The organism is Thalassotalea eurytherma (genome assembly GCF_030161415.1).
In the GTDB taxonomy this organism is placed as follows: Bacteria; Pseudomonadota; Gammaproteobacteria; order Enterobacterales; family Alteromonadaceae; genus Thalassotalea_G; species Thalassotalea_G eurytherma.
On sequence record NZ_BSSU01000005.1, the window covers coordinates 1 to 57,671 of the forward strand.

The window sequence follows — 57,671 nt, forward strand, 5'->3', positions numbered from 1 at the left end:
TATCGATGTTAAAAACGCTATGCAAGCAAGTGTACGCCAAGATATTTTAACGGCAATTAGTAATTTTCGTGTTCCATTAATAAATAACTCTGTTGATATGTTAGTTAATAATACACAAGAGGTAAGTGAAGTATCTGAGCAAGCTGAAATCGAATAGGTGCGCATATGATTAGTGTTATAAGTATATTTTTAATCACACTATTGCCTGCCGCCATGTTGATTATATTTTCTTTGGTCATTAGTTGGTTTGAGGATGATGAAGTACCTCTACCAATGCTGAACTAGAAGCCTGATTGATAAACTCATTCAGGCTTTTTTGTTTATAGTTCTTCTTAATACACATCTAAATTTTCCACCTTCATATCTTATTCTTTGATCTTTCTTATCAAGTTGGATACAACTTTTTGTCGATATCCCATGTTTTTCTTTTCGCTACTGCTGCTCCATCCTGCAGCTTAAGTGAGTCTATCCGCTTTTTCCGGTCGCGATTAACTATTTAATAAGCAATTATCGAACAACATCAAATGTCTCAATAGGGTAACCCTCAGCTCTTAATTGGTAGATATTTTTACTCAGGTAATTAATGCCGACTTTAAGTTGTTGAGCCTCTTCATGCGCTACCTTGCTCTTTATCAATACTGGCCAGTAGAAAGTGATGAATACGACAAAAAATTTAGCTATTAGTTAGTTTATTTTTAGTGTGGTCAATTTTACTAATTAATAGTTTTTTTAATTTAATTGTAGTGTGACATATTATGTCGTAAAGTTTGGTTTTTTAATGAGATCCCTTAAAAAGCTATAAAAAACATAGGGTTATATTTTTTATTTAAGTTGGCACAACGATTGAATTATCAATAGTAACAAACATGCTTAATCAGATGTTTGAACAATTAATTTAAAGCTAAAGAGGATAAGAACATGGGAATGTTTACACGATTTGCAGATATCATTAATGCCAATATCAACAGCATGCTAGATAAAGCTGAGAACCCTGAAAAGATGTTGAAGCTAATCATCCAAGAAATGGAAGAAACCTTAGTTGAAGTGCGTTCAAGTGCAGCAAAAAACATCGCTGAAAAGAAACAACTTGAAAGAGCGCTAGCGCATGCTAAACGTCAAGTTGAAAACTGGCAACAAAAGGCGCAACTAGCCGTTGAAAAATCTAGAGATGATTTAGCCAAGCAGGCATTAGTTGAAAAGCAAAAAGTCGCTCAACAACAAACTGAACTAGAAAATCAAATGCAAGTTGTAGATGAAATTTTAGTTGATATCCAAGCGGATGCTGGACGACTTCAAGAGAAGCTAAATGAAGCTAAACGCAAGCAAGAAACTTTTTTAATTCGTCAACAATCAGCTCAAGTTCGTTTAAAAGCGCGCGAAAAAGCAACGGTCCACAACATCGAAGATGCGTTACAAAAGTTTGAGCGTTACCAAGAAAAAATTGATGGCTTAGAAGCACAAGTAGAAGCCTATGATTTTACGCAATCAAATGATCTGGAAAGCCAGTTTAGAGATTTGGAAAATCAAGAAGTCATTGATAACGAGCTAGAAGCGTTAAAAGCAAAAGTTGCTAACGGTTAATAGGAGAGAACACTATGGTGCCAGAATACTTAACAACACTATTAATTGTTTGTGGCTCCCCGTTAGTAATGTTTTTATTTGTGGCAATGGCTATTCAGGGATACGAAAACCATTGCCGCAATATTTAAGGAGAAATGTATGGAATATCGCAACTCATATCGCGTAAAAAAAGTATTAACAAAAGATGTCGTTCATAAAAAATTGTCAGGTGTATGTGGTGGTATTGCTAAATACTACAATGTACCAAGGTTATTAGTTCGTGTAGCAGCAGTATGTGCATTTTTCATGCTCCCTGTTGTCACCGGTGTAGCATACATAGTTGCTGCCGTATTAATTCCAAATCGCTAAACTATTAAGGAGTCAAAAATGTCTTTTTTCAAATCATTGTTATTAGCAATTTTCGCGACGATATTTTTGACCTATGCGCTTGGAATGGGGTTTCTTGAGTTCTTTGATCTGAATGTCATGATTGACGACCATCATTTAGCACCACTTCAAGCAATTAGTGTCTCAGCTATTGTCGTAGTGCTTCTAATGTTAGTAGCGTTGGCTATTGTATTAAGTGTATTTGGTGGTGCAATTTTTATTGCCACTATTGTAATAGGTAGTATCGCAATGGCATTTATTGGCGTGTTTTGGCCAGTACTTTTGATGGCACTAGTTATTTACTTAGTTACTCGAGATAAAAAATCTCAAACTAAACAGTTTCAACATTGATAAAAGCACCGAGCAGTTTTCTGTTCGGTGCTTTTGTTTGGGTTATTTAGCAAGGTGTTTCAATATTGCTTTGCTTTGAGGAGTGTTAAGTAGGGCTTCAAATTCAAGGATCTCTTTGTGCATGATTTCAGCGGTAATTTGTTTACAGCCGTCTGCAATTAACTCACGAGATTTTTGTAATGCTTGCGGCGGTATTTTAATTAATCGGTTAGCAATGTTTTGAGCTGTTTCTAATAACGCTTCTGGTGCTACAACTTGATTAATTAAATTTAATTCCAGCGCAGTGTGAGCATCAAAGTTGTCACCCAAAACAAGTAACTCAAACGCTTTTACTCGGCCAACTAATTTAGGTAGCAAATAGCTCGACGCTGCTTCAGGACACAAACCAAGCTGGGCAAACGGTAACATGAATTTAGCATTATCTGCAGCAATAGCCATATCGCAATGTAATAGCAATGTAGTGCCAATGCCTACTGCATTACCCGCAACAGCGGCAATAAGTGGCTTATTAAATTTACCTAGTTTTTGAATAAACTGGTACCCGCCGCCTTCAGTAATTGAATTTGTAGAGTTAAGAAAATCATTGAGATCGTTACCTGCGCTAAAGCAATTATCGTTCCCTTGGATAACGACACAGCGAATATTGTCATCCTGCTCTGCTTGTTCAAAGAGAGCTGACAAAGACAAATACATACCGTTTAGCAACGCATTTTGTTTGTCAAAACGGTTAATAGTGATAGTTAATATATGGTTTTTGATGTCACTGAGAATTAAATCATTCATTTTATTAAAAGCTTAGATACAATAGATAAAAGTAACTTAGTGGTTTTGAAAAGGGATGTATAGGATAAAAATGAACAAATTAATGACTTTTTTAAGCTGTTTGGTGATTACCAGTTCAATATTTACAGCTCAACCAGTCGTGGCTGGTGAAGTTGAAGTTAGTCACCAATATATGCGGGAACTCATCCCAGGTACAACGGTGACATCAAGTTATATGGAAATTACAAACCACCATAATGTTGAGATTATTCTTATTGGTGCTAAAGGTTTGTTTAGTGAAAAAATCGAACTTCATGAACACACTATGGTAAATGGCATGATGCGAATGGGGCAGGTCGACAATATCATTATTCCAGCCAATAGCAGCGTCACGTTAGAACCTGCAGGCTTACATATCATGGCCTTTGATATTAAGTCACCACTTAAACACGGGCAAAGTGTTGAACTCACGCTATTATTTGAAGAGCATCCGCCAATTACAATTGATTTGCCTGTAAAAAGTATTAAACAAGTTAATTCTCATCAACACCATTAAGGGTATGTTATGACAGATAAAATTTCTCCTAAAATGATTGGCTACTCACTAGCTGCAATCTTTTTTATTAACTATTTCATTGGTGTTTATTGGAGTTTTGAGCCCGCTGCGATTGATATTCAGCAAGAAGTTATTGCGGATGCTAAAACAGAGCAAGTAAAGCCGGTTGTCGGTTATACAACCACTACCGCATTAATTCGTGTAGCTGAAACGTTGTTGAAAAAGCCTGGCGGGTATTTATCAAATGACGCTATGCCACCTTCGGTCTTTTTGGATAATATTCCTGCATGGGAATTTGGCGCGCTAGAAATGGTGCGCGATATGTCATTAGTAATGAGACAAGAATTTAGTCGCTCTCAGTCACAGTCAACGGAAAATCCATACCTACAAAAAGCACAGCCTAGATTTAATATAGATCATAGAAGCTGGGCAATTCCTAGCGCAGAGGGTGAATATAGTAAAGCGATAGAAGAGCTTTACTTGTATCGTACAGCGTTAACTCAATCACAATCGCAAGCACAGTTTTATGCTAGAGCTGATAATTTGCGAGACTGGTTGAAAGAAGTAGAAAAAAGATTAGGGAGTTATTCTCAACGATTAAGTGCAAGTGTTGGCAGAGATCAATTGAATGTTGATTTAGCAGGTGATAGTGTTGCTCAGCAATCTACGTACAGCGCGCCATCAATGCAAGTGAAAACAAGTTGGTGGAAAATAGACGACGTTTTCTATGAAGCTCGTGGCGCAAGTTGGGCGTTATTGCACTTTTTAAAAGCTATCGAAGTAGACTTTAACGACGTGTTAGAGAAAAAGAATGCAAAAGTGAGCGTGCAGCAAATTATTCGTGAACTTGAAGCTAGCCAGCAGTCAGTCTTCAGTCCAATGATTTTAAACGGTGATGGTTTTGGCATGTTAGCCAATCATTCACTGGTGATGGCAAATTATATTTCACGCGCCAACGCAGCGCTGATTGATCTTAATACTTTACTTAGTCAAGGGTAATAACAATGAAAAAAGCACTCATTGCAGCAAGTTGTGCAGCATTGCTGTCGGCTAATGCTCACGCAGATTTTTTAGGCATCTATATTGGTGGTTCTTACTGGGACCAAGAAGCAACAGGTGTGTTTGGTGAACAAAATAACTTAGTCGATTTCAATTTAGAAGACGATAAGAAAACCAGCTTTTATGTTGCATTTGAACATCCTGTTCCACTTGTTCCAAATATTAAGTTAGCGATGTCAGACCTTGATACGCAAGGTCAAACGGTACTTGATGAAGACTTTAGTTTTCAAGGTGAAACATTCCCTGCTGGCTCAAGTGTTGATGCAACGTTTGATCTTAGCTATATCGACTATACGCTTTATTATGAAATTTTAGACAATGGCTTAGTAAGCTTAGATTTAGGTTTAACAGGTCGTGATGTTGATGGTTTTGCAGGTGTTGAAGGAACAGTAGAAAGCGTAACATTGAGCGCTGATGACGACTTCTCTGGCATTGTACCTATGCTATATGGTGCTGCACAAATCGGTTTACCATTTACTGGTTTAAGTGTTTATGGCGAAGCGAATTTCTTGGCTTTTGATGATCATACCTTCTATGACGCACAAGCGGGTATCGCTTATGAACTGATTGATAACATTGCAATTGATGTCAATATTTTTGTAGGTTACCGTCAAGTTGTTTTAGATATCGAAGATGTTGATGATTTATATGCAGACGTGGATTTCAAAGGTGCCTATGCAGGTGCAGAAATACACTTTTAATTGATAGGTTATTTATCAATGTAAAACGGCGCTTTTTAGCGCCGTTTTTAGTTGTCGTTACTCCGTCATTTGCTCAAGCTCTTTCCCTTTGGTTTCTCTCACAAAGTAGTAGACAAAGAAGATAGAAATAAAAGCAAAGGCAGTGTAAACGCTGTAAGCGAAAGCTAGACCTAAACCAGCAAGCATAATAGGGAATGTCATGGTGATCATGAAATTCGTCAGCCATTGCGCTAACCCGCTAACTGCTAATGCTGAACCCCTCATTTGATTCGGGAACATTTCGCCTAACAATACCCACATCACAGGGCCCCAGGATAAATTAAAGAAAAATACATAAGCATTTGCGCTTACTAATGCCAACGTACCAAAGTCGCCAATATCTAAATGTCCTTGAGGATCGACCGTCGAGTTTGCAAATACATACACCAGAATTGCCAGTGTTATCGTCATACCGATTGAGCCAATTAATAAAAACGGTTTTCGTCCCCATTTATCAATAAAGTAAATGGTAATTAAGCAGGCTAAAATACTGACACCACCACTAATAATATTGATAAGTAAAGCATCTGATTCAGAAAAGCCAACCGCTTGCCAAAGCACAGCGCCATAATAAAAAACAACGTTAATCCCTACTAGCTGTTGAAAGGCGGCTAAACCAATACCAATCCAAACGATAGGCTTAAGTCGTTTTTGATTCGAAAGTAGATCCGTTAACTTAGGTTGATGACGATCGGGTGTTAATGACTGAGAGATATCGTTAAGTTTATGCTCAACGTTTGCGTCGCTATACAATTGAGCAAGTACTAACTTAGCTTCTTGTTCTCGTTTATTAATCACAAGAAAACGAGGGCTTTCAGGGATAAAAAAGAGCAGTATGAAAAATAACGCTGCTGGTATTAACTCCATCCAAAACATCCATCGCCACGCTTCACTACTTAACCACATAACCTCCGTTGAACCACCGGCAAAATCTGCAAGTAAATAATTGGAAATAAAGGCAGTAAAAAGGCCCGAAATAATCGCTACCTGCTGGATAGTCGTTAATGCGCCACGGTATTTTGCTGGCGCTATTTCACTGATATAAGCTGGGGAGATAACTGATGCGCCGCCAACAGCCAATCCGCCTATAACGCGAAAGAGTATAAATTGCGCTGAACTGTCAGCAATACCAGAGCCAAAGGCACTGATGATGAAAAGTATCGCCGTGATCATTAGTATTGTTTTTCGACCAAATCTGTCAGCAAGTTGCCCTGCAAAAAAAGCACCTATTGCACAACCTAACAACATGCTGGCAACATTAAAGCCCGTACCAATATCGCTGGCGTTAAATGCTTTAACCAAGCCATCAACGGTGCCATTTATCACACCTGAATCAAAGCCAAATAAGAAGCCGCCGATTGTGGCGACCATGCTAACAAGGATGATAAATCCGATATTATCTTTTTCACCGTCTGTCGATGTAAGTGTTTGTGTAACCAAAGCAAACCTCTATTTATTATTGTTTTAATTTAACTTAGCTTAACGTTTGGCGACTATTTAGCCTAGCAATTACATACGTTTGCAATATTCATCGTTACCTATGCCTTTTCACCACGTCAGTAAACGGCTTTAACGTAGGGGTTAACTTGTCATAGGCGAAAACAACTTGGCGAATATAGTTAAACTCATCGATCGCTTTAAAGACAATATCTGACTTAGACAACACTTCAGGGTAGGCTGGAACTAAGGCGGCGCCTAAGCCTGCGCTCACTAAGCCAAGTGCATAATCAATGGTTCTTATTTTTGCCCTGACGTCTAACGTGATATGTTGCTCTGCGCAAAGTTGGGCAAGTGTATCTCCTGCGGAGCATGGTGATCGCGATATAAAGGTTAGCTGGTCTAAATCACTTAATTGTAAACTCGGTTTTAGTGCTAAAACATGGTTGTAGGGAAGTGCTATCAGGTAGTGTTCATGCCAAAGTTTAACGTGTTGCTCTTGCGGGCTAACTTCATCTAACGTCACTATTCGAGCATTACAAGGCTGATCTTGTGCAACTAAACTTAACGCAATATCGTCAGAAATTGCTGTGAAGTCTTTTAGCAGGGCACTCATTCGTTGAACACCCAATCCTCTTGTAACACCAAGTTTAAATTCAATATGCTGTTTTGTTTGACTAAATAAATTTTTGACAGCATCTGCTTGGCCTAAAAGTTGTTTAGCCAGCGGATAAAGTTGGTTGGCACTCATCAAGGGTATAACCCCACGAGGGTGACGACTAAAAAGCGTGGTATTTAAGCTTTGCTCTAGTTGCAGTATCGCTGTAGAGATAGAAGGTTGGGCCACAAAACACACCTTTGCCGCTTTAGTTAGACTTTTATTTTCATATACCGCTATAAAGTACTGTAGTGCTTTTAAATCCATATCATCCTCATTATTAATTGAGCTTTTACTCAATTAAACCAGTGTGTTAGATAAATTTATTGATATAGGTAAAACCTATAATAAATAAAGAAAATATATATTACTACTTGAGGTAATAATTCTTTATTATCAAACAAGACGAGATTAACTAGGTGAATATTTTTATGTCGGCAAGCAATCACAAGCCATCCTTTAATTGGCAAGATCCACTCCTATTAGATCAGGTACTTTCAGAAGAAGAGCGAATTATTCGAGATAGCGCTCGAGACTATTGCCAAGAAAAGCTAATGACTCGTGTCTTAAATGCCAATCGAAATGAGCACTTTGATGTCGAAATCATGCAAGAAATGGGCGCCATGGGGTTGTTAGGTGCAACACTGCCTGAAAAGTATGGCTGTGCAAACGTTAATCATGTTGCTTATGGGCTTATTGCAAGAGAGGTCGAGCGTGTTGATAGTGGTTACCGCAGTGCGATGAGTGTGCAATCATCGTTGGTCATGCACCCTATTTATGCTTATGGTAGCGAAGAGCAAAGAGCAAAATATTTACCAAAACTAGCAACAGGTGAGTGGGTAGGTTGTTTTGGTTTAACTGAGCCTAATTCGGGCTCAGATCCGGCTAGCATGAGCACTAGGGCTACTCCTGTTGATGGTGGGTATTCACTTACCGGTAACAAAATGTGGATCACAAACTCGCCAATTGCTGATGTGTTTGTGGTTTGGGCAAAATTAGATGGTGTTATCCGGGGTTTTATTTTAGACAAAGGCATGGCCGGTTTATCTGCACCAAAAATCGAAGGTAAATTTTCACTTCGTGCTTCTATCACAGGCGAAATCGTCATGGATAATGTCTTCGTTCCTGCCGAAAATATGCTACCAAATGCTACAGGTTTATCAGGGCCATTTGGCTGTTTAAATAAAGCACGTTACGGCATTGCTTGGGGCGCACTAGGTGCTGCTGAATTTTGCTGGCATGCAGCTCGCCAATATAGTTTAGATAGAGAACAATTTGGTCGCCCTTTAGCGGCAACTCAACTAATGCAAAAGAAACTCGCTGATATGCAAACAGACATTACGACAGGGATGATGGCTTGTTTGCAGGCAGGCAGAATGCTTGATCAAGGTTTATTGGCGCCTGAAGCGATTTCACTAATTAAGCGTAACTCATGTGGTAAGGCACTTGATATCGCTAGACAAGCACGTGATATGCATGGCGGAAATGGTATCAGTGACGAATTTCATGTCATTCGCCATGTGATGAATCTTGAAGCCGTTAATACCTATGAAGGTACTCATGATGTACATGCGCTAATACTTGGTCGCGCCCAAACAGGGTTACAAGCTTTCTTTTAATGTGAACAAATGCCTATAACAAAATAATAAAAGGGTAGTTATGTCAGATAGAAATCAGTTGGTAAAAGATAATTTCATTCGTTTTGTGAAAACGGGCAAGTTTCCAGAGCCCTTGAGTTTAACGAGTGTGACAACATCAGGGCTTAACGAAAGCCAAATACTCGATTTGTTCGAAAGCCAACTGATTAGCAGACACCTTGATTTATATTCGAGGGTGATGCAAAAAAATAAGCAAAGCTTTTACACCATTGGTAGTGCCGGTCATGAAGCTAACGCTGCTTATGGTTTAGCATTCAAGCCCGATGATATCGCATTCCTGCATTACCGAAGTGGTGCTTTTATGGTACAACGCGCCAAGAATGCAAAGGTCGATATTATTAAGGACATGCTACTTTCGTTTGCCGCTTCAAGCGAAGATCCTATCTCGGGTGGCAGACATAAAGTACTAGGTAGTAAGCCGTTATTTATTCCACCGCAAACAAGCACCATCGCTTCTCATTTGCCCAAAGCGGTAGGTACGGCATTTAGTATTCCCTTAGCACAACGCATTGAGCAAAAAGGGAAATTAGCGAACGATAGTGTGGTGCTATGTAACTTTGGCGACGCCTCTGCAAACCACTCAACGGCGCAAGGGGCGTTAAATTCAGCTGCGTGGATATCTTTTCAATCTGTACCTTTACCCATAGTGTTTATTTGTGAAGATAACGGTATTGGTATTTCAACAGCAACGCCAACCGGTTGGATTGAAGCTAATTATCAACATCGATGTGGGCTTAAATACTTTAGTTGTGACGGGTTAAGCGTATTAGACACTTATAAAATGACAAAAGAAGCCGTTGATTATGCAAGAGAGCATCAAAAACCGGTGTTTTTGCACGTTAAATTGATAAGACTTTTAGGCCATGCAGGCTCCGATTCTGAGTTTGTTTATCGCCATTTAGAAGATATTGAGGCAACAGAATTTCAGGATCCCTTGCTACATAGTGCTCGAATGCTGTTAGCTTCAGGGCTAATGACCAAAGAAGCGCTCGTTGATAAATATCATGAAATAGAGCAGCTAGTGATTACTAAAGCGCAACAGGTAATAACTCAACCGAAATTGGCGACCGCTAAAGAGGTTATGGCGAGCATCATTCCGCCAAAAAGTGAGCTGCAGCAGCCCAATATCATTGACGAAACACAACGTGAAAAGTTATTTGTTCATGAACGACATAACTTAGAGAAAAAACAACACTTGGCCAAATTGTTGAATTGGGCTTTGATCGACTTAATGGGTCAATATCCTGCCATCGTGATGTGTGGTGAAGATATCGGTAAAAAGGGTGGTGTTTATAATGTAACCCACAAGCTTTATGACTTATATGGTTCAAACCGCGTCGTAAATACGCCACTTGATGAACAAACCATTTTAGGCGGGGCAATAGGTCTAGCCCACAATGGCTTATTACCGATGCCAGAAATTCAATTTCTCGCCTATGTGCACAACGCAGAAGATCAAATCCGAGGTGAGGCGGCAACATTATCTTTCTTCTCGAATGGCCAGTTCACGAACCCTATGGTTATTCGTGTCGCGGGTTTGGCTTATCAAAAAGGCTTTGGCGGACATTTTCATAACGACAATTCATTCGCGGTATTTAGGGATATTCCTGGTGTGATTATCGCTTGCCCTTCAAATGGCGAAGACGGTGTTGAAATGCTACGCAACTGTGTTCGACTTGCCCACGAAGAGCAGCGTATTGTTGTGTTCCTAGAGCCCATTGCCTTGTACATGACAAAAGATTTACATCAAGAAAATGATGGGCTTTGGACATTTAACTATCCAAAACAAACTTCTTTAAGCGCACTTGAAGCGTCTCAACAGCTTACGGTTAAAGCAAGTGGTCAAGGTAGGAGCTTATGTATCTTGAGTTATGGCAATGGGTACTATTTAGCCCGCCAAGCACAGCAGATATTAGAACAAGAAGGAATAGATCTTCGTGTTGTTGATTTACGCTATTTGGCGCCACTTGATGAGAAAGGTATCTTAGCGCATGTTAACGAATGTCAGCATACGCTAATTGTTGATGAATGCAGGCAAACAGGTTCAATTTCTGAAGCCTTAATGACGCTTATTGCTGAATCAGGTTATGACATGAATCACGTTGCAAGATTGTGTGCACAAGATAGTTTCATACCGCTCGGCAGTGCGGCCTATCATGTATTACCATCAACACAATTGATTGTTGAACGAGCAAAGCAACTCGTTCAACAATAATGTCACAAGTCAGTGCTTATCCTGGTCTGCCGTCAGGGCGATACTGAAAGAGCACTGAGGCAAAGTGGTAAATAAAATGAGAAAACGAGACTGACCATAATAGCCCTGACAATATGTGCCACTCGGCTGTCGCTTCAGGCATAACTACAGGCAGTACGCCTCTAATAAATGCCGCTAAAATAATAAAAGTAAACGGGCCCACCATATTCGGGCCTTGATAAATGTTGCGTCCCGTATGACCCAAAGACACGCGAGTGATCATCGAAAGGCAAACACCGGCAATCGTACCTATTGCGAAGAAGTGCATGATGTTCTTAACGACAAATGGTGTTGGTTCCCAAAGCGCTAAAATGAATAAACTGACGGGCAAACATAAATAACTCAAATGAAGCGACCATAACATAGGCTCATTTAACGATGCCTTTACTTGCCATCGTAGCAAGCGAGCAAAAGAGCTTATCGCAGCAATAAGTAAGAAAATACGCCCAACTTCTGAGTGAAGCTCTCCTGTCATCACTAGAATAACTAGCAATCCTAAACTAGAAAATGCGACTGCATCTAACCAAACAATAGGCTCTTTACGCTCAATATTGAGTTTTGCCGACGTGAAGAAAGGGATAACGCGTCCACCGATAAAACTAATCAATAAGGCGATCATAAATTGCATAGCCAGCCATGTGTTACTTGCTAACGTATAGTCTTGTGTGGCTAACGCATAGTAACTAACAAAGTTTAGCAGTAGAGCAACAATCAACCCGATTGGAATTGCGATATTTCGCCATTGTTTGACACTGTATATACAATGCCAACACTTGGCGATAAGCGCGCCCATAAATAGGCAATCTAAAAAAGCAGGTACTTCAATTGGCACAGGAAATGGCATTAACATAGACAAACGCGCAGCTAACCAACAACCAAAAACAAGCGCCAATTGCGTGCCCGTAAAAGTAGCTTTACCCGTCCAGTTTTTTACTGCCGTGAGCAGAAAGCCTGCAACAATAGCCAAAGCAAAGCCAAATAATAGCTCATGGGGATGCCACCAAAGTGCGGGAAATTGTATCCAAGCATATTCCGGTAAATATAAAGTGATTAACCAAATTGGAATAGCGATGACCGCAAACAACGCGCCAAAAAAGAAAAAAGGACGAAAACCAAGTTGCCAAATGGCAGCTGAAGTTGGCTTTTCATTAGGATCATCAATATTAAGCATGCTTTTTATGTTATATCGGTAAGTAAAAGTCATTGTCGTTGTTTTGTTTGTTAATTACTAATTATAAAAAGATTAAATTTGTTAACGGCTAGTTCGTTTTGCTATTTAACGTTTAGTGGCTTAGCAAAAAGTCGATTAGTTGTTTTCAATTGATAAGATTGAGGTACACTAGCAAACATTCAAATTACAAGTTATTAATACACGTGCCATTTCATCATCAATTTATTCTTGATCGCCAATATTATACGGAAGTTTACGAGCAAACAGCCCAAAAGCCACAAGGTTGGCCTGCGTATCGCAAAGCCATCATACTCTTGATTTTAGGCTTGGTAGCGTCTTCATTTGCCACCACGGCAAAGTTTATCCATTTAAGTTATTTTGTTATCGGTTTAGCCGTTGTTGAAGCACTTGCGGTTCGGTTTGCTAAGACATGGTGGTTGTGGCGCCAGTTAATTTCTAAAGCTGCGAATAACCCTGTTGATCTGACGTTAGATGAACAGGGCATTAACATTACGTCAGCCTATTTGAATCAGCAACTTAATTGGCAAAACATCACTAATGTTGTGGAAAACGAGTACGGTTTTATATTAGAACAGACAGGAAATCGTCATTACCTTTCTAAAAAGGGGCTGGCACAAGAGGCGATTGCTTATGTAGCTGAAAAATGTCACGCCATTTCAAACAATAATTAAATGTAGTTCTTAATGAGTCGTTCAAGTACCGTTTTCCCTAAAACAAATATTACAAATCAAAACCCAATGCGGATTTCTAATCCGAAGTTTTTGGCATTTTTATTGGTTTTCTGGGCCGGGTTAATTGCTTTAGCACCAGACTCGCTCGTTAATTTAGTTAACTATGTTGTTTTTAGTTTACTGGGCGTACTTGGTGCTATTTTCGCTAATTCAACAGGTGCAGGTGGCGGTGTTGTCTTTATTCCGATGTTTAATCAATTGGCGTTTACCGAGCAACAAGCCATTGCGACAAGTTTTGCAATTCAATGCTTTGGTATGACGGCAGGGGCGTTGACTTGGTTTTATCATTATAAACTTGAACGTGCTCCTTTTGGTCAGTGGCCAAGCTTTATACAAGTCATTAAAGTCAGTGCGCTAGCATCCATTGTTGGTTTGTGGTCTGTTTATGGGGCGTCAATATCACCGCCCTCTAGTTTGCATTATAGTTTTAGTTGGTTTTCTTTATTACTCGGCATATGCATAGTTTTTATTGCGCTTGTCATTAAACCACAACCCATTCATCAAAGGTTATTAGCAATCGACTGGCTGATGATCGTTGCTATTTCCTTATTTGGTGGCGCTATTACTGCTTGGCTAAGTGTTGGTATTGGTGAATTGATTGCTATTTATCTGATAATACGTCGGTTTGATGTCAATATGGCTGTTGCCGTTGCTGTTATTGTCTCTGCCTTCACCGTATGGGCAGCTATTGGGCAACATACTCTGGTTAATTTTAATGTTTATTGGCAAGTCGTTTTATTTGCTGGGCCAGGTGCTATTTTTGGTGGCGTACTTGCTAAAGCTCTCGTTGCAAAATTATCGACGAAAAGGCTTAAAGTGTTTTTTGCGTTTTGGCTATTGGTCATTGGTGGTGTTGGCGTAGTTACTAGCTAAATGAGAATTATTCTCAAAAAGCTTGACAGGTTTCGGTAGCTAATTTACTCTTGCGCCATAATATCGTGAATTAAAAGCATTAATTTACACTTAAATCTATTACACGTATCAATTGTGGAACTATCATGTTGAAAAAGTTAATTGTTGCCGCAGCGATGTTGCTTACTAGCGTTAGTACTTTGGTAAGCGCTGCAGACGAAGTAAATGTTTATTCTTACCGTCAGCCATTTTTAGTTGAGCCTATGTTCAATAAGTTCACTGAACAAACGGGTATTAAAGTTAACGTAGTGTTTGCCAAAAAAGGAATGGCAGAAAGATTAGCAAGAGAAGGTCAATACAGCCCCGCTGATATATTGTTAACGACCGATATTTCTCGCTTGATTGAGCTACAAGATAAGAAACTTTTACAAGCGGTTAATTCTCAAGTTATCGACGGCGCAATTCCTGCTCATTTGCGTGATGACAACAACCAATGGTTTTCATTAACAACTCGCGTTAGAAATATCTATTCTGCTAAGCGAATGGGTGATGTAGCGTTAAATTATGAAGATTTAGCTTTACCAAAATATAAAGGGAGAATTTGTACTCGCTCTGGTAAACATCCATATAATGTTGCATTAGTTGCTTCAATGGTTGCTCATCATGGTGAAGCCAAGACACAAGAATGGCTTGAAGGCGTTAAAGAAAATTTAGCGCGTAAGCCTCAAGGTAACGACCGTGGTCAAGTACAAGCCATTCATCAAAACCTTTGTGATCTAGCAATCGGTAATAGTTACTACTTCGGTAAAATGATTAACGACGAGAAGCAAAAGGTATGGGCGGATGCAGTAAACATCAACTTCCCTAACCAAGCTAATCGTGGTGCACACATCAATGTATCAGGTATGGCTATGGCGAAATATGCACCTAACCAAACAGCGGCATTAGCGTTAATGGAATTTTTAGTATCTGAACAAGCACAGCAAATGTACGCTGAAGTGAATATGGAATACCCTGTTAGAGCAGGTGTTAAGCGCTCAGCATTAGTTGATTCATGGGGTGAATTTACAGCAGACGATTTATCGCTAGCAACGATCGCCAAGCATAGAAAAACGGCATTAATGCTACTAGATAAAGTTCAATTTGATCTGTGATTGAAAAATTAGTTGGCGCACGATTTAGCGTCAATACACTGCTGACATTTCTCTTAATTAGCTTACTAACACTGGCGCTATTAATGCCGGTGCTAGTCATGTTTTATCAAGGCGCTTTTGCGCCTTTTTCACTTTTCAGCCATCTTTGGCAAACCGTGCTCCCTCAATACCTTAGCAATACTGTATGGTTGGGCTTCAATGTTGTCATGTTATCGTTACTCTTTGGCGGGTTGAGCGCGCTGTTTTTGCATTTCTTGCCGATAGCTGGAGCAAATTATTTACGTTGGTTACTTTTATTACCGCTTGCTATGCCTGCGTATCTCATTGCTTATTTGTACACCGATCTTTTTGACTACGCAGGGCTTATTCAGCGCTTTTTACGGGCAACCTTTGATTGGCAATCACCAAATGATTATTGGTTTTTTGATTTGCGTACATTAGGCGGCGCATCGGTAATCATAGCGTTGGTTCTGTTTCCCTATGTATATATGATTACGCGTACCGCACTTGAAAACCTTGATCCAAAATTACTACAAGCAAGTCAAAGTTTAGGTGTTAGTCCATGGCGAGGCATTAAACGTGTCATATTACCTTTAGTTCGGCCTGCATTGGCGGTGTCAGCTTCGTTAGTGTTAATGGAAACGTTAGCTGATTTTGCAACGGTTCAATATTTTGCGGTTAATACATTAACGACGGCAATTTACGATACTTGGTTAGGGTATAGTGATTTAGCTACGGCAAATGCATTGGCAAGCATCTTATTATTACTTGTGTTCTTTGTTGTTGTACTCGAGCAGAAAAGTCGTTCGAAACTCAACGCACAAAGCCAAAATATAGCGTTGGCACAAACACTATTTAAACCACATAAACTTATGTTGTGGTTTGCCACAGCTTTTTGTTGGCTATTAGTCATAGCTGGATTTTTGTTGCCTCTTGCTTTATTACTTGTGATGGCATGGCAATATAGCGATAGCCAACAGCTGTCCTTATTGATGACTATTGGTGGTAACTCCATTTATGTAGCAGGGATAGCCGCGACAGTAGCCTTACTATTAGCCATTGTATTTACCTTTTATCGAAAGTTTTCGCTCACTACATTCCGTCAATTTCCACTTGGGCTTTCAAGCTTAGGTTATGCAATTCCTGGTACTGTATTGGCGATGGCACTACTGTCTACATTTGGCCCGATTGACTTTTGGATAAATGATATCGCAGCAGCGTTTGACTTGGAAAGACCAGGTTTAGTGTTGTCTGGTACCATCTTTGCCGTTGTGTTTGCCTTTGTCGTCCGTTTCATGGCGATTGCAAACGGCACAATCAATACCGGCATCGATCAAATTCCTGATAACTTAATTAAAGCGGCTAAAAGTCTTGGTTCAGGGCATTTTTCAATATTAAGGCGTGTTTATCTACCCCTTTTAAAACCGTCTTTATTAGTTGCGTGGTTATTAGTCTTTGTTGAAGCGATGAAAGAGCTTCCTGCTGTGTTATTATTGCGACCGTTTAATTTTGAAACGTTAAGTACCTATATCTATCAACTGATCTCTGATGAACAATTAGAGCAGGGCGCATTAGGTGCAATTCTTATTGTAATTTTTGGTTTAATACCAATTATTTGGCTCAACCGTAAACAAGAGGTATAACGGTGGCGACGTCTCCCATTATTGATATAAACACGCTAGATGTTGTAATCGATGAAAAAGCGATTTTAAATCAAGTCAGCTTCTCATTATCAGCAGGTGAGATCCTTGGCCTTGTTGGACCAAGTGGTTGCGGTAAAACAACGTTATTAAACGCAATAGCGGGTTTTTTAGCGCCTGTTACCGGTGAAATTACGATAGATGGTAAGCCATGTTTTTCGACTAACACAACGGTTGCGCCTGAGCATCGCCACATTGGGGTTATCTTTCAAGATTATGCGTTGTTCCCGCATATGAGTGTTGCTGAAAATATTGCTTACGGTATTAGCCAATATGATAAGCACAGCCAGCAAGAAAAAGTGAAAAAGCTTATCGCTATGCTTAAACTTGAGGGCTTTGAATCTCGTTACCCTCATCAGTTATCCGGCGGCCAGCAACAGCGTGTGGCTATTGCACGAGCGTTAGCGCCAGAGCCTAAACTCTTATTACTTGATGAGCCTTTTTCAAATATTGATGCACGTTTGCGCAACGAGCTGATGATTGAGCTACGCCAATTATTGAAATCTTTATCGATGACGGCGGTTTTTGTTACTCACAATAAAGATGAGGTGTTTACCTTTGCTGATAAAATTGCTGTCATGCATCAAGGTCATATACTGCAGTTTGGTCATCCGGTAGAGGTTTGCAAGCAACCTTGCTCATGGCAAGTGGCAGATTTTCTACAATTAGGTTCATGGCTCAATGCGACTTTATATCATGATAAACTTGATACCCCTTTAGGTTTGTTATCGATAAACAACGAGTTTGACAGGCAAGACAATCAAATTGCTTTGTTAATCAAGCCTCAGCACCTCAAGGTTATGGTGGATCAACATGGTGAATCTGTTATTCAGCATATCAATATAACAGAGCAAGGCTATCACTATATTGTTGCACCTGTTAGCAGTAAACATGACTATCAATTGAGTGTTTATAGTGAACAAGTCATTCAAATCGGCCAACAAGTGCAGTTATCCATCATTGAACATGATTACATCCTCTTTCGGCGCGATAATGGTATGAGTTGAGAATAGTAAATTGTCAGTACCCATCGTCACTGCATCTACCTGATGCTTACTTTTTTCGAATTGATGAATAAATTTTGCTAAAAATTTGGGTCTCAGATCCACAAAACCCCACAAATTCATCAACTTCCTCGAATGCCTTAATTTTGCTGATGATCATTAACAATTTTTTCCCCAATCTTTGCTTGACATAAGTTTACAAATCTCACTAAACTGTACAAATGTGGGAAAAAGTGGGGAAATGTGGATCATAAAAGATCGTACAAAAAAACATCATTATGTTTAGAGGCACTAGCGCAATAACGCTTGATAGTAAAAGTAGAATCACGATACCAACCAAGTATCGCGATGAGCTTGTGTCTGATTGCCAAGGGAAAATGGTATGTACGGTTGATATTCAGCATCCATGTTTATTGCTTTACCCTTTGCCCGAATGGGAAGAAATAGAATTAAAACTGTGCAACTTGTCGAGCATGAATCCGCAAGAGCGACTATTACAACAAGTATTGTTAGGTAATGCGTCGGATTGTGAGATGGACAAAAGCGGACGTTTGTTAATTAATGGTCCGCTTCGTAATCATGCGAGCTTAGAAAAAAGTGTCATGCTTGTTGGTCAGTTAAAGAAATTTGAAATTTGGAGTGAGTCTGCTTGGCAAGCGCAAATGCAACAAGGCATTAGCAAAATCCAATCAGGTGAAATTGAACTCACTGAACGCTTACTCGATTTATCACTGTAGATAGGCTTATGTCGACAGAATTTAAACACATATCGGTTCTTTTAGATGAAGCGGTAGATGCGCTAGCGATCGACCCTGATGGTTGCTATATCGACTGTACATTTGGTCGAGGTGGTCATTCAGGTCTTATTCTGTCTAGATTAGCTGAAAATGGTCAGCTGATTGCAATTGACCGTGACCCAACGGCAATCGAAGCGGCGAAAAAGTTTGCTGACGATAGTCGATTCACTATCGAGCATGAAGGTTTTTCCGCGTTGGAAGCCATTGCAGAAAAACATAATCTCACCAAAAAGGTTGATGGTGTTTTACTTGACCTTGGCGTTTCGTCACCACAGCTAGATGATCCTGAGCGCGGCTTTAGTTTTATGAAAGACGGTCCACTTGATATGCGCATGGACACAACGCGTGGTCAAACGGCACAGGAATGGATTGCAAAAGCGGATGTTGAAGACATTAGCTGGGTATTAAAAACCTTTGGTGAAGAAAAGCTAGGTTGGCGAATTGCCAATGCAATTGTTGATGCTCGAGAAGAAGCACCGATTACGCGAACAGGCCAACTGGCAAAAATTATCGCGACCGCTGCTCCACAAAAAGAAATTAAAAAACATCCAGCTACCCGAAGCTTTCAAGCCATTCGCATCTATATCAACTCTGAATTAGAGCAAATAGAAAATGTGTTAAATTCATCGCTTGCTGTGTTGGCAGAAGGCGGTCGTTTAGTTGTTATTAGCTTCCATTCGTTGGAAGACCGCATGGTTAAGCAATTTATGAAAAAGCATTCACAAGGTAAACAAGCACCGCGTGGCATGCCTATTTTGGAAGCTGAATTACAAAAAGGGAAAAAACTTGAGTTGGTTGGTCGAAAAGCTAAGCCAAGTAAAGCAGAAGTAGAAGAAAATGTTAGATCACGTAGCTCGGTATTGCGAGTTGCTAAGAGGTTAGCCGATTAGTTATGGCGGGTAAAAAGGTGGTGCTTGTCAAAGATATTTGGCAAGACGTTCAGCACCATGTTTTTACATACGGGTTGTTATTATTTGTTGTGGTATCTGCATTCTCAGTTATTTACACAACACATTTAAATCGTTTAACAACCAGTGAGCTTGAAATTCTACTAACCGAACGAGACGAATTAGATATTGAGTGGCGTAACTTGCTGTTAGAGCAAAACTCTCTTGCAGAACACAGTGCAATAGAAAGCAAAGCGTCAAAATTATTAAAAATGAAAAGGCCAAGTGCCGCATCGGAAGTCATTATAAGATTACCATGAACAAGGTAGCAGCAAAGAAAAATAAGCAGTTAAAACCAAATACGGCACCATGGCGTTTTTACGTTGTGGCGGCTGTCATTGTGCTTGTTTATGGTGTGATTGCTGCTCGTAGTGCGTATATTCAGGTCATTGAACCTGACATGCTAAAGAAACAAGGTGATCGTCGCTCAAAGCGTATTGCATCACTAAACGTTCAACGTGGCTCAATTGTAGATCGCAATGGTGACGAGTTAGCTGTTAGCGTACCTGTTGAAACGGTTTGGGCAGACCCTAAAATCGTCATGGAGAACAATGGCCTTGCGATGGAAAAGCATTGGCAAGCATTGGCTGATGTTTTAGGAAAAGATGTTAACGAAGTAACAGCGCGAATTGTTAAGAATCCTAATAAACGTTTTCTATATGTCGAAAGACAAGTTTCCCCTGCCATGGCTGAGTATATTAAACAGCTTAAAATTCCAGGCATTCATTTAAGAAAAGAATCAAAACGTTTTTACCCTGCTGGTGAAATAAGTGCTCATGTTGTTGGTTTTACTAATGTTGATGACAAAGGTATTGAAGGCATTGAACGAGTTTATGACGACAAGTTAACAGGTACCTCTGGTTCTAAACGATTTAGAAAAGATGCTAAAGGTAGAAAAATTGAAATCCTGTCGGTTGAAGAGGCCACTCCTCCGCAAGATGTCGCACTGAGTATTGATCAACGTATTCAAGCGTTAGCTTATAAAGAGTTAAAAGGTGCGGTAAGAGCATTTAAAGCGACATCTGGATCTGTGGTGGTTGTCAATGTCCATACTGGCGACATTCTAGCCTTGGCAAATAGTCCATCTTTTAATCCAAATAACCGAAAAAACACCGCTATTCACCGATTTAGAAATCGCGCGATTACCGATGTCTATGAACCCGGCTCGACAATGAAACCATTGTCCATGTTAACGGCGCTCGAGTTTGGTAGTGCAGAGCAATCTACCGTGATAGACACCGGCCCCGGCTGGATGAGATTAGGAGGTAGACGGGTAAGCGACCCCATTAATAGAGGGAAACTCTCGCTCCAAGACATCTTAGTAACATCATCAAACATGGGTACCACAAAGTTAGCTTTGTCGGTACCCAAAGAGTTTTTATTAGACCGCTTTTTTGATGCTGGTTTTGGTGAAGATACCGGCACTGGTTTAATTGGTGAAACCATGGGGATGATGTCTTCTCGTTCACGTTGGTCTCAGTATGAATTAGCTACGTTATCGTGGGGGTATGGTCTCGCAATTAGTCCATTGCAGCTTGCTCGTTTTTACGCAACATTAGCCAACGGTGGCGTAAAAATTCCATTGCGTATCATGAAAAGTGATGCATTGCCCCAAGGCGAAAGAGTTTTTGGTGAAGAGCAAGCTAAGTACATCGTGTCATTGCTAGAAGGTGTTGTGACCGAAGGTGGAGCAAGCCGAGCAGCTGTTGACGGTTATCGTGTTGGTGGAAAAACAGGTACAGCTATAAAGGCAGTACCTGGCGGTTATGGTAACGATTACGTTGGTTTGTTTGCTGGCGTTGCACCAATTTCAAACCCTGAATTAGCTGTTGTTGTTGTGATAAATGAACCTGGTGGCGATTTATATCATGGTGGTGAAATTGCCGCGCCAGTATTCTCACGCGTGATGCAAGGCGCGCTGCAAGTGTTAAACGTTGAACCCGATGCTCATACGCGCATTGTTGAAGCGAACAAAGGTGAAGGAGATAACAATGCTTAATCGCGATTATCATATCACCTCAACGCTGACAAAATTTGGCATTAATCACCCAAGCTTAGAGGCGTTATCACCAACTAAAAATTTAGTAAATGATACAAGAACCTTAGTTGAAAACGACATCTTTTGTGCAGTTATTGGCACAACACAAGATGGCCGTGAGTTTATTGAAAGTGCTATTGAAAAAGGCGCTTTACTGATTATTTCTGAATGCCAGCATGAGCAATTGCATGGACAAGTATTAGAAAAAACTGTTGCCGATAGAACGGCAATTGTCGTTCAGTTTTATCAACTGAATGAGAAGTTAATTGAATTTAGTGCTCATTACTACCAGTCGCCTCAGTTAACCATGGACGTTATCGGTGTCACCGGTACTAATGGCAAAACAAGTACGACACAACTGATCGGGCAATTAATCGATGCTGTATCGTCTAAAACACCAGCATGTGGCATTATCGGCACTAATGGCGCAGGCAGTTTAGATGCTTTAGCGCCAATTATGAACACAACACCAGGTGCGACTGAGCTCATGGGCTTATTTGCTCAATTCAGAAAGCAACAACTAACCCATGTTGCAATGGAAGTATCATCACATGCTTTAGAGCAAAAGCGGGTGAGCGCCGATTTATTTGATGTTGGTGTCTTTACAAACTTATCAAGAGACCATCTTGACTACCATCAAACGATGGAGGCTTACGGCGAGGCTAAACTTTCGATTTTTAAAGAATTCTCAAGCCAAGTTGCTGTTGTAAATGGCGATGAAAAAGTTATTCAAGATTGGTTAGCTAAATCACCAGACCAAGACATCATCGTATTTGGTCAAGCAGAGAGTGTGAAGTCTTTTCCCCTTTATTTGTATGCAAAAGACATCGTTTGTCATGATTCAGGCACGTCTTTTATCCTTGACGCATCAGGGCACGAGTTCCATATAAACTCTCCGTTAATAGGCACGTTTAACGTTGACAACTTACTTGCGGCAATAGGCAGTGTGCTTGCCCTTGGTGTTGAACTAGAACAGGTCATTCAAGCTATTTCTTCAACCAAAGCGATTGATGGGCGTATGGAGCTTTTTGCTCATTCAAGTATGCCTTCCGTTGTTGTTGACTATGCCCATACGCCTGATGCCCTTGAAAAAGCTTTAATTGCTTGTCGCGCGCATTGCGAAGGAAAACTATTCGTTGTTTTTGGTTGTGGTGGCGATAGAGATAAAGGTAAACGCAGTGAAATGGGGCGTATTGCTGAACAAGGTGCCGATAGCGTGTTGATTACCAATGACAACCCAAGAACTGAATCGCCAGAAATGATTGTAGCAGATATTTTAAAAGGTCTAGATAAACCAGAAAAGGCCATGATAGTGCTAGATAGAAAGCAAGCCGTTAGTGCGGTATTAAAGAACGCACAACCAGGCGATATGGTGTTGTTAGCCGGCAAGGGCCACGAAGATTACATCATTATTGGTGAAGATAAAGTTGATTATAACGAGCGCAAGTTAGTTAGTACCTACTATGAAGGTGAAGCGCCACTAGGAGATAGGGTATGATCCCATTATCACTAGCAATGCTTGCCGAAATTACGCAAGGTAAAATTGTTTCTGCTGCTGATGAGCAAACAAAAAACATAGAATCAATTGTTACTGACTCTCGACAATTAAGTGATGGTGATGTCTTTTTAGCGTTAAAAGGCATCAACTTTGATGGTCATAAATTTTGTCAACAGGCCTTAGAAAAAGGCTGTAGAGCTGTCATCGTGAGTGAACAGCAAACCATAAGCATAGCGCAAGTTGTCGTTGAAGATACTCGTATAGCACTGGGCCAAATCGGCGCATTTATCAAGGCACAAGTTGCACCTAAAACGGTTGCCATTACAGGTAGTAGTGGTAAAACTACGGTAAAAGAAATGGTCTATGCCATTTTATCTCGACTAGGTAATGTCCTAGCGACTAATGGCAATTTTAACAATGATCTGGGTGTGCCACAGACATTAATGAGGCTTGAGCCGAGTCATGATTTTGCTGTGATTGAGCTAGGCGCCAACCACCTCGGTGAAATTGCCTACACCACTAATTTAACGAAACCAGATATCGCGGTAATTAATAATATTGCGGCAGCGCATCTGGAAGGTTTTGGCGACCTTTGTGGTGTTGCACGTGCAAAAGGTGAAATTTTTGAAGGGTTATCTGAAGGTGGTGTAGCAATCTACAACCAAGATACACCTTATGCAGGCAAGTGGCAGTGGCGACTAACGGATAAAATCGTCAAAAAGATCTCATGTCATGAATCAACAGATTACTACCCAACCGACGTTGTACTAGATGACAACGGTTGTGCAAGCTTCAAACTGCATAGTCCTCATGGCTCAAGCTACATCGAATTACCTATTCCAGGTAAACATAATGTATGTAATGCAGTAATGGCAGCAGCGATAGCAATGCAATTCGATGCAACTGTTGATGATATTCGCTTAGGTCTTATTGATATGGTGCCTGCAAAAGGTCGACTCAATGTGCATCAGCCAAGCGAGAGCTTCAAATTAATTGATGATAGCTACAATGCTAATGTTGAGTCTGTAAAAGCAGCCAGTGAATTAGTAGCCAACCTACCTGGTAAACGCATCTTAATTTTGGGTGACATGGGGGAGCTTGGACAAGAGGCTCGTCAATATCACCATGAAGTAGGCGCTTATGCAAAATCGCTGTCAATTGACGCATTGCTGACGTTAGGCGTTTTAAGTCAATCAGCAAGCCAAGCTTTTGGCGACAACGGATATCACTTTAATGACAAAGCGTCATTAGTAGCCTTTTTAAAATCATTACTTTCTAACGAGGAGCGAAGTATTTCAGTGTTAGTTAAAGGATCACGCAGTGCGCGAATGGAGTTAGTTGTACAGGACGTACTTGAGTGGCAGTCATCAATAGCTAATGAGGAGCAAGCATAATGTTACTTTGGCTAGGTGAATACTTAACACAATACTTTTCAGGCTTTAATGTATTTTCATACTTAACCTTTAGAGCGATTATTTCTACGCTAACAGCGTTAACGTTATCATTGTATTGTGGACCTAAGTTAATCCGTGCGTTACAGCGTATGCAAATAGGCCAAACCGTTCGTGATGATGGCCCTGAAAGCCATTTGTCGAAATCAGGTACGCCGACTATGGGTGGCTTACTGATTCTTGGGGCTATCGTCTTTAGTGTCTTGTTGTGGGGAGACCTCAGCAATTACTACGTGCTAACCGTACTTTTTGTTGTTGTTAGCTTTGGCGCTATTGGTTTTGTTGATGATTACCGTAAGGTGATTCGTAAAGATTCAAAAGGATTAATTGCCCGCTGGAAATATTTTTGGCAAACGGTGATTGGTTTAGGTACTGCTATTTTTCTTTATTCAATGGCACAAGATCCTGCTGAAACTGCATTGTTATTACCATTCATTAAAGACGTGATGCCTCAACTAGGGCTGCTTTATATCTTATTAACCTATTTCGTTATTGTCGGCACAAGTAATGCTGTTAACTTAACTGATGGTCTTGATGGTTTGGCTATTGTACCGGTTGTGCTAGTCGCAGGTGCATTTGCAGTGTTTGCCTATGTAACCGGCAACATTAATTTTTCTGCTTACTTAAATATTCCTTATATTCCAATGACCTCAGAACTTGTGGTTGTTTGTACCGCTATTGTTGGTGCTGGGCTTGGTTTCCTTTGGTTCAATACCTATCCGGCACAAGTGTTTATGGGAGATGTAGGCTCACTTGCATTAGGCGCTACCTTAGGTGTGATTGCTGTCTTGGTTCGCCAAGAGTTGGTGTTATTTATCATGGGTGGTGTGTTTGTCATTGAAACCTTGTCGGTTATTTTGCAAGTAGGCTCATATAAGCTGCGTGGCCAACGCATTTTTAGAATGGCGCCTATTCACCATCATTATGAATTAAAAGGTTGGCCAGAGCCTCGTGTAATAGTCAGGTTTTGGATTGTATCGCTAATGCTTGTATTGATTGGCTTAGCTACGTTGAAATTACGTTAAAAAAGAAGTCGAATGTTAGATATTACGTTTTTACAAAACAAGAACATTTTAATACTGGGAGCAGGTCTTTCAGGGATGTCTTGTGCGCGTTTTCTAGCATCGCATAATATCCATTTTGCATTAAATGATTCTCGCGAGAGTGCTGTTAACGAAGATGAATTTGCTAAAGATTTTCCTCTATCTACTTTAACTACAGGTTCGTGGGATCAAACACTTATTTCCTCAGCCCAAATTATTTTAGTGTCTCCTGGTATTGATACGTCGATTGATGAGATTAGTCAGTATCTATCGCCAAATGTTGAAATGTATGGCGACATTGAGCTGTACTATCGACTAACACAGACGCCAACGATTGCGGTAACTGGTTCAAATGGTAAATCTACTGTTGTTAGCTTAGTGGCTCATATTGGTAAGTCACTAGGCTTAAATGTTGAACTAGCAGGTAACATTGGTGTACCGCCATTAGATATTATTGAACAAGATTTAGATATGTTGGTGCTTGAACTTTCAAGCTTTCAATTAGAAACCTTGTCTAGTATGAACGCTGTCTCTGCGTCTCTATTGAATTTATGTGATGATCATTTAGATCGCCACAAAACGCTTGAGAACTACCAAGCAATTAAGCAGCGTATTTATCAACAAACACAATGTGCTGTTATAAACCGCGATGATAGTGCAAGCCATTATTCTGGCCAAACTAAACAGTTAGGCTTCACGGCTAATAAGCCTAAAGCCAATGAGTTTGGTATTTGCGACCATCAAAACACACCATATTTGATGCATGGTGACACGCCGTTAATTGCTATCGATGACCTGCCTTTATCGGGTAATCACAACGCTATTAATTGCCTGGCAGCTTTAGCGCTAGGTTATGCTGCGAATTGGCCACTAGAAAAAATGGTTACCGCCTTAACAAGTTTTGAAGGTTTACCACATCGTTGCCAGCGTGTGCCTTCAAATGATGGCAAGACATGGATAAACGACTCTAAAGCGACGAATGTTGGTGCAACATTAGCCGCGATAACTGGTTTAGCTAGCCCAAATCGACGCTTGATTTTAATTGCTGGCGGGCAGGGTAAAGGTGCTGATTTTTCACCTTTAACTAAGCAGCTAGAAGAAAATGTTGATAGTGCGATTTTATTTGGCGAAGACCAAACATTAATAAAAGCAGTTTGTCCTAAAACATTAGATGTTCATCTAGTTAATGATTTAGGTGCTGCAACGACATTAGCTAATGAGCTAACTACCGACAATGATATCGTGCTGTTCTCACCTGCATGTGCGAGTTTCGATCAATTTAAAAGCTATATTGCGCGCGGTAACGCATTTATCAAACATGTTGAGGAGGTAAGCCAGTGCAAAGCTTAGTTCCTTCAATTAATATGCCCGCATTACCCAAATGGTTGGGCGAAAGTGCAAATACGGTGACGTTCGACCGTCAATATCTTTTGCTTGCGGTTGCTATGTATACCATTGGTTTGATTATGGTGGCGAGTTCATCAATGCCAGTGGCAGAAAGGTTATTCGACAATCCTTTTCACTTTGTGGTTAGGCATGGTGTTTATATTTGCTTAAGTATTTTTATTGGCGCATTAGCACTAATGGTCCCAATGTCAGAATGGCAAAAATACAGTGGCTATATGTTACTCGCTGCAATTGTATTATTGGTTGTCGTTTTGGTCGCAGGGCGCACTGTTAACGGTTCTCAACGCTGGATTGTTTTAGGGCCAATAACTATTCAAGCCGCGGAGCCGGCTAAACTCTTTTTCTTCGCTTATTTAGCCGCCTATTTAGTGCGTCGCCGTGAAGAAGTGATGGAAAATATAAAGGGCTTTGCAAAGCCATTAATTGTATTCGGTCTACTTGCGTTTTTACTCCTGATGCAACCTGATTTAGGTACCGTCATTGTAATGTTTGTCACGACGTTTGGCTTATTGTTTTTGGCAGGCGCTAAGCTTTGGCAGTTTATTGCTATAGCGGCTGTTGGTGTAATGGCGATTACAGCACTCGCCGTTTTTGAAGAATATCGCTGGCGTCGTATCACAAGTTTTCTAGACCCATGGGCAGATCCCTTTGGCAGTGGTTATCAGCTTACTCAGTCGTTAATGGCTTATGGGCGCGGTGAATTAACCGGTCAAGGCTTAGGTAATAGTATTCAAAAACTTGAATACTTGCCGGAAGCTCATACTGACTTTGTCATGGCGGTGTTAGCTGAAGAATTTGGTTTTATTGGTGTAGCAATCGTCTTGTTTTTAAGTTTGTGGCTGGTATTTAAAGCGCTATACCTTGGGCGTAAAGCGATTAGCAAAGAAAAATATTTTGAAGGTTTTTTTGCCTTCTCTATCGGTATTTGGATGAGTTTCCAAACAGCCGTTAATATTGGTGCGAGCGCTGGCATCGTGCCAACGAAAGGGTTAACAATGCCGCTTATTAGTTATGGCGGTAGTTCGATGATCATTATGACATTAGCCTTTGTTGTGCTGATACGCATTGATCATGAAATTAGGTTGCAGAGCATTCAAGCAACAAGTAAAGGAGGGCGTAAGTAGTGGCAAAACGTCCTACGATTTTAATCATGGCAGGTGGTACCGGTGGTCATATTTTCCCTGGTATTGCTGTCGCACAGTTATTGGAAGCAAAAGGCTGGCATGTTCACTGGTTAGGAACATCTGATCGCATGGAGGCGCAAATTGTGCCTCAACATGGCTATGATATTTCATTTATTAATATTGCAGGAATTCGTAATAAACGATTCATTGAATTACTAAAAGCGCCATTCAAAATAATGCAGTCGGTTATTCAATCATGCAAAGTGATCTCAAGCGTAAAACCAGATGTGGTTTTGGGCATGGGGGGCTACGCGAGTGCACCAGGTGGTGTTGCTGCGTGGCTAATGAGTAAGCCATTGGTATTGCATGAGCAAAACGCGGTTGCCGGTATGACGAATCGCTATTTGGCAAAAATTGCATCAAAGGTGTTAGCGGCTTTTCCTGGTGCATTTGCTCACAGTAAAAAAGCAATGATTGTTGGGAATCCGCTAAGAAAAGACATCGTTGACTTGGTGCCAAGTATTCCAGAGCAGGCAAGCGAAACTAAAAAGGTGTTAGTTGTTGGTGGCAGTTTAGGTGCAAAAATTCTCAATGACACTGTGCCACAGTCGCTTACTCAGATAAAAGTGCAAAATATCAAAGTATGGCATCAAAGTGGTAAAGGACATTTGTCATCGGTGCAAACCGCCTATGCCAATAGTGGTTTAGATCAAGACAACATTAAAGTGACTGAGTTTATTGATGATATGGCAGCGGCATACCAGTGGGCTGATGTTGTTATATGCCGTGCAGGCGCACTTACGGTGTCAGAGCTTGCAATGGCAGCAACACCAGCGATTTTCGTGCCTTTACCGCATGCGGTCGATGATCATCAAACAAAAAATGCGATGTACTTAGTTGATCGCGGGGCAGCAAAATTGTTGCCACAAAAAGACTTAACAAGTACGCAGTTAGCGCAAATGTTAAATAGTTTATTTATCTCCGACAAAGTCGTTGAAAGCATGTCGAAAGCGGCGCATGATGCCGCCCATGCAGATGCGACAATTCGTGTTGCTGATATTTGCGCAGGATTTTATAAAGAATGAGTACACAAATGAATAAAAACGCACCAATTAAAGTACCTGAAATGCGTCGAGTAAAGCGCATTCACTTTGTTGGTATTGGTGGTGCTGGTATGGGCGGTATTGCTGAAGTTTTACTAAATGAAGGCTACCAAATATCGGGCTCTGATATTGCTCGCAATGCGGTAGTTGAACGTCTAACAAAACTTGGTGCTCATATCGATATTGGCCACCATGAAAGTAATGTCGATCTGGCAAGTGTTGTTGTGGTTTCAACGGCAATTGATACAACCAACCCTGAAATTATTGCCGCGCAAGAAAAGCGCATTCCGATAGTTCGTCGTGCTGAAATGTTAGCGGAATTAATGCGATTTCGTCATGGGGTAGCTATCGCAGGTACCCATGGTAAAACAACCACGACAAGTTTAACGGCAAGCATTTTTGCTCAGGCCAAGTTAGATCCTACGTTCGTTATTGGTGGCTTATTAAATAGTGCGGGTACCAATGCACGTTTAGGTACGAGCAGGTACTTAATTGCTGAAGCTGATGAGAGCGATGCGTCGTTTTTACATCTTCAGCCTATGGTTGCAGTCGTCACTAATATTGATGAAGACCATATGGAAACCTATCAAGGTGATTTTGAGAAGCTAAAAGACACCTATATCGAGTTTTTACATAACTTGCCGTTTTATGGTTTGGCGGTTGTTTGTATTGATAACCCAGTCGTGCGTGAATTGTTGCCACGTATTAGTCGTCAGGTCATTACTTATGGCTTTAGTGAAGATGCTGATGTACAGGCGTTTAACTACCAGCAATCAGCAGATGTCAGCACATTTGAAGTTGCACGTATTGGCAAACCAAACTTAACAGTGTCACTAAATTTGCCAGGCAAACACAACGTGGCGAATGCACTAGCGAGTATTGCTGTCGCAACCGATGAAGGTGTTGACGACGAGTCAATCGTTTCAGCACTGTCGAAATTTGAAGGTATTGGTCGACGATTCGAGCATCTTGCTCAGTTAAAAACAAACGTGGGTGAGATCACACTAATTGACGACTATGGCCACCACCCTAAAGAAGTGGAAGCGACAATAGATGCAATGCGCAAAGGTTGGCCAGAAAAACGTTTAACCATGATTTTCCAACCACATAGATATTCTCGTACTCGAGATCTGTATGAAGAGTTTGTCGAAGTACTGTCAAAAGTCGATGGATTATTATTGCTCGATGTTTATAGCGCGGGAGAAACAACAATCGCTGGCGCAGATAGTAAGTCTTTGGCGCGCAGTATTCGTCAACGTGGTCAAGTAGAGCCTATCTACGTCTCAGATATTAATGACCTTGCTGAGCTGCTTGATAATCAGCTAACAGCGGACGATATGGTTATAACGCAGGGCGCTGGCAATATCGGTGTGGTAGCACGTAATTTAATTAAAGATGAGCGTTTTAACCTTAAGGAGCAGCATGACTAATTTATTAGCGCAAAAGCTAGCTGTTCTTTATGGCGGTAATTCGGCTGAGCGTGATGTCTCTTTAGCATCAGGTAAAGCGGTAGCAGCAGGATTAGAAAAAGCAGGTTTTACTGACGTAGTACTTATTGATACCAAAGACTTCGATTTACATAAGCTTGTTGAAATGAATGTCACTCGCGTGTTTATCGCGTTACATGGCCGAGGTGGTGAAGATGGTAGCTTACAAGGAGCTCTTGAGTTCTTAGGTGTACCATACACAGGTTCAGGTGTACTGGGCTCTGCCTTAGCGATGGATAAAATTAAAACGAAGCAAATTTTGCAAGCGGTTAACTTACCAACCGCGCCGTTTGCCATCGTTAATAAAGCCGAGTTTAGCGAAGAAAATGCCCCGGCTATTCTTGATGAGCTTGGTGGCAAAGCAATGGTAAAACCAGCATGTGAAGGTTCAAGTATCGGTATGTCTATCGCACATACTAGCGACGCACTCAATCATGCATTAACCAATGCCTTTGACTTTGATGATGATGTATTGGTTGAGGCGTGGATAGACGGCTTAGAATACACCGTTGCTATCTTAGGTGATGACGCATTGCCTGCGATTCATATGCAAACACCAAACGAATTTTACGATTATCAGGCGAAATACCAATCAACAGCAACGCAATATCATTGTCCTGCAGGACTCACAGATGAAGATGAACAGGATTTGCGAAACCTAGCGGTTAAAGCGTTTAAAGCGGTTGGCACGAAAGGTTGGGGCCGCGTAGATTTCATGCGCGACAACCAAGACCAATGGCAAATATTAGAAATTAATACGGTACCAGGAATGACAGAAACTTCATTGGTACCTAAGGCGGCTAAAGTACAAGGTTTAGATTTTAGTCAGTTAGTTAAACGTATAGTTGAGTTGAGCGTGTAAGTGGCATCAACAGCTAATGAATCGCAACAAACCGTACACTGGTCGTTTTGGCTAGGACTCGGTTTTTTCATTGCTGTCATTATTGGTTTAGTGAGTTTTAGTACTTACTTTTTCAATGAAATGTCTAAAGATGAAAAAGTGCCAGTAACAAGCATTACGGTCAAAGGTGAGATGCCATACACCCGTAATGCAGATATAGAACAGGCACTCGATACGATAAATTTAAGTAACTTTATTCAACTTGATGTTAATGAAGTTCAAACGCTGATAGCGAAGTTACCCTGGGTATATTCAGTGTCAGTGCGAAAGCAATGGCCAAATGCGTTAAACATCTATGTGGTTGATCAAACGCCAGTCGCGTTATGGAACGCAGACTTTTTAATCAACCAGTATGGTCAAGCCTTTCAAGCGGATAGCGATAGGCTAAATCATAAGCTACCTGCGTTTTTTGGTCCAGAAGGTAGTGAGCATACAGCATTAGCTAACTATAGAAATTTTAATAAGTTACTGGCATTTAGTGACTTAGCGATTGATGAATTAGTGCTAACAGAGCGCTTTTCATGGCAGTTGACGTTAAATGATGGCATTAGCTTGAATTTAGGGCGTGAAAATAGAATTGAACGAATTCAGCGTTTTGTTGATGTTTATCCTCAAATTATTGAGCAAAAACAAGAAAATCAACAAGTCGATTATGTAGATTTAAGGTATGACACAGGACTAGCTGTCGGCTACAAAACTGTGCTTGATAAAAATAAACAAAGAGCTTAACAAATGGCAAAAGTAACAGAAAGAAATTTGGTTGTAGGTCTAGATATAGGCACCTCAAAAATTTCTGTCGCGGTAGGTGAAATTACTCCAGACAACAAGCTAAGCATTGTTGGTGTTGGTAACCAGCCGTCACGTGGTATGGATAAGGGTGGTGTTAACGACTTAAATCTCGTTATTCAGTCAATTAAGCGCGCGATTAATGAGGCAGAGCTAATGGCAGATTGCCGAATTAGTTCTGTTTATCTAGGAATTTCTGGTAAACACATTAGTTGTCAAAACGAAAACGGCATGGTGCCTATTAATGACAAAGAAGTCATACAGGAAGACGTTGACAACGTGATTCATACTGCTCGTTCAGTGCCAATTTCAGCTGAACGACGTTTGTTACATGTGTTACCGCAAGAATACACAATAGATTGCCAAGATGGGATAAAAAGCCCAATTGGTATGTCTGGTGTTCGAATGGAAGCAAAGGTTCATATTATTACCTGTGCGAATGATATGGCAAAAAATTTAGTTAAGTGTGTTGAGCGTTGTGAGTTAAACGTTGACCAGTTAATTTTCTCGGCGTTAGCGTCAAGCTACGCCGTCGTCACGGATGATGAAAAAGAGTTAGGTATCTGCGTTGTTGATATTGGTGCAGGTACTATGGATATTTCTGTATTTACCGGTGGAGCTTTGCGTCACACCGCGGTAATTCCTGTTGCTGGAAACCAAGTGACTAGCGACATTGCAAAAATATTTAGAACACCGTTAAGTCATGCTGAAGATATTAAAGTGCAGTACGCCTGTGCGTTAAGAAACTTGGTCTCTATGGAAGAGAATATTGAAGTGCCGAGTGTAGGTGGTAGACCTGCACGATCTATGTCACGTCATACACTCGCTGAAGTTGTAGAGCCTCGTTATCAAGAGCTATTTGAGCTTATTCACGAAGAGTTACGTGAAGCAGGTCTTGAAGAGCAAATTGCAGCAGGTTTTGTATTAACGGGTGGCGCAGCAAAAATGCAAGGCGTTATTGAGTTTGCAGAAGAAATTTTCCAAATGCCTGTTCGTTTAGCTCAACCGTATGAAGTGGTTGGTTTAAAAGAATATGTTAACGATCCAACATACTCAACGGTTGTTGGTTTATTGCATTACGGCGTATTAGCTGCAGAGCAGGAAAATAAAGAAGACAAGCGTTCTGACGGGGTGACAGGGTTGTGGTCACGCCTGACCGCCTGGTTTAAAGGCGAATTTTAAAAGCACTGATACCAAGTGAAACAATGATTTGCTCTCTCAGCGAGAATTAAAAGGATTAGAAACAAGGCGCTGAATGAAAAGAATGGTTATCCCATTGTTGAGTTCAGCAACGCAGCATATAAGCCTTTTAAACTCGCCCCTCGGGAGCTTGTCAGAGGCAAGATAACTACGGCAGGTTTACTCAATGTAGGATAACTATATTGTCACAAATCTTTCTTGTTCTCTCACCTCTGACATAGCTCTGAGATGACTTAAGCATTATTTCAATTGGTATACGGCGCATAAAAATAATTTTGATTTTGGTAGAAACGTTGTAAAAAACGGAGAGAGTAAAATATGTTTGAATTAATGGAAGAACATAACGAAGAAGCAGTCATAAAAGTCATCGGTGTTGGTGGAGGCGGCGGTAACGCTGTTGAACACATGGTAAGCCAAACCATCGAAGGCGTAGAATTTATTACTGCAAATACAGATTCACAGGCGCTGAGAAATTCTTCGGCTAATGTGACTTTACAAATGGGTAGCGATGTAACTAAAGGTTTAGGTGCTGGTGCTAACCCTGAAATTGGTCGTCGTGCTGCAGAAGAAGACCGTGAAACGATTAAGCAAACGCTTGAAGGTGCCGATATGATCTTTATCGCTGCTGGTATGGGCGGTGGTACAGGTACTGGTGCAGCGCCTGTTGTCGCTGAAGTAGCAAAAGAAATGGGAATTTTAACAGTGGCTGTTGTCACTAAACCATTCCCATTTGAAGGCAAAAAGCGTATGAATTACGCTGACCAAGGTATTGAGTTTTTAGCTAAAAATGTTGATTCATTGATCACTATCCCGAATGAAAAACTATTAAAGGTTTTAGGGCCAGGAACTTCATTGCTTGATGCGTTTAAAGCGGCAAATAATGTTTTATTAGGTGCTGTACAAGGTATTGCTGAGCTAATTACTCGCCCAGGATTGATCAATGTTGACTTTGCTGACGTAAGAACAGTTATGTCAGAAATGGGCACTGCAATGATGGGCTCTGGTATTGCTTCAGGTGAAGACCGTGCAGAAGAAGCAGCTGAAGCGGCGATTTCTAGTCCGTTACTTGAAGATGTCGACTTAGCTGGCGCACGTGGTATCTTAGTAAATATTACTGCCGGTATGGATATCTCAATTGATGAGTTTGAAACCGTTGGTAATGCAGTTAAAGCATTTGCTTCTGAAAATGCAACCGTAGTTGTTGGTGCTGTAATTGACCCAGAAATGAGTGAAGAACTTCGTGTAACAGTTGTTGCAACAGGTATTGGCGCTGAGCGCAAGCCAGATATTACGTTAGTTAATCCGGCACCGGCAGTAGAGCAAGCAGCTGTGGGTAGTGACTTTGTGCCAAACGCACAACCTGAACCTGCATCTGCTCCAGTAACAATGGCAGACCAAAACGCACAAGCACAACCGCAAAAAGTAGCGTCAGCAGACTTGGATAACTATTTAGATATCCCTGCATTTTTGCGTAAGCAAGCAGACTAAAGGTCTAAAAATCGGTGATCTTTTGATCTTACTGGTTGGATCTGTTATATTGTGCGCCCGCTGAATTTTGGCGGGAATGTTGCTTTGCAATTTTGTAAAGTTAACTTGAAAGCAAAAAGGTAACACATGACTAAACAACGTACTTTAAAAGATAGCGTTTCAGCAATCGGCGTAGGGTTACATAAAGGCGAGAAGGTGCAGATCACTCTCCGTCCAGCTCCTGCAAATACAGGTATTGTATTCCGCCGTGTTGATCTTGATCCTGTTGTTGATATTAAAGCCACCCCAGAAGCTGTGGGTGAGACGACGTTGTGTACCTGTTTAGTTAATGAAGAAGGTGTTCAGATTTCTACCGTTGAACATTTGCTTGCCGCTGTTTCAGCTATGGGTCTAGACAACTTAGTTGTTGATGTAGATTCACCTGAAATCCCAATTATGGATGGCAGCTCGTTACCTTTTGTATACTTGATTCAATCAGTAGGTATTGAAACGTTAAATGCGCCGAAGCGCTATTTGAAAATCACAAAGCCAATTCGTGTTGAAGAAGGCGATAAATGGGCTGAGTTAACACCTTATGAAGGTTTTAAAGTTAATTTTGCCATTGATTTCGACCATCCGGTGATTTCAAATACCTGTCAGACGATGACGATGGATTTATCGAGCTGTTCATTCGTGAAAGAGATTTCTCGTGCGAGAACGTTTGGCTTTATGAAAGATATTGAGTTTTTACGCTCTCACAATTTAGCATTGGGTGGTAGTTTAGAAAATGCGATTGTGCTTGACGAATACCGAATGCTCAACCCTGATGAACTGCGTTACGACGACGAGTTTGTAAAGCATAAGATACTTGATGCTATTGGTGATTTGTACATGGGTGGCGTAAGTATTTTAGGCCAGCTAAATGCGTTTAAATCAGGCCATGCGTTAAACAATATTTTATTGCGTGAAGTTTTTAAACAAACGGACGCGTGGGAATGGGTGACATATGAAGAAGATGCACCATCTCCGATAGCATACCAAGAAATAAATCCTTCTGTTATTTAACAAGGATGTATGAAAAAAACCGCTGAAAGGCGGTTTTTTAGTTTCTGAAGCTTAAGGTTTAATTACAATCTTTATTGGCGTGACTCGCCAATCGTTCTAACTTTTGCTTTAACCCGTCAGGTGCATGTTTAGCGACTTCGATGAGCTCAGAGGCTGATTTTGATGACATTTGTTTTTGAGGTTTAGGGTTTTTGGGTTTTTTAATCTCAGTTTTATTTAAAAAAGGCATGACGCTAATGTCTACCTTGTTAACATAACCCTTGGTTTGTTGGCTAAAAGCTTGAGCAAGTTGGTATCGTTCAAATTGAAATCGTTGTGACCAAACTGAAGATTTAACTTCTATCACAATGGTATCGTCTTTGATATTGCCAAGGTGCCAAGCATCGTCAGGTATATCCGGACAAATCTCTTTAACAATGTCAGTTAAACTGGCTAAAGAGTTGGTTTTTGAAGCAATTTGTGCCAAAGTGCCCTTTGAAGCATCAAATAGTGATGATAGATCTGTAGGTTGCTTTGTTTTTCGGTACATTGCAAAAGAAGTAAGAAAGTTATTTTATGAGTTTAACACTACTATATCGCGGAAAAAATGTAAGATTTAATCTTAGGTTAAATAAGTTACATTGGCTATCAGCACTTGCCGCTTTTGCTATTGTCTCTGGCGCTGTATTGCATCTTGTCATTACCTCTAATGATGAGCCAGTTCAACCTGCCTATCACCAAGCGGGCCTTGCGCTAGAGCAAAATGAACCTGTCAAACCGGAAGATCAAGCGCAAATAACCGCTTTAACAATGAAGCTTGCTGAGCTGCAAAGCCAAGTCCTTCGTCTTAATGCTCTTGGTGAACGTTTAGCTGACGAAGCCGATATTCCGGAAAACGAATTTAATTTCCAACAAGCGCCGCCAAGTGGTGGCCCTATGCTATCAACACCTGCATCGGGTAAATCGCTCGTTCAGTTGTTATCAGAGTTAACTGAATTACAAACTGAACTTGATCATGAAGAAAAACAACTTAAAATGCTTGAATCTTTAACATTGGGTCACCATATAACTACTACGAGTTATTTATCTGGTCGTCCAATTAAAAAAGGATGGCTTTCTTCGTACTACGGTACACGCAAAGATCCCTTTACTGGTATGCCTGCGCACCACAAAGGTATTGATTTTGCGGGTAAAGAAGGCGCTCCTGTTATTGCTACGGCATCGGGTGTTGTAAGTTGGTCAGGTGAGCGCTATGGCTATGGTAATTTAATTGAAATTAACCATGGTAATGGGCTTAAAACACGTTACGGACACAATAAAACACTATTGGTTGATGTCGGTTACGTTGTTGGGAAAGGCGAAATTATCGCAAAAATGGGTAGTACAGGGCGTTCGACAGGCCCACATGTACATTATGAGATCTTGCGTAATAATAAGCAGATTAACCCAATAAAGTACGTATATCGCAAAGCAAAATAGCGATTACATAAACAAGATTATGTGATCGGTTTTTACCGATCATTTTTATTTTATAATGCAAATTGTAGAGATTCCTCTTCATAACATGGTTTAACAAGATGTTTTTAAAGTTAGCAACAAAAATTTTTGGTAGTCGTAATGACCGACTTATCAAACGTATGCGTAAAGATGTAAAAAGAATAAATGCGCTAGAGCCTGAGATGGAAGCACTCAGTGATGAGGAATTAAAAGCAAAAACAGCTGAATTTCAAGAACGCATTAAAAATGGTGAAAGCCTAGATGCTCTCTTAGCTGAAGCTTTCGCTGTTGTTCGTGAAGCGAGTAAGCGTGTATTTGGTATGCGCCACTTTGACGTACAAATGATTGGCGGCATGGTGTTAAACCAAGGCAAAATTGCTGAGATGCGTACCGGTGAAGGTAAAACGCTAACGGCAACCTTACCAGCTTATTTAAACGCGTTATCTGGCAAAGGTGTTCACATTGTTACAGTGAACGACTACCTTGCTAAACGTGATGCTGATTGGTCTCGTCCATTATTTGAATTTTTAGGTTTAACTGTTGGTTGCAATATTCCTGGCATGATGGGGCAAGAGAAACAAGATGCCTATCAGTCAGATGTTACTTATGGTACCAATAATGAGTTTGGCTTTGATTATTTAAGAGATAACATGGCGTTCTCACCAAGTGAACGTGTTCAGCGCCCATTAAACTTTGCAATTGTCGATGAGGTTGACTCAATCTTAATTGACGAGGCGCGTACGCCACTAATTATTTCAGGCGCTGCTGAAGATAGTTCAGAGCTATATCGTAAAGTCGATACCATTGTTCCTGAGCTCGAGCAGCAGGAAGAAGAAGATAAAGAAGGTGAAGAATCAACAGGTGACTACACCATTGATGAAAAAGCAAAACAAGTTTACTTAACAGAACGTGGTCAAGTTCGTGTTGAGGAAATGATGCAGAAAATTGGTTTGATTGAAGAAGGTGGCTCATTATATGCCGCTGCTAACATTTCAATTCTTCACCATGTAATGGCTGCATTACGTGCCCATAACCTGTTCCAAAAAGATGTTGATTACATTGTTAAAGATAATGAAATTGTTATCGTTGATGAACATACTGGCCGTACGATGGAAGGTCGTCGTTGGTCAGAAGGTTTGCACCAAGCGGTAGAAGCTAAAGAAGGTGTAAATATTCAGAATGAAAACCAAACATTAGCATCTATTACTTTCCAAAATTTCTTCCGTATTTATGAAAAACTTTCGGGTATGACAGGTACGGCTGATACCGAAGCATTCGAGTTTAGCCATATCTATGGTTTAGAAACCGTTATTATCCCTACCAATAAACCAATGGTTCGTGATGATCGCGCTGATTTAATTTACTTAACACAAGAAGAGAAATTTGAAGCAATCTTAGAAGACATCAAAGATTGTGTTGAACGTGGTCAGCCTGTACTCGTCGGTACAATCAGTATCGAAACGTCTGAATTCTTAGCGAGTTTCTTAAAGAAATCTAAAATTAAGCACAAAGTACTTAATGCTAAATTCCACCAACAAGAAGCCGAAATTGTAGCTGATGCAGGTAAAGTGGGTGCTGTTACAATTGCAACTAACATGGCGGGTCGTGGTACCGATATCGTATTAGGTGGTAACTTAGATGCGATGATTGCCAAGCTCAATAACCCAACTGAAGAGCAAATCGAAGTAGTTAAGGTTAAATGGCAAGAAGAGCATGACAAAGTGCTTGAGTTAGGTGGCCTACATATTATCGCGACTGAGCGTCATGAGTCTCGTCGTATTGATAACCAATTACGTGGTCGTTCTGGCCGACAAGGTGATGCAGGTTCAACGCGTTTCTATCTTTCTATGGAAGATGGCTTGATGCGAATTTTCGCTTCTGAGCGTATTGCAAATATGATGCGAAAGCTTGGTATGGAGCATGGTGAAGCGATTGAACATCCTTGGGTAACGCGTAGTATTGAAAACGCTCAACGTAAAGTTGAAGGTCGTAACTTTGATATTCGTAAGCAATTACTTGAATTTGATGATGTTTCTAATGATCAACGTAAGGTTATTTACGAACAACGTAATGGCTTAATGGATGAAGAATCAATTGCAGGTGTTATTGAGTCTATTCGCCATGACGTATTAGACGGTATTATTAGCCAACATATACCACCACAATCTTTAGAAGAAATGTGGGACGTACCTGGCTTGGAAGAGCGATTAAAAGGTGAGTTAACATTAGACTTTCCAATCGCACAGTGGTTAGAAGAAGACAAGAAGCTTCATGAAGAAACATTACGTGAAAAAATTATCGAACTAGCAGATGCACAATACGCAGAAAAAGAGTCTGCGGTAGGTGAAAATGTATTACGTCAGTTCGAGAAAGCCGTGATGTTACAAAGCTTAGATTCTCACTGGAAAGAGCATTTGGCTGCGATGGACCACTTACGTCAAGGTATTGGTTTACGTGGTTACGCACAGAAAAACCCTAAGCAAGAATATAAACGTGAATCATTTGAGCTTTTCTCTGAGATGTTAGAGAACTTAAAATATGACGTTGTCGGTATTTTATCTAAAGTACAAATTCGTGCTGAATCTGATGTTGAAGCTGTTGAAGAGCAACATCGTAAAGCAGAAGAAGCACCGAAAGAGTATAATCACCAAGAAGCTGAGCAGCCGACGGTGCAAAAACGTGAACCGCGTGTTGGTCGAAATGATCCTTGTCCATGTGGCTCAGGTAAAAAATATAAACAATGTCACGGTAAATTAAGTTAATTTAGCTACACGTGAAAAATAAAATGCCAGTCGATGACTGGCATTTTGCTATATAAGGAAAGTTAATGTCGTTAGTTCATGTAGCCGTAGGTGTGATTAAAAGTGGTGACGCTTACTATCTCACTAGAAGGCTTGAAAGCGCCCATCAAGGTGGTAAATGGGAATTTCCAGGTGGTAAGGTGGAATCAAACGAAAGTGTCTATGAAGCTCTGCACAGAGAACTTCAAGAGGAAATTGCAATTGATGTACTGACATGCACACCACTGATCGTGATTGAACATGATTACGGTGATAAAAAGGTTAAGTTAGAGGTCTTTGTTGTTGATAACTTTAACGACGAACCGCAGGCACAAGAAGGCCAAGAAGAAGGTTGGTTCAGTTATCAGGAAATGTTGTCTCTTGACTTTCCTAAGGCAAACGTAGAAATACTGCAAGCGTTAGCCAACTATCACAATTAAGTAGGTGCGATCAGCGTAACGGATTACCCTGATCACAAATCAGGTTATTCTGGCTCAACAAAGAATTTATTGTGCTGTAAAAACTCGCCTTCTAGTTCGTCTAACATTTCTTCACTCATGATCACTTCAGGCGTAATAGGTTGTGATATTTTTTTGCTTTCATCAGCCCATTCACCTAAATCTATTAATTGACAGCGTTTTGAGCAGAAAGGTCTAAATTCACTTTCAGGCTGCCAAGTAACTTTTTTTGTACAGGTTGGACAATCAACGGTTAATGTCATTACATGCTCCTTTAAATTATGAGCGCATTATAACTGAGGAATTACTGAAGGTTAAAGCAGACTTTCTAGCATTTTGCCAAATAGAACTTTGTCGCTAGATTAGAGTAGCGCCGACCACTTTGTTCACAGGGCAGCATAAATCGAATTGAATATCTAAAACGGTTACCACTTACGGTGGGGTAATACTGAGCATTTTCATCCACTTGAATACGGAGCAGTAGTAATCCTTCTCCGCTATCTTGATAAAAGCCACTTTCAGTTTCAATACACTCAAAATGACTACGCTGACGAATAAAGACTAAAATAAGTGCCACTGCATCTTTCAATTGCTCAAGTGTAACAAGCCATGCATTGATTTGCTCTTCAGAAGTTTTTTGCGGTTGATGCAGAAAAAATTGTAGCTGGGGCAAATCGAAACTTGCACTACCACCTTGAATGGCAAAACGTTGTCTAACACCCGATAGTAATTTATCGTCTTTAAGCTTAGACCAAGGAGTATTTGCGCTTCTTAATCTATTAACAAGTGAGACAGTTCGCCTAAGATTCTCTTCTAATGCAGACGTATCAACATCCGGGCGTTGAGACCAAATCACAAGGTTTTGCTCGAGTTTTTCTAAATCTTTGATCAGGTCGCCACGAATATCATTGCGATCTAAACTATCTAAAATAGCGAATAGGGCGGTAAAAAGTACGGAATAACCTTGTTGAATATCGAGTTGTTGAGCACATGTCACCTGGCCAAAGAGGTGCTCTAGCTTTAAGTAGCTTCTAATCCGTTCGTTTAACGGGTGCTCATATAAAATTCGTGACATAACAAGGTGTTAATTAAATGACTAAAGTTATCTTAACCATTAACTTATAAAATCGCTAATTTTTATTTTAACTTAAGTAGAAAGAAGAACAATGCTAGAGGACGATAGATTTGTTAGCAGGTATTAACCTACCTGCTGTTTTTTATTTGAGCTAGTTTAATAAACTCAATGTGTAATGTGTCAACTTGCTGTTCAACCTCGGCTAAACTAGCATCTTGATTATCAATAATAAAATTGGCTTTTTCTAATCTCGTTTTACGATCAACTTGGCTGGCAATGATGCTTTTTATGATCTCTTCATTAGAACCATCTCGCATTTTTGTGCGGGCTATTTGTGTTTCTTGCTTAACATCAATCACTAGCACGGTATCAACAAACTGTGTTAAATCATTTTCAATTAATAGTGGTGCAACAAGAATACAGTACTCACTTTTGGCACTGCTAAGTTGATTTAACATCGACTCTCTAATAGCTGGGTGAAGTAAATTATTCAGCCACTGCTTAGCATTGGCATCTGAAAACACTTTTTCCCGTAACATTGAGCGATTTAGCGTGCCGTCTGTATTGAGGTATTGATTGCCGAAATGTTGAGCAATAGCCTTCAGCGAGACAGTACCAGGAAAGACGACTTCTCGGGCAACATCATCAGCATCAATGACGTCGATGCCTTTCTCAATGAAGCGGTTTGCAATAGTCGTTTTACCACTACCAATACCACCTGTAAGGCCTACAATATACTGATGTTCTAGCATAGCAACTACCCCTAAACTAGGTTAGATAAGTACCATTGCCAGATATCATTACCCCATAATAAGGTAATCCATCCAGCAACCGCTAAATAAGGACCAAATGGGATGGGCTGTTCACGCTGGTGCTTTTTAAATACGATCAAGCTAATACCTACAATCGCCGCTACACAAGAGGCCATTAGAATAAATAAAGGGAGAAGTTGCCAGCCAAACCAAGCACCAAACATGGCGACGAGTTTGAAATCGCCGAATCCCATACCTTCTTTACCTGTTAGCGCTTTGAATAGCCAAAAAATACTATATAAACTCATATAGCCGGCAACGGTACCGATCACAGCATCACTAAGCGGCACAAACGCACCGTCTATGTTAATCAGTAAGCCTAACCAAAGCATTGGAAAAATCAGCTGATCAGGCAATAACATATGATCTAAATCGATAAGCGTTAATGAAATTAATGACCAGGTCAGAATGATTACCCAAAGCGCAGTCATAGACGCACCGTAATGGTGGGCAACAACGAGGCTTAACAGTGCCGTGATAAATTCTACAATGGGATAGCGAGCTGATATAGGCGCTTTACAGGCGCTGCATTTACCTTTTAACAGAAGCCAACTAATCACTGGAATATTTTCGTAAAATTTAATTTTGTGTTGGCAGTGTGGGCAGCTTGATGCTGGTTTAGACAGTGTTAAAGCCGGAAATTCTTTTTCTGGAATATCTTTAACTTCTTCGGCTAAGAACTCTCTGCAATCTTGGTACCACTCTTTTTGTAGCATCTTAGGTAAGCGGTAAACGACAACATTCAAAAAGCTACCAACCATCAACGATAATATGAAAACACAGGTGTAAAAGTAGGTAGGTGACTGTTCAAATAAGGTAAAAATTTCTGAAAACATTATTAATACTCGTCATTTAATCAGAATGAATAAAGGAGCTAAAGCTCTGAAGCTAGCTCCTGCTATGAAAATATAACGGGATCGTTATACAACTTGGCCGATTTGGAATATTGGTAGATACATCGCAATAATTAAACCACCGATAACCACCCCTAGAACCGCCATAATCATCGGCTCTAAAAGCGCGGTTAGGTTATCTACTGCGTTATCAACTTCTTGCTCATAGACCGATGCGACTTTAGCTAACATGTCATCAACCGCACCAGATTCCTCACCAATCGCCACCATTTGAATAACCATATCGGGGAAAATACTGCTATTTCTCATCGCTAAGTTCATTTGCATACCCGATGAAACCTCAGAGCGGATATCTAAAATGGCGTCGCGAAAAACAGCGTTACCTGATGCGCCAGCGGCAGATTCGAGTGCATCAATCAGTGGCACGCCTGCAGCAAAGGTAGTTGCCAGCGTGCGCGCATATCGAGCAATAGCAGCTTTATGCAAAATGTCGCCAACAACCGGCACTTTCAATATGCTTTTATCAACTCTATCGCGAAGTTTTTGGCTTTTTTGATGGGCATTTTTAAATGCCCAACTAAAGGCAAACAAGCCTGCCAATACCAGATACCAAGTCGACTGCAAAACCTCTGATATCTTAATCACAAGTAATGTAAAGGCGGGTAATTCTGCGCCAAAACTGTCAAAAATTTCTTTAAAGGTAGGTACAACAAAAATCAGTAGAATCGAGGTAACGATAATCGCAATGACAATAACGGCAATGGGATAGGTTAACGCTTTTTTAATTTTAGCTTTTAACGCTTCGGCTTTTTCTTTATAGGTAGCGATTCGTTCGAAGATGGTCTCTAAGGCACCTGACTGTTCACCTGATTGCACCAAGTCACAATACAGGTCATCAAAGTATTTTGGGTGTTCACGTAAACATTCTGAAAGCGGAATACCAGATTGTAATTTATTACCAATGTCACCTAGCAGCTTTTGCATTTTGCCATTGCTGTGACCTTTACCAATCATTTCGATGGTTTGTACTAAAGGCACACCAGCGCCTAACATGGTGGCTATTTGTCGAGTGACAGCGGTTAAATCTGCTGAAGTAAGGTTCTTATCCCCACCAAAAAGTGGCTTAGCTTTTTTCTTAATACGACCCGGCGTAACACCTTGCTTTCTGAGTTGTGCTTTGAGCTCCATAATATTAACGGCTGAGAGCTCACCGCTTATCTTTTTACCTTTGCGGTTAACACCTTGCCACTGAAATACATCGAGTGCTTTGGTTTTGGCGTCTTTTGTTTTAGTTGCTGCCATAAAATTACCTAGTCAAATGCTGCTTCAAAAGGTTGATCAGTTTATTAACCACTGGTGACACGGTTGACTTCTTCTAAACTTGTCACACCGTGTAATGCTTTAATTAAGCCTGATTGTCTAAGGTTATTAAAGCCTTCTTTTTGACATTGCTCTGCAATATCTAGAGAGTTACCGCCTTCCATGATAATGGAAGATAATGTTTCGCCTATTTTAATCACTTCATAAATACCGACTCGCCCTTTGTAACCACCTGTACATTGGTCACAACCAACTGCTTTAAAGAGTTTTACATTGGGTAATTGCTCGTAGGTAAAACCTTGATTAAGTAATTCATCTTCAGGAATATCTTCAGGCTCTTTACACGCCATACATAAGCGACGTGCTAGTCGTTGAGCGATAATAATACTTACAGAACTTGCCACGTTATATGACGGTACACCCATATTCAATAATCGCGTTAATGTTTCTGCAGCGGAATTGGTATGCAATGTAGATAATACTAAGTGACCTGTTTGCGCAGCTTTAATTGCGATTTCAGCGGTTTCTAAATCACGAATCTCACCAACCATCACAATATCAGGATCTTGTCGTAAGAATGAACGCAAGGCACTTGGGAATGTTAAACCTGCGCGAGTATTGATTTGTACTTGGTTGATGCCTTCTAAGTTGATTTCAACTGGATCTTCTGCGGTAGAGATATTTCGTTGCTCAGTATTGAGGATATTTAAACCGGTATAAAGAGACACGGTTTTACCTGAACCTGTAGGCCCGGTAACAAGGATCATTCCTTGTGGTTGCGCGAGAGCTTCCATGTAAATATTCTTTTGCTCAGGCTCGTAACCTAACATATCGATGCCAAGCATAGCGCTAGAGCTATCGAGAATACGCATTACGATTTTTTCACCCCACATCGTGGGTAAGGTACTGACACGAAAATCTATTGATTTCTTCTTTGACAGGGCGAGTTTTATTCGACCATCTTGTGGTACGCGACGTTCTGCAATATCTAATTTAGACATTACTTTTAGGCGCGCCGCCATTCTTGAAGAGAGTGTTACTGGCGGTCTAGCGATTTCAGTTAAAATACCATCGATACGAAAACGAATGCGGTAAGATTTTTCATAAGGTTCAAAATGTAAATCTGAAGCACCTTTTCTTATCGCATCAAGCAATATTTTATTTATGTAGACAACGATTGGTGCATCGTCTTTGCCTTCTTCACCGCCATCGTCGTCTTGACGTTCTTCTTCAACATCAATACCTGCTAACTCTTCAGTATCCATATCTGAGATATCGAGGGCGTCGGTATCTTCCTCTAGGATTTTTTCAATGGCGGTATTAAGTCGGTTTTCATCGGCTAAAATTAACTCTGTTGAATAGCCGGTATTAAATTGAATTTCTTCTAGTGCATCGAGGTTTGTCGGATCTGACATTGCAACATAAAGTACCTTTCCGCGTAAGTAGATAGGTAAAGCATTGTGTTTTCTGATCAGTTTTTCGTTGCGAATACCTTCAGGAATAAGGCTAGTATCAAAGGCATCTAAATCTATATAAGGGTAGCCAAAACTTTGGGAAAAAATGCTCGCCACTTTACCTGCATTAAGGTGTTTATCCTCAACGAGGTAACGAACAAATGGTTTTTGCTGATTGATGAAACCCGAGCTAATATCGTCAAGCTGCTCATCAGAGACGAGCTGATGCTTAGCGAGCGCCGACAATAAACTAGATTGTTGATGAAGTCCTTTCATTTTTAGTTATTGATCTTAGAAAGATTTAATTTTAATTGTGACATAAAAATGTCAATTAAACGATATCTAGAAACAAAAAAAGCAGCCGAAGCTGCTTTTTTTAAGGAAGTATGATTAACACTCAACCCAATCAGTACATACGTTTGTACCAGCAGTTGAAGCATATGTCCATTGTACTTGGCCGCCAACGATTGCAGGAGTTAATGTACCTGTTTCAACAGTGGTGTCGCCATCAACGTCACCGAAGTTAACAGTGATAACACCAGCAGCAATAGCTGTAACTGCACCAGCAACAGCAGGAATACCTTCTGCACCAGCGGCACAAGGAGCTAAAGCGCCACCATTTGTTTGAATACATACAGCAACAGCTGTTTTGTAAGGGGACGCTTCAGACATTGTAGACTGTGCATCTGCACTACGCGTGTATTGTGTATATTGTGGAATAGCTACAGCCGCTAAAATACCGATAATTGCAACAACAATCATCAATTCAATAAGTGTAAAACCTTTATTATTTTTCGCTTTCATTAAGTTTTTCATAATAGTACTTCCATTATTTATTACGGGGGCTTTGGCTATAGTGATACAAATTTTTTTAAATGTAAAATATTGTTACCTATTTTTTTACATTTTTTTGCAACTTGCTGAGTAAATCGACTCAAATAGCTTCTATATGGCCTAATTTGCTCTATCGCTATATTGTTTCGTTTGAATATTGAGCGTTTTAGCGCGGTTAGCTAAACCTCATCGATAAATCGATAGCGGTTACATGCTTAGTTAATGCGCCAACAGAAACAAAATCTACGCCGGCTTGGGTATACGTTTTTAATTTCTCTAATGTCATGTTACCGGATACTTCTAATTGGGCTTTGCCACGCGTTAAGGAAACGGCTTCTTCAATCATTGACGGCGTAAAATTATCCAACATGATAATATCAGCCCCCGCATTAAGCGCTTGGCTTAGTTCATCGAGAGACTCAACTTCAACTTCAACTTTCTTGGCTGGGTGATTATTTTTAGCCGTTGCCACTGCATTATCAATGCCACCACATGCTGCTATGTGGTTTTCTTTAATTAGGAATGCATCAAATAGGCCGATACGATGATTAACACCACCGCCACATTTTACGGCATACTTTTGGGCACTGCGCAGCCCCGGTAAGGTTTTTCTTGTATCGAGCAATTTTGTATTGCTACCTGATAGTTGTTCAACATACTCGCTTACGAGTGTTGCTGTGCCTGATAATGTTTGTAAAAAGTTTAATGCGGTACGTTCACCGGTAAGAATTAATCTAGCATTGCCCGTTAATTCAAATAGGGTTGTGTTAGCTTTTACTGCTTCACCATCATTTACATACCAAGTGATTTCAGTTGTCGTGCCAATAGATTTATCAAGTTGTTTGAAAACTTCATTTACCCAATCAACGCCGCAGATGATGCAATCTTCACGGGTGATGACTTTTGCGTTGGTTTGGCTGTCCTGAGGAATTAAGCAAGCTGTTATGTCGGCATTAGCATCAACGCTGCCACCTAAATCTTCTTTTAATGCCCATGTAACTGTTGATGAAATGTCTTGTTGTAACGCTGCAGTTTGCATCTATCGTTGCTCTCGTATGATTAATTGGTCGCCAATCTGGCTAAATTCAACTTGTCTAAGTGCACTCATACCCAACAATATTTCGTCTGACTTCATTGCTGGGTTTATGTTCGCTGCGACATTATATAGTGTTATCTCACCAATTCGAAGTGTTGATAAAACTGTTCTGTAAACTTTCACGGTACCGTTAGCTGTGTTTACAAGGTAACTCCCTTTTGTTTGTAAATTGAGGTTATCAGCTACTTGAGCCGGTATTGAAACGGATGTTGCACCGGTATCAAGCAAAAATGTCACGCTTTGTTGATTGATTTCACCATTAAGCACGTAATGGCCCATACGGTTTTGCTGAAGTTTGACTGAAACTTTGCCGTTTGAGGATGTATCACTTGCGACAGATTGGTTAGGGTTGTATTGATAATCTAACAATTCGTCAAAGACAAATGCCACCAGGCATAAGCCGATTATCCACGTGATCCAAGTGAATGTGCGTCCAATTTTGTTTGTACTGTCTTGTTGAGTCATAATACGAGCTTTAATGAACCTAGGTAGTTACTCTAAACAGGGCGAATATGAATATCAATAATGGCTGGCTTAATGAAGCTGAGCAACAACCATCACCACATTTTATGCCAAGATGTCAAAATGAAGCGATAAATTTATTGGTCGTTCATAATATTTCATTACCGCCAGGAAAGTTTGGTGGATCATATATTACCGATTTGTTTCTTGGCCGTTTAGATAAAAATGCTGATCCATTTTTTGAAACAATATATCAGCTTGAGGTCTCAGCACATTGCTTAGTGCGCAGAAACGGTGATGTTATTCAATACGTTTCGTTTGAAGATAAAGCTTGGCATGCCGGTGTTTCAAATTTTAAAGGGCGCGAAAAGTGTAATGACTTTTCTATTGGTATCGAGCTTGAGGGGGCTGATGATATTCCTTATACTCAGCAACAATATCAACAACTTGCACAGCTTGTTAAGGTACTGCAAGCTTATTACCCAATTGCTGACGATCATATCGTTGGCCATAATGACATTGCCCCTGGCCGTAAAACGGATCCAGGTGACGCGTTTGATTGGTCACATTTATATCGCCTTTTATCGGTAAAAGGCTAAAATAAGAATAATGTATTTCGGAATATATTTATGAATTTAATTAGTCTGCTCATTGCGTTATCTGCTCAAAAAAGTCTGTCAGCAAAAGTGTGGCAATTTAGTTATTACTTTGAACAGCTTTTAGGTGGCTTTAAAAAGTTTGGTATTATTAGCCATGAAAGCAAGCAACTAAGCAATTTACAAGTTGGCCTGTTAATTCTACTGCCAGTTATAGCCTGCTATCTTTTACTCAGAATTATTGATGACACTATTTTATATTTAGTCGCCTCTACGTTAATTTTGATTGTCGCTTTTGGTTGCGTTAAAACGAGAGAAGCCTACAAATGCTTTTTACGCGCGGCAAATAGAGATGAACCAACAACTTGTCAGCTCACTTTGATGCAATTGCAGCAAGATAAAAACCTGCCAAACATGCCATTTGGTGAAACCATGGTGTGGTTAAATTACCGATACTATATTGCGCCAATGCTTATTTTCGTTATCTTTGGCCCTGTAGCTGCTTTACTTTACCGCTTGTTGATTACTTTTCTAGAGATGTCTGATAAAGATGAAGAAAACTATACAACGAGTTCAGAGGTTCAATCATTGTTACGCCATTGTTTTGCCATTATTGACTGGCCACTCGTGAGAGTCGTATCGTTTGCCTATATGCTTGCAGGTCATTTCTCCAAAGCTATGCCTAGTTATTTAGAGAGCTTTTTCGATTTTGATGTTCCAGCGCACAGAATGCTTACTCGTATAGCGCAGCAATCAGAAGACTTTATGGTTGATGAAGACGATTGTGTCTCTGAGCCATGCTTGCTTGTTAAGTTAGCAAAAAGAACATTGCTTCTAATGCTTAGTGTTGTTGCAATTCTTACTATAACCGGCGTAATCAACTAGTTAACTACAATATTGATAAAGAATTTAGTAAAAGGAAAGCAGGTGATTGCTTTCCTTTTTTAATGGTCAGACCATTCTGGATAGTCCCAATTCCCTCTATGTTTTTAGAATAAATCGTATAAATACTCTAAAATAATGTTTGGCAATTAAAGGCAGTTAAGGTAGATTAGCAAAAATTTATCGGCATAAATGCCATTTTTTTATGCGTATTTTAAAATGGTAAGACCATTTTACCATTTGTTTTTGATGTCGATATTAGCGCAGTAAATAGAGTTTAGGCGGAAGACACTTATGTCACTCAAACAAGCTAAATTATCAGATGTTATTCAGCAGCAGTTAGAAGGCATGATAGTAGAAGGTAGCTTAGAGGCTGGTCAAAAGTTACCGCCTGAACGTGAACTAGCGGCGCAGTTTGAAGTGTCAAGACCGTCACTTAGAGAAGCGATTCAAAAGCTAGAAGCCAAAGGATTGGTCACGCGCAAACAAGGCGGTGGTACGTTTGTTGCGAAAAATATATTAGGTGGCTTGTCAGATCCTCTATTTGATTTGATGTCGAAAAATCCGGAGTCACAATTTGATTTGCTCGAGTTTCGACATGGTATTGAAGGTATGTCTGCCTATTATGCAGCAATGCGCGGTACACCAACAGACTTTAAAGCGATAGAAGTGAAACACCTAGCGATAGGCGATGCACAAATAGAAAATGATTATCGTGAAGAAGCTAAAGCTGTATTCGAATTTTATTTAGCGATATGTGCGGCATCACACAATGCCATTATATTGCAATTAGCGAAGTCGATGGCGCCACTATTAATTGACAATATAGAAAAGAATTTAACAATGCTTTCAAAAAGGCCTGATACCTTTGAAAGAATTGCAGATTATCGAAAACGGTTGCTAGATGCCATTGTAAGTGGTCAGCCACAAAAAGCTTGGGGCGCAAGCCACCGGCATTTAGCCTTTATAGAAGAAATCTTGCTCAAGTTATCGCAAGAGCAAAGTCGCATGGAACGTTCTATGCGTCGCATGCAAAGATATTAGAAAAAACATGATAAAGAATAAAGATGGCTTTTGAAAAGTTGTCTATCTTTAAACTACTTATAACGTATACATAAACAAACCGGAGACAAAGTAAAATTATGTCTGAGCTCCCTAAACATGATATTGATGCAGCAGAAACTCAAGAATGGCTTGAGTCAATCGAAGCTGTATTAGAGAACGAAGGCGCAGAGCGCGCTCATTTTCTACTTGAAAAATTAATCGATAGAGCACGTCGTGGTGGTACTCATTTACCATTCGATGCAACTACTGCCTATGTAAACACGATTCCTCCGGGACAAGAACCACACATGCCAGCTGACCAAACGCTTGAAGCACGCATTCGTGCGGCTATTCGTTGGAACGCAATGGCATTGGTATTACGTGCCTCCAAAAAAGATTTAGAGCTTGGTGGTCATATTGGCTCATTTGCTTCTTCGGCAATGCTTTATGATGTAGGTTTTAACCACTTCTTTAAAGCAGCTACACCTGAAAACGGTGGCGACTTTATCTTTGCTCAAGGCCATATTTCGCCAGGTATCTACGGTCGTGCTTTCCTTGAAGGTCGATTAACAGAAGAGCAAATGGATAACTTCCGTCAAGAATGTGATGGTAAAGGTTTATCTTCATACCCACATCCTCATTTAATGCAGGACTTTTGGCAATTCCCAACAGTATCTATGGGCTTAGGTCCATTACAAGCTATTTATACTGCGCGTTTCTTAAAGTATTTAACCAACCGCGGCATTAAAGATTGTTCAGCGCAACGTGTATATTGTTTCCTAGGTGACGGTGAGTGTGATGAGCCAGAATCATTAGGTGCAATTGGCCTTGCTTCACGTGAAGGTTTAGACAACTTAACGTTTATCATTAACTGTAACTTACAGCGCCTAGATGGCCCTGTACGTGGTAACGGTAAAATTATACAAGAGCTTGAAGGCACATTCCGTGGCGCAGGCTGGGAAGTGATTAAGGTTATTTGGGGCTCATACTGGGATCCATTATTAGCACGTGACACTTCAGGTAAGCTACTTCAGTTAATGAATGAAACAGTAGATGGTGAATACCAAAACTGTAAAGCTAAAGGTGGTAAGTACACTCGTGAGCAATTCTTTAACAAGTACCCTGAAACCGCTTCTATGGTTGCAAATATGTCTGATGAAGACATCTGGCGCTTAAACCGTGGTGGTCATGATCCAGTTAAAGTTTATGCTGCTTACGATAAAGCGTTAAACACTAAAGGCCGTCCAACGGTTATCTTAGCCAAAACGGTAAAAGGTTTTGGTTTAGGTGAATCAGGTGAAGCGCAAAACGTTGCACATAACGTGAAGAAGATGGATATCGAGTCTATCAAGCAATACCGTGACCGTTTCAACATGCCTATTTCTGATGATCAAATTGAAGATTTACCATTCTTCAAGTTCCCAGAAGATAGCCCTGAATACCAATACATGAAAGCCCGCCGAGAAGCCTTAGGTGGTTCTTTACCTGCACGTCGTCAACAGTCGGAAGATGAGTTAGAAATTCCTTCAATGAAGGCATTTGAGGCTATTACAAAAGGTAGTGGTGAGCGTGAAGTATCATCAACAATGACTTTTGTACGTGTACTTAATAGCTTATTGAAAGACAAGAAAATTGGTAAGCGTATCGTACCTATTATTCCTGATGAAGCACGTACCTTTGGTATGGAAGGCTTATTCCGCCAAGTAGGTATTTATGCCAATGAAGGCCAAAAATACGTTCCTCAAGATGCTGACCAAGTTGCTTACTACCGTGAAGATAAGAAAGGTCAGGTATTACAAGAAGGTATTAATGAGCTAGGCGCAATGGCTTCTTGGGTTGCTTCAGGTACATCATATTCTACGTGTAACGCAACAACGATTCCGTTTTATATTTACTACTCAATGTTTGGTTTCCAACGTGTTGGTGATTTAGCCTGGGCAGCAGGTGATAGCCAAGCACGAGGTTTCTTACTCGGTGCAACAGCAGGTCGTACAACGCTAAACGGTGAAGGTCTACAGCACCAAGATGGTCACTCTCATGTGCAAGCTGGCTTGATTCCAAACTGTGTAACCTATGATCCAACATATGGTTACGAAGTAGCGGTAATTGTTCGCGACGGTTTACGCCGTATGTACGAAAATAATGAGAATATTTTCTACTACTTAACGTTGATGAATGAGAACTATCAGCACCCAGCGATGCCTGAAGATAAAGATATTGAAGATCAGATTATCAAAGGTATTTACAAGCTTGAAACTGTTGCCGCCAAAAAAGCGAAGGCGAATGTTCAATTGATGGGCTCTGGTACTATCTTGTTGCAAGTTCGTGAAGCTGCGCAAATTCTGGCTAACGACTACAACATCTCAAGTGATGTTTACTCGGTAACTTCATTTAATGAATTAGCACGAGAAGGCCAAGAAGTTGTGCGTTTCAACATGCTAAACCCAGAAGCAGAGCAACAAACAGCGCATATCGGTAAAATTATTACTGCGGATAAAGGTCCTGCTATTGCAGCAACGGATTATGTTAAAGCGTATTCGGATCAAGTTCGTGCCTTTATCGACACTGACTATCGTTGTTTAGGTACTGATGGCTTCGGTCGCTCAGATAGCCGTGCAAACTTGCGTACTCACTTTGAAGTCAATGCAGGTTACGTTGTTGTCGCAGCACTTTACGAATTAGCTAACCGTGGCGAAGTAGAGCGCAAAGTTGTTGCTGAAGCAATTGCTAAGTTCAACATCGATGCAGATAAAGTGAACCCACTTTACGCTTAAGACTAGAGGAATAAATAATGTCAGATATTCAAGAAATTCTAGTCCCAGATGTTGGTGGCGAAGAAGTTGAAATTATCGAAATTTGTGTTGCCGTGGGTGACACATTAGAAGCGGATGAAGGTATTGTTACTGTTGAAACAGATAAAGCTTCAATGGATATACCAGCGCCAACTGCTGGCGAGTTAATGTCATTAAGCGTAAGTGTTGGCGATAAAATTAAAGAAGGGGACAAAATTGGTGAGCTTAAAGCACAAGGTGCTGAAGCACCGGCTTCAGAGCCTGTAGCTGAGCCAACACCAGCACCAACACCTGCTGCACCTGCACCTGAATCAGCGCCGGCACCAGCTGCTGCGCCTGTATCAACTGGCGCAAGTGAAGTGATTACTATCGAAGTACCTGATATTGGTGAAGATGGTGAAGTCGATGTCATCGAAGTAATTGTCGCTGTTGGTGACGAGATCGAAGAAGAAGATGGCCTGATTACATTAGAAACTGACAAGGCGACAATGGATGTGCCATCTACACACGCTGGTACTGTAAAAGCAGTACTGGTAAATGTCGGTGACAAGGTTAAGCAAGGCTCATTGGTTATTAAACTTGAAACCACTGGCGGTGGCGAACAAGTGCCTGCAGTTGAGGCGCCTAACGCTGAATCAGCGCCGGCACCAGCACCTGCTCCTGCGGCTAAAACTGAAGCTGCACCAAAAGCTGCACCTGTTCCACATCACCCTCAAGCAGGGAGTGCAAAAGGTAGCACTAGCATCTTTACTTCACCATCAATTCGTCGTTTAGCACGTGAATTTGGTGTTGATTTAGCACTTGTTTCAGGTACGGGCCGTAAAGGTCGTATCTTAAAAGAAGATGTTCAATCATACGTGAAATATGAGTTGTCTCGCCCTAAGGCAAACGCAGGCTCTTCAGTTTCTGGTGGTACGGGTGGCTTACAGGTTATTGAAGGTCGTAAAGTAGATTTCTCTAAATTTGGTGAAATTGAAGAAGTACCATTAACACGTATTCAGAAAATCTCTGGTCCTAACCTTCATCGCAACTGGGTAACAATTCCACACGTTACCCAATTTGATGAAGCAGATATTACAAATGTTGAAGCATTCCGCAAAGAGCAAAACGTTGTTTGTGAAAAGCAAAAAATGGGCTTTAAGATCACGCCATTAGTGTTCTTAATGAAAGCAGTTGCAGATGCATTACGCGCTTACCCAGTATTTAATTCGAGTTTAAGTGATGATGGTGAAAGCCTAATCATGAAGAAGTACTGTCATATTGGTGTTGCGGTTGATACGCCAAACGGTTTAGTTGTGCCAGTAGTTCGTGACGTAGATCAGAAAGGTATTTACCAACTTTCTAAAGAATTGCTTGAGATTAGCGCTAAAGCACGTGAAGGCAAATTAAAAGCTGCTGACATGCAAGGTAGTTGTTTTAGTATTTCAAGTTTAGGCGGTATTGGTGGTACAGCCTTTACGCCGATTGTAAATGCACCAGATGTAGCTATTTTAGGTGTATCTAAATCTGAAATGAAACCAAAGTGGAATGGTAAAGACTTTGAACCACGCTTAATGCTGCCATTATCATTATCATACGATCATCGTGTGATTGATGGTGCAGTTGCTGCGCGATTCACTGTTCATCTATCATCTGTAATGTCAGATATTAGAAAGTTAGTATTATAATTTTATTAGGCTGTCGGTAACGATGAATGTTTACAAATAACTTTTATTTTTACCGACTTATAATGATTAAAAGATGGCGAACTGGCGAGAGTTTGAGTAAACTGCTCGCCAACAAAAGACGAATTGTTACCCAACCAAATAACAAGGTAACAATGAAACAAAAAATATTGAGGTTAGCATGAGCAACGAGATTAAAACTCAAGTCGTAGTTTTAGGTTCAGGTCCTGGCGGCTACTCTGCAGCATTTCGTGCGGCAGACTTAGGTTTAGACGTCGTATTAGTTGAAAAATATAGCAGTTTAGGTGGCGTTTGTTTGAATGTTGGTTGTATTCCATCTAAAGCATTGTTGCACGTTGCTAAAGTGATTGACGACGCTAAAGATATGGCGGCACATGGTGTGACATTTGGTCAGCCAGAAATTGATTTAGAAAAAATTCGTCAATGGAAAGATAAAGACGTTGTTGGCAAGTTAACGCAAGGCGTTGGCGGCATGGCGAAAATGCGTAAAGTTAAAGTAGTTAATGGCTACGGTAAGTTTACATCTGATAAAACGATTGAAGTTGAAAATGCTGACGGCAACACAACAGTGACTTTTGACAATGCAATTATTGCCTGTGGTTCTTCGGTAGTTAACTTACCATTTATTCCAGAAGATGATCGTATTATCGACTCAACAGGTGCTTTAGAACTTAAAGACGTACCGGGTGAAATGCTAGTTTTAGGTGGCGGTATTATTGGCCTAGAAATGGGAACGGTATACAGCTCTCTTGGTGCTAAGGTGTCGGTTGTTGAGTTCGCCGATCAATTAGTTCCTGCAGCAGATGCTGATGTTGTTAAAATTTACACCAAGTACAACAAGCCGCGTTTTGAATCAATTATGCTTTCAACAAAAGTTGTAGCTGTTGACGCGAAAGACGACGGTTTATACGTTACATTCGAAGGTAAGAACGCACCAGAAGGTCAGGTTCGTTACGATAAGATTTTAGTCGCTGTTGGTCGTAAGCCAAATGGTCACTTAGTTGCTGCTGATAAAGCAGGTGTTAACGTTGATGAGCGTGGCTTTATCAATGTGTCTAAAGAGATGCGCACGAACGTACCACATATATTCGCGATTGGTGATGTTGTCGGTCAACCAATGCTTGCTCATAAAGCGGTTCATGAAGCACACGTTGCTGCAGAAGTTATTTCTGGTAAGAAACATGAATTCGACCCACGTTGTATTCCTTCAATCGCTTACACTGATCCTGAAATCGCATGGGTAGGTGTTACTGAGAGTGAAGCGAAAGAGCAAGGTTTAAACATCGAAGTTGCAAACTTCCCTTGGTCAGCTTCAGGCCGTGCTATTGCGTCAGCTCGTACAGAAGGTAAAACTAAATTAATCTTTGATAAAGAGTCAGGTCGTATCTTAGGTGGTGCGATTGTTGGTATCAACGCTGGCGAAATGTTAGGTGAAATTGGTTTAGCTGTAGAAATGGGCGCTGACGGTGAAGATATCGGTTTAACGATTCATGCTCACCCAACGTTAAATGAGTCAATTGGTCTAGCTGCAGAAGTGTTTGAAGGTTCAATTACTGATTTACCAAATGCCAAAGCAGTAAAGAAAAAGAAATAAGCTAAATAGCTAGTTTACTAAAAGGGGCAGAGTTAATTACTCTGCCCCTTTTTTGTGTCAAAGAAAATTGTCTCAATCGCTTACAAAA

Annotated in this window: 52 protein-coding genes; 38 read left to right on the forward strand and 14 right to left on the reverse strand. The window is 40.5% G+C overall.

Annotated features, from left to right (window positions below):
* Window positions 1-918 precede the first annotated feature (918 nt).
* The 3 genes from pspA (at window position 919) to QQK02_RS05235 (ending at window position 2,298) form a co-directional block, all read left to right on the forward strand.
* The gene (pspA, locus tag QQK02_RS05225; RefSeq protein ID WP_284206916.1) at window positions 919-1,581 is read left to right on the forward strand and encodes a phage shock protein PspA; all 663 of its coding nucleotides are present in this window, start codon (window positions 919-921) and stop codon (window positions 1,579-1,581) included.
* A gap of 138 nt (window positions 1,582-1,719) precedes the next feature.
* Window positions 1,720-1,929: a PspC domain-containing protein gene (locus QQK02_RS05230; RefSeq protein ID WP_284206917.1), complete on the forward strand. Its 210-nt coding sequence runs from the start codon at window positions 1,720-1,722 to the stop codon at window positions 1,927-1,929.
* An 18-nt stretch (window positions 1,930-1,947) separates the two neighbouring features.
* The gene (locus QQK02_RS05235; RefSeq protein ID WP_284206918.1) at window positions 1,948-2,298 is read left to right on the forward strand and encodes a hypothetical protein; all 351 of its coding nucleotides are present in this window, start codon (window positions 1,948-1,950) and stop codon (window positions 2,296-2,298) included.
* A gap of 42 nt (window positions 2,299-2,340) precedes the next feature.
* On the opposite strand, the gene QQK02_RS05240 is transcribed toward QQK02_RS05235, so the two are convergent.
* The gene (locus tag QQK02_RS05240; RefSeq protein WP_284206919.1) at window positions 2,341-3,081 is read right to left on the reverse strand and encodes an enoyl-CoA hydratase-related protein; all 741 of its coding nucleotides are present in this window, start codon (window positions 3,079-3,081) and stop codon (window positions 2,341-2,343) included.
* 70 nt (window positions 3,082-3,151) lie between these two features.
* On the opposite strand from QQK02_RS05240, the gene QQK02_RS05245 reads away from it, so the two are divergent.
* Genes QQK02_RS05245 through QQK02_RS05255 form a run of 3 tightly spaced genes read left to right on the forward strand, consistent with a single transcriptional unit; the run spans window position 3,152 to window position 5,376 of the window.
* On the forward strand, window positions 3,152-3,616 hold the full coding sequence (locus QQK02_RS05245; protein ID WP_284206920.1) for a copper chaperone PCu(A)C: 465 nt from the start codon (window positions 3,152-3,154) through the stop codon (window positions 3,614-3,616).
* Between the two features lie 9 nt (window positions 3,617-3,625).
* A complete protein-coding gene (locus QQK02_RS05250; RefSeq protein ID WP_284206921.1) occupies window positions 3,626-4,615 on the forward strand; it encodes a DUF2333 family protein in 990 nt (329 codons plus the stop codon).
* A 5-nt stretch (window positions 4,616-4,620) separates the two neighbouring features.
* Window positions 4,621-5,376, forward strand: a complete 756-nt coding sequence (locus tag QQK02_RS05255; RefSeq protein ID WP_284206922.1) for a TIGR04219 family outer membrane beta-barrel protein — start codon at window positions 4,621-4,623, stop codon at window positions 5,374-5,376.
* 57 nt (window positions 5,377-5,433) lie between these two features.
* Here QQK02_RS05255 and QQK02_RS05260 read toward each other — a convergent pair whose 3' ends face one another.
* Together QQK02_RS05260 and QQK02_RS05265 are read right to left on the reverse strand one after the other, a co-directional pair.
* Window positions 5,434-6,855 (reverse strand): sugar porter family MFS transporter, encoded by a 1,422-nt coding sequence (locus QQK02_RS05260; protein WP_284206924.1) that lies wholly within the window; start codon window positions 6,853-6,855, stop codon window positions 5,434-5,436.
* 94 nt (window positions 6,856-6,949) lie between these two features.
* Window positions 6,950-7,777, reverse strand: a complete 828-nt coding sequence (locus QQK02_RS05265; RefSeq protein ID WP_284206925.1) for a LysR family transcriptional regulator — start codon at window positions 7,775-7,777, stop codon at window positions 6,950-6,952.
* Window positions 7,778-7,941: 164 nt separating this feature from the next.
* Here QQK02_RS05265 and QQK02_RS05270 point away from each other — a divergent pair, with 164 nt between their 5' ends.
* Both QQK02_RS05270 and QQK02_RS05275 read left to right on the forward strand, forming a co-directional pair.
* Entirely contained in the window at window positions 7,942-9,129 is a 1,188-nt protein-coding gene (locus QQK02_RS05270; protein WP_284206926.1) for an acyl-CoA dehydrogenase, read from the forward strand.
* A gap of 40 nt (window positions 9,130-9,169) precedes the next feature.
* Complete coding sequence (locus QQK02_RS05275; protein WP_284206927.1) at window positions 9,170-11,383, forward strand: dehydrogenase E1 component subunit alpha/beta; 2,214 nt, start codon at window positions 9,170-9,172, stop codon at window positions 11,381-11,383.
* Window positions 11,384-11,399: 16 nt separating this feature from the next.
* On the opposite strand, the gene QQK02_RS05280 is transcribed toward QQK02_RS05275, so the two are convergent.
* Window positions 11,400-12,593: an NnrS family protein gene (locus QQK02_RS05280; protein WP_284206928.1), complete on the reverse strand. Its 1,194-nt coding sequence runs from the start codon at window positions 12,591-12,593 to the stop codon at window positions 11,400-11,402.
* Window positions 12,594-12,796: 203 nt separating this feature from the next.
* Between QQK02_RS05280 and QQK02_RS05285 the strand changes: the two genes are divergently transcribed.
* From QQK02_RS05285 to lpxC, 21 genes are all read left to right on the forward strand, one after another.
* Complete coding sequence (locus tag QQK02_RS05285; protein WP_284206930.1) at window positions 12,797-13,285, forward strand: YcxB family protein; 489 nt, start codon at window positions 12,797-12,799, stop codon at window positions 13,283-13,285.
* 12 nt (window positions 13,286-13,297) lie between these two features.
* Window positions 13,298-14,218 carry a sulfite exporter TauE/SafE family protein gene (locus QQK02_RS05290; RefSeq protein WP_284206931.1) on the forward strand — a complete coding sequence of 307 codons (921 nt, stop codon included), beginning with the start codon at window positions 13,298-13,300 and terminating at the stop codon, window positions 14,216-14,218.
* 128 nt (window positions 14,219-14,346) lie between these two features.
* Window positions 14,347-15,351, forward strand: a complete 1,005-nt coding sequence (locus QQK02_RS05295; RefSeq protein ID WP_407705019.1) for a Fe(3+) ABC transporter substrate-binding protein — start codon at window positions 14,347-14,349, stop codon at window positions 15,349-15,351.
* A complete protein-coding gene (locus QQK02_RS05300; protein WP_284206933.1) occupies window positions 15,348-16,994 on the forward strand; it encodes an ABC transporter permease in 1,647 nt (548 codons plus the stop codon). Before QQK02_RS05295 ends, QQK02_RS05300 begins: the two co-directional genes overlap by 4 nt.
* 2 nt (window positions 16,995-16,996) lie before the next feature.
* Window positions 16,997-18,058: an ABC transporter ATP-binding protein gene (locus tag QQK02_RS05305; RefSeq protein WP_284206935.1), complete on the forward strand. Its 1,062-nt coding sequence runs from the start codon at window positions 16,997-16,999 to the stop codon at window positions 18,056-18,058.
* Window positions 18,059-18,333: 275 nt separating this feature from the next.
* Complete coding sequence (mraZ, locus tag QQK02_RS05310; protein ID WP_284206936.1) at window positions 18,334-18,792, forward strand: division/cell wall cluster transcriptional repressor MraZ; 459 nt, start codon at window positions 18,334-18,336, stop codon at window positions 18,790-18,792.
* Between the two features lie 8 nt (window positions 18,793-18,800).
* Entirely contained in the window at window positions 18,801-19,742 is a 942-nt protein-coding gene (rsmH, locus tag QQK02_RS05315; protein WP_284206937.1) for a 16S rRNA (cytosine(1402)-N(4))-methyltransferase RsmH, read from the forward strand.
* Window positions 19,743-19,744: 2 nt separating this feature from the next.
* Entirely contained in the window at window positions 19,745-20,059 is a 315-nt protein-coding gene (gene ftsL, locus QQK02_RS05320) for a cell division protein FtsL (protein ID WP_284206938.1), read from the forward strand.
* The gene (locus tag QQK02_RS05325) at window positions 20,056-21,798 is read left to right on the forward strand and encodes a peptidoglycan D,D-transpeptidase FtsI family protein (protein WP_284206939.1); all 1,743 of its coding nucleotides are present in this window, start codon (window positions 20,056-20,058) and stop codon (window positions 21,796-21,798) included. The genes ftsL and QQK02_RS05325 overlap by 4 nt, the downstream gene beginning before the upstream one ends.
* On the forward strand, window positions 21,791-23,335 hold the full coding sequence (locus QQK02_RS05330; protein ID WP_284206940.1) for a UDP-N-acetylmuramoyl-L-alanyl-D-glutamate--2,6-diaminopimelate ligase: 1,545 nt from the start codon (window positions 21,791-21,793) through the stop codon (window positions 23,333-23,335). The genes QQK02_RS05325 and QQK02_RS05330 overlap by 8 nt, the downstream gene beginning before the upstream one ends.
* Window positions 23,332-24,729 carry a UDP-N-acetylmuramoyl-tripeptide--D-alanyl-D-alanine ligase gene (locus tag QQK02_RS05335; RefSeq protein WP_284206941.1) on the forward strand — a complete coding sequence of 466 codons (1,398 nt, stop codon included), beginning with the start codon at window positions 23,332-23,334 and terminating at the stop codon, window positions 24,727-24,729. The genes QQK02_RS05330 and QQK02_RS05335 overlap by 4 nt, the downstream gene beginning before the upstream one ends.
* A complete protein-coding gene (gene mraY / locus QQK02_RS05340; protein WP_284206942.1) occupies window positions 24,729-25,811 on the forward strand; it encodes a phospho-N-acetylmuramoyl-pentapeptide-transferase in 1,083 nt (360 codons plus the stop codon). Before QQK02_RS05335 ends, mraY begins: the two co-directional genes overlap by 1 nt.
* A gap of 12 nt (window positions 25,812-25,823) precedes the next feature.
* Window positions 25,824-27,179: a UDP-N-acetylmuramoyl-L-alanine--D-glutamate ligase gene (murD, locus tag QQK02_RS05345; protein ID WP_284206944.1), complete on the forward strand. Its 1,356-nt coding sequence runs from the start codon at window positions 25,824-25,826 to the stop codon at window positions 27,177-27,179.
* 14 nt (window positions 27,180-27,193) lie between these two features.
* Entirely contained in the window at window positions 27,194-28,360 is a 1,167-nt protein-coding gene (ftsW, locus tag QQK02_RS05350; RefSeq protein WP_284207139.1) for a cell division protein FtsW, read from the forward strand.
* The gene (gene murG, locus QQK02_RS05355; protein ID WP_284206945.1) at window positions 28,360-29,445 is read left to right on the forward strand and encodes an undecaprenyldiphospho-muramoylpentapeptide beta-N-acetylglucosaminyltransferase; all 1,086 of its coding nucleotides are present in this window, start codon (window positions 28,360-28,362) and stop codon (window positions 29,443-29,445) included. The genes ftsW and murG overlap by 1 nt, the downstream gene beginning before the upstream one ends.
* The gene (gene murC / locus QQK02_RS05360) at window positions 29,442-30,893 is read left to right on the forward strand and encodes a UDP-N-acetylmuramate--L-alanine ligase (protein WP_407705013.1); all 1,452 of its coding nucleotides are present in this window, start codon (window positions 29,442-29,444) and stop codon (window positions 30,891-30,893) included. The genes murG and murC overlap by 4 nt, the downstream gene beginning before the upstream one ends.
* On the forward strand, window positions 30,886-31,812 hold the full coding sequence (locus tag QQK02_RS05365) for a D-alanine--D-alanine ligase (RefSeq protein ID WP_284206947.1): 927 nt from the start codon (window positions 30,886-30,888) through the stop codon (window positions 31,810-31,812). Before murC ends, QQK02_RS05365 begins: the two co-directional genes overlap by 8 nt.
* Window positions 31,813-32,580: a cell division protein FtsQ/DivIB gene (locus QQK02_RS05370; RefSeq protein WP_284206948.1), complete on the forward strand. Its 768-nt coding sequence runs from the start codon at window positions 31,813-31,815 to the stop codon at window positions 32,578-32,580.
* A gap of 3 nt (window positions 32,581-32,583) precedes the next feature.
* On the forward strand, window positions 32,584-33,819 hold the full coding sequence (gene ftsA, locus QQK02_RS05375) for a cell division protein FtsA (RefSeq protein ID WP_284206949.1): 1,236 nt from the start codon (window positions 32,584-32,586) through the stop codon (window positions 33,817-33,819).
* Window positions 33,820-34,155: 336 nt separating this feature from the next.
* A complete protein-coding gene (gene ftsZ / locus QQK02_RS05380; RefSeq protein ID WP_284206950.1) occupies window positions 34,156-35,325 on the forward strand; it encodes a cell division protein FtsZ in 1,170 nt (389 codons plus the stop codon).
* A 126-nt stretch (window positions 35,326-35,451) separates the two neighbouring features.
* Window positions 35,452-36,369, forward strand: a complete 918-nt coding sequence (lpxC, locus tag QQK02_RS05385; protein ID WP_284206951.1) for a UDP-3-O-acyl-N-acetylglucosamine deacetylase — start codon at window positions 35,452-35,454, stop codon at window positions 36,367-36,369.
* Window positions 36,370-36,427: 58 nt separating this feature from the next.
* On the opposite strand, the gene QQK02_RS05390 is transcribed toward lpxC, so the two are convergent.
* On the reverse strand, window positions 36,428-36,898 hold the full coding sequence (locus QQK02_RS05390; RefSeq protein WP_284206952.1) for a DUF721 domain-containing protein: 471 nt from the start codon (window positions 36,896-36,898) through the stop codon (window positions 36,428-36,430).
* A 26-nt stretch (window positions 36,899-36,924) separates the two neighbouring features.
* On the opposite strand from QQK02_RS05390, the gene QQK02_RS05395 reads away from it, so the two are divergent.
* The 3 genes from QQK02_RS05395 to mutT all read left to right on the forward strand — a co-directional run bounded on the left by QQK02_RS05395 (window position 36,925) and on the right by mutT (window position 41,065).
* On the forward strand, window positions 36,925-37,827 hold the full coding sequence (locus tag QQK02_RS05395) for a M23 family metallopeptidase (RefSeq protein WP_284206953.1): 903 nt from the start codon (window positions 36,925-36,927) through the stop codon (window positions 37,825-37,827).
* Between the two features lie 98 nt (window positions 37,828-37,925).
* On the forward strand, window positions 37,926-40,607 hold the full coding sequence (secA, locus tag QQK02_RS05400) for a preprotein translocase subunit SecA (RefSeq protein ID WP_284206955.1): 2,682 nt from the start codon (window positions 37,926-37,928) through the stop codon (window positions 40,605-40,607).
* A 65-nt stretch (window positions 40,608-40,672) separates the two neighbouring features.
* Window positions 40,673-41,065 (forward strand): 8-oxo-dGTP diphosphatase MutT, encoded by a 393-nt coding sequence (gene mutT / locus QQK02_RS05405; protein WP_284206956.1) that lies wholly within the window; start codon window positions 40,673-40,675, stop codon window positions 41,063-41,065.
* 44 nt (window positions 41,066-41,109) lie between these two features.
* Here mutT and yacG read toward each other — a convergent pair whose 3' ends face one another.
* The 9 genes from yacG to QQK02_RS05450 all read right to left on the reverse strand — a co-directional run bounded on the left by yacG (window position 41,110) and on the right by QQK02_RS05450 (window position 48,993).
* A complete protein-coding gene (yacG, locus tag QQK02_RS05410; protein WP_284206957.1) occupies window positions 41,110-41,346 on the reverse strand; it encodes a DNA gyrase inhibitor YacG in 237 nt (78 codons plus the stop codon).
* A gap of 65 nt (window positions 41,347-41,411) precedes the next feature.
* Complete coding sequence (zapD, locus tag QQK02_RS05415) at window positions 41,412-42,158, reverse strand: cell division protein ZapD (RefSeq protein ID WP_284206958.1); 747 nt, start codon at window positions 42,156-42,158, stop codon at window positions 41,412-41,414.
* Between the two features lie 128 nt (window positions 42,159-42,286).
* On the reverse strand, window positions 42,287-42,910 hold the full coding sequence (coaE, locus tag QQK02_RS05420; protein WP_284206959.1) for a dephospho-CoA kinase: 624 nt from the start codon (window positions 42,908-42,910) through the stop codon (window positions 42,287-42,289).
* 11 nt (window positions 42,911-42,921) lie between these two features.
* Window positions 42,922-43,806, reverse strand: coding sequence for a prepilin peptidase (locus QQK02_RS05425; protein WP_284206960.1), 885 nt, complete (start codon window positions 43,804-43,806; stop codon window positions 42,922-42,924).
* Window positions 43,807-43,890: 84 nt separating this feature from the next.
* Window positions 43,891-45,126, reverse strand: coding sequence for a type II secretion system F family protein (locus QQK02_RS05430; protein WP_284206961.1), 1,236 nt, complete (start codon window positions 45,124-45,126; stop codon window positions 43,891-43,893).
* Between the two features lie 44 nt (window positions 45,127-45,170).
* Window positions 45,171-46,874, reverse strand: a complete 1,704-nt coding sequence (pilB, locus tag QQK02_RS05435; RefSeq protein WP_284206962.1) for a type IV-A pilus assembly ATPase PilB — start codon at window positions 46,872-46,874, stop codon at window positions 45,171-45,173.
* A gap of 114 nt (window positions 46,875-46,988) precedes the next feature.
* Window positions 46,989-47,414: a pilin gene (locus QQK02_RS16410; protein WP_407705014.1), complete on the reverse strand. Its 426-nt coding sequence runs from the start codon at window positions 47,412-47,414 to the stop codon at window positions 46,989-46,991.
* Between the two features lie 193 nt (window positions 47,415-47,607).
* Entirely contained in the window at window positions 47,608-48,471 is an 864-nt protein-coding gene (gene nadC / locus QQK02_RS05445) for a carboxylating nicotinate-nucleotide diphosphorylase (RefSeq protein WP_284206963.1), read from the reverse strand.
* Window positions 48,472-48,993, reverse strand: coding sequence for a retropepsin-like aspartic protease family protein (locus tag QQK02_RS05450; RefSeq protein ID WP_284206964.1), 522 nt, complete (start codon window positions 48,991-48,993; stop codon window positions 48,472-48,474). It abuts the gene before it with no gap.
* A 47-nt stretch (window positions 48,994-49,040) separates the two neighbouring features.
* On the opposite strand from QQK02_RS05450, the gene ampD reads away from it, so the two are divergent.
* From ampD to lpdA, 6 genes are all read left to right on the forward strand, one after another.
* Complete coding sequence (gene ampD / locus QQK02_RS05455) at window positions 49,041-49,589, forward strand: 1,6-anhydro-N-acetylmuramyl-L-alanine amidase AmpD (RefSeq protein WP_284206965.1); 549 nt, start codon at window positions 49,041-49,043, stop codon at window positions 49,587-49,589.
* A gap of 30 nt (window positions 49,590-49,619) precedes the next feature.
* Complete coding sequence (gene ampE / locus QQK02_RS05460; protein ID WP_284206966.1) at window positions 49,620-50,471, forward strand: regulatory signaling modulator protein AmpE; 852 nt, start codon at window positions 49,620-49,622, stop codon at window positions 50,469-50,471.
* 291 nt (window positions 50,472-50,762) lie between these two features.
* A complete protein-coding gene (gene pdhR / locus QQK02_RS05465; RefSeq protein ID WP_284206967.1) occupies window positions 50,763-51,512 on the forward strand; it encodes a pyruvate dehydrogenase complex transcriptional repressor PdhR in 750 nt (249 codons plus the stop codon).
* Between the two features lie 98 nt (window positions 51,513-51,610).
* Window positions 51,611-54,286, forward strand: a complete 2,676-nt coding sequence (gene aceE / locus QQK02_RS05470) for a pyruvate dehydrogenase (acetyl-transferring), homodimeric type (RefSeq protein ID WP_284206968.1) — start codon at window positions 51,611-51,613, stop codon at window positions 54,284-54,286.
* 17 nt (window positions 54,287-54,303) lie between these two features.
* Entirely contained in the window at window positions 54,304-55,971 is a 1,668-nt protein-coding gene (aceF, locus tag QQK02_RS05475) for a dihydrolipoyllysine-residue acetyltransferase (protein ID WP_284206969.1), read from the forward strand.
* A gap of 178 nt (window positions 55,972-56,149) precedes the next feature.
* Complete coding sequence (lpdA, locus tag QQK02_RS05480; RefSeq protein WP_284206970.1) at window positions 56,150-57,583, forward strand: dihydrolipoyl dehydrogenase; 1,434 nt, start codon at window positions 56,150-56,152, stop codon at window positions 57,581-57,583.
* Window positions 57,584-57,671: the final 88 nt, after the last annotated feature.

Excerpts from the sequence above, each read along its gene's own strand:
- QQK02_RS05325 (WP_284206939.1), top strand. The coding sequence starts at position 20,056 with ATGAACAAGGTAGCAGCAAAGAAAAATAAGCAGTTAAAACCAAATACG.
- QQK02_RS05245 (WP_284206920.1), top strand. The coding sequence starts at position 3,152 with ATGAACAAATTAATGACTTTTTTAAGCTGTTTGGTGATTACCAGTTCA.
- QQK02_RS05255 (WP_284206922.1), top strand. The coding sequence starts at position 4,621 with ATGAAAAAAGCACTCATTGCAGCAAGTTGTGCAGCATTGCTGTCGGCT.
- QQK02_RS05290 (WP_284206931.1), top strand. The coding sequence starts at position 13,298 with ATGAGTCGTTCAAGTACCGTTTTCCCTAAAACAAATATTACAAATCAA.
- QQK02_RS05365 (WP_284206947.1), top strand. The coding sequence starts at position 30,886 with ATGACTAATTTATTAGCGCAAAAGCTAGCTGTTCTTTATGGCGGTAAT.
- lpxC (WP_284206951.1), top strand. The coding sequence starts at position 35,452 with ATGACTAAACAACGTACTTTAAAAGATAGCGTTTCAGCAATCGGCGTA.
- murC (WP_407705013.1), top strand. The coding sequence starts at position 29,442 with ATGAGTACACAAATGAATAAAAACGCACCAATTAAAGTACCTGAAATG.
- nadC (WP_284206963.1), bottom strand. The coding sequence starts at position 48,471 with ATGCAAACTGCAGCGTTACAACAAGACATTTCATCAACAGTTACATGG.
- lpdA (WP_284206970.1), top strand. The coding sequence starts at position 56,150 with ATGAGCAACGAGATTAAAACTCAAGTCGTAGTTTTAGGTTCAGGTCCT.
- QQK02_RS05430 (WP_284206961.1), bottom strand. The coding sequence starts at position 45,126 with ATGGCAGCAACTAAAACAAAAGACGCCAAAACCAAAGCACTCGATGTA.
- pspA (WP_284206916.1), top strand. The coding sequence starts at position 919 with ATGGGAATGTTTACACGATTTGCAGATATCATTAATGCCAATATCAAC.
- QQK02_RS05425 (WP_284206960.1), bottom strand. The coding sequence starts at position 43,806 with ATGTTTTCAGAAATTTTTACCTTATTTGAACAGTCACCTACCTACTTT.
- QQK02_RS05270 (WP_284206926.1), top strand. The coding sequence starts at position 7,942 with ATGTCGGCAAGCAATCACAAGCCATCCTTTAATTGGCAAGATCCACTC.
- QQK02_RS05230 (WP_284206917.1), top strand. The coding sequence starts at position 1,720 with ATGGAATATCGCAACTCATATCGCGTAAAAAAAGTATTAACAAAAGAT.
- aceE (WP_284206968.1), top strand. The coding sequence starts at position 51,611 with ATGTCTGAGCTCCCTAAACATGATATTGATGCAGCAGAAACTCAAGAA.
- QQK02_RS05280 (WP_284206928.1), bottom strand. The coding sequence starts at position 12,593 with ATGCTTAATATTGATGATCCTAATGAAAAGCCAACTTCAGCTGCCATT.
- QQK02_RS05335 (WP_284206941.1), top strand. The coding sequence starts at position 23,332 with ATGATCCCATTATCACTAGCAATGCTTGCCGAAATTACGCAAGGTAAA.
- mraZ (WP_284206936.1), top strand. The coding sequence starts at position 18,334 with ATGTTTAGAGGCACTAGCGCAATAACGCTTGATAGTAAAAGTAGAATC.
- QQK02_RS05235 (WP_284206918.1), top strand. The coding sequence starts at position 1,948 with ATGTCTTTTTTCAAATCATTGTTATTAGCAATTTTCGCGACGATATTT.
- QQK02_RS16410 (WP_407705014.1), bottom strand. The coding sequence starts at position 47,414 with ATGAAAAACTTAATGAAAGCGAAAAATAATAAAGGTTTTACACTTATT.
- QQK02_RS05395 (WP_284206953.1), top strand. The coding sequence starts at position 36,925 with ATGAGTTTAACACTACTATATCGCGGAAAAAATGTAAGATTTAATCTT.
- mutT (WP_284206956.1), top strand. The coding sequence starts at position 40,673 with ATGTCGTTAGTTCATGTAGCCGTAGGTGTGATTAAAAGTGGTGACGCT.
- QQK02_RS05265 (WP_284206925.1), bottom strand. The coding sequence starts at position 7,777 with ATGGATTTAAAAGCACTACAGTACTTTATAGCGGTATATGAAAATAAA.
- ftsZ (WP_284206950.1), top strand. The coding sequence starts at position 34,156 with ATGTTTGAATTAATGGAAGAACATAACGAAGAAGCAGTCATAAAAGTC.
- QQK02_RS05330 (WP_284206940.1), top strand. The coding sequence starts at position 21,791 with ATGCTTAATCGCGATTATCATATCACCTCAACGCTGACAAAATTTGGC.
- pdhR (WP_284206967.1), top strand. The coding sequence starts at position 50,763 with ATGTCACTCAAACAAGCTAAATTATCAGATGTTATTCAGCAGCAGTTA.
- ampD (WP_284206965.1), top strand. The coding sequence starts at position 49,041 with ATGAATATCAATAATGGCTGGCTTAATGAAGCTGAGCAACAACCATCA.
- coaE (WP_284206959.1), bottom strand. The coding sequence starts at position 42,910 with ATGCTAGAACATCAGTATATTGTAGGCCTTACAGGTGGTATTGGTAGT.
- rsmH (WP_284206937.1), top strand. The coding sequence starts at position 18,801 with ATGTCGACAGAATTTAAACACATATCGGTTCTTTTAGATGAAGCGGTA.
- zapD (WP_284206958.1), bottom strand. The coding sequence starts at position 42,158 with ATGTCACGAATTTTATATGAGCACCCGTTAAACGAACGGATTAGAAGC.
- murD (WP_284206944.1), top strand. The coding sequence starts at position 25,824 with ATGTTAGATATTACGTTTTTACAAAACAAGAACATTTTAATACTGGGA.
- secA (WP_284206955.1), top strand. The coding sequence starts at position 37,926 with ATGTTTTTAAAGTTAGCAACAAAAATTTTTGGTAGTCGTAATGACCGA.
- yacG (WP_284206957.1), bottom strand. The coding sequence starts at position 41,346 with ATGACATTAACCGTTGATTGTCCAACCTGTACAAAAAAAGTTACTTGG.
- QQK02_RS05250 (WP_284206921.1), top strand. The coding sequence starts at position 3,626 with ATGACAGATAAAATTTCTCCTAAAATGATTGGCTACTCACTAGCTGCA.
- ftsA (WP_284206949.1), top strand. The coding sequence starts at position 32,584 with ATGGCAAAAGTAACAGAAAGAAATTTGGTTGTAGGTCTAGATATAGGC.
- QQK02_RS05240 (WP_284206919.1), bottom strand. The coding sequence starts at position 3,081 with ATGAATGATTTAATTCTCAGTGACATCAAAAACCATATATTAACTATC.
- QQK02_RS05390 (WP_284206952.1), bottom strand. The coding sequence starts at position 36,898 with ATGTACCGAAAAACAAAGCAACCTACAGATCTATCATCACTATTTGAT.
- ftsW (WP_284207139.1), top strand. The coding sequence starts at position 27,194 with ATGCCCGCATTACCCAAATGGTTGGGCGAAAGTGCAAATACGGTGACG.
- aceF (WP_284206969.1), top strand. The coding sequence starts at position 54,304 with ATGTCAGATATTCAAGAAATTCTAGTCCCAGATGTTGGTGGCGAAGAA.
- ftsL (WP_284206938.1), top strand. The coding sequence starts at position 19,745 with ATGGCGGGTAAAAAGGTGGTGCTTGTCAAAGATATTTGGCAAGACGTT.
- ampE (WP_284206966.1), top strand. The coding sequence starts at position 49,620 with ATGAATTTAATTAGTCTGCTCATTGCGTTATCTGCTCAAAAAAGTCTG.
- pilB (WP_284206962.1), bottom strand. The coding sequence starts at position 46,874 with ATGAAAGGACTTCATCAACAATCTAGTTTATTGTCGGCGCTCGCTAAG.
- QQK02_RS05275 (WP_284206927.1), top strand. The coding sequence starts at position 9,170 with ATGTCAGATAGAAATCAGTTGGTAAAAGATAATTTCATTCGTTTTGTG.
- mraY (WP_284206942.1), top strand. The coding sequence starts at position 24,729 with ATGTTACTTTGGCTAGGTGAATACTTAACACAATACTTTTCAGGCTTT.
- QQK02_RS05450 (WP_284206964.1), bottom strand. The coding sequence starts at position 48,993 with ATGACTCAACAAGACAGTACAAACAAAATTGGACGCACATTCACTTGG.